The organism is Nocardioides sp. LML1-1-1.1 (assembly GCF_040676175.1).
Classification (GTDB): Bacteria; Actinomycetota; Actinomycetes; order Propionibacteriales; family Nocardioidaceae; genus Nocardioides.
This window is the reverse complement of record NZ_JBEGHK010000008.1, coordinates 1-56,696: the sequence shown is the minus strand read 5'-3', so window position 1 is coordinate 56,696 and position 56,696 is coordinate 1. Positions and strand designations below refer to the sequence as shown.

Annotated in this window: 55 protein-coding genes and 1 pseudogene (1 of these 56 running past the window's edge); 20 read left to right on the top strand and 36 right to left on the bottom strand. The window is 69.3% G+C overall.

Annotated elements, in window-relative coordinates:
- The 6 genes from MRBLML1_RS22135 to MRBLML1_RS22110 all read left to right on the top strand — a co-directional run.
- Positions 1–113 carry the 3' portion of a DeoR/GlpR family DNA-binding transcription regulator gene (locus MRBLML1_RS22135; RefSeq protein WP_364520188.1) on the top strand. It extends 394 nt beyond the left edge of the window, so only the last 113 of its 507 coding nucleotides appear in the window; its start codon lies off the left edge, out of view; its stop codon occupies positions 111–113.
- Positions 114–126: 13 nt separating this feature from the next.
- On the top strand, positions 127–1,206 hold the full coding sequence (locus tag MRBLML1_RS22130; RefSeq protein WP_364520186.1) for an ABC transporter ATP-binding protein: 1,080 nt from the start codon (positions 127–129) through the stop codon (positions 1,204–1,206).
- Between the two features lie 72 nt (positions 1,207–1,278).
- A complete protein-coding gene (locus tag MRBLML1_RS22125) occupies positions 1,279–2,379 on the top strand; it encodes an IS30 family transposase (protein ID WP_364520184.1) in 1,101 nt (366 codons plus the stop codon).
- A gap of 246 nt (positions 2,380–2,625) precedes the next feature.
- On the top strand, positions 2,626–4,668 hold the full coding sequence (locus MRBLML1_RS22120; RefSeq protein ID WP_364520182.1) for an RICIN domain-containing protein: 2,043 nt from the start codon (positions 2,626–2,628) through the stop codon (positions 4,666–4,668).
- A gap of 363 nt (positions 4,669–5,031) precedes the next feature.
- Positions 5,032–6,456: a glycosyltransferase family 2 protein gene (locus MRBLML1_RS22115; protein ID WP_364520180.1), complete on the top strand. Its 1,425-nt coding sequence runs from the start codon at positions 5,032–5,034 to the stop codon at positions 6,454–6,456.
- A gap of 13 nt (positions 6,457–6,469) precedes the next feature.
- Positions 6,470–6,676: a hypothetical protein gene (locus MRBLML1_RS22110; protein ID WP_364520178.1), complete on the top strand. Its 207-nt coding sequence runs from the start codon at positions 6,470–6,472 to the stop codon at positions 6,674–6,676.
- Between the two features lie 325 nt (positions 6,677–7,001).
- On the opposite strand, the gene MRBLML1_RS22105 is transcribed toward MRBLML1_RS22110, so the two are convergent.
- Positions 7,002–7,952 carry a GGDEF domain-containing protein gene (locus MRBLML1_RS22105; RefSeq protein WP_364520176.1) on the bottom strand — a complete coding sequence of 317 codons (951 nt, stop codon included), beginning with the start codon at positions 7,950–7,952 and terminating at the stop codon, positions 7,002–7,004.
- 351 nt (positions 7,953–8,303) lie between these two features.
- Between MRBLML1_RS22105 and MRBLML1_RS22100 the strand changes: the two genes are divergently transcribed.
- Genes MRBLML1_RS22100 through MRBLML1_RS22090 form a run of 3 tightly spaced genes read left to right on the top strand, consistent with a single transcriptional unit; the run spans position 8,304 to position 11,191 of the window.
- The gene (locus MRBLML1_RS22100) at positions 8,304–8,906 is read left to right on the top strand and encodes a hypothetical protein (protein ID WP_364520174.1); all 603 of its coding nucleotides are present in this window, start codon (positions 8,304–8,306) and stop codon (positions 8,904–8,906) included.
- A gap of 54 nt (positions 8,907–8,960) precedes the next feature.
- Positions 8,961–10,346 carry a hypothetical protein gene (locus tag MRBLML1_RS22095; RefSeq protein ID WP_364520172.1) on the top strand — a complete coding sequence of 462 codons (1,386 nt, stop codon included), beginning with the start codon at positions 8,961–8,963 and terminating at the stop codon, positions 10,344–10,346.
- Positions 10,343–11,191, top strand: coding sequence for a S26 family signal peptidase (locus MRBLML1_RS22090; protein ID WP_364520170.1), 849 nt, complete (start codon positions 10,343–10,345; stop codon positions 11,189–11,191). The genes MRBLML1_RS22095 and MRBLML1_RS22090 overlap by 4 nt, the downstream gene beginning before the upstream one ends.
- Before the next feature lie 106 nt (positions 11,192–11,297).
- Here MRBLML1_RS22090 and MRBLML1_RS22085 read toward each other — a convergent pair whose 3' ends face one another.
- Positions 11,298–12,296, bottom strand: a complete 999-nt coding sequence (locus MRBLML1_RS22085; RefSeq protein WP_364520168.1) for an IS481 family transposase — start codon at positions 12,294–12,296, stop codon at positions 11,298–11,300.
- A 140-nt stretch (positions 12,297–12,436) separates the two neighbouring features.
- On the opposite strand from MRBLML1_RS22085, the gene MRBLML1_RS22080 reads away from it, so the two are divergent.
- The 5 genes from MRBLML1_RS22080 (at position 12,437) to MRBLML1_RS22060 (ending at position 15,513) form a co-directional block, all read left to right on the top strand.
- Entirely contained in the window at positions 12,437–13,141 is a 705-nt protein-coding gene (locus MRBLML1_RS22080) for a hypothetical protein (protein ID WP_364520165.1), read from the top strand.
- Entirely contained in the window at positions 13,138–13,290 is a 153-nt protein-coding gene (locus MRBLML1_RS22075; RefSeq protein ID WP_364520163.1) for a TraM recognition domain-containing protein, read from the top strand. The genes MRBLML1_RS22080 and MRBLML1_RS22075 overlap by 4 nt, the downstream gene beginning before the upstream one ends.
- A gap of 92 nt (positions 13,291–13,382) precedes the next feature.
- Entirely contained in the window at positions 13,383–14,636 is a 1,254-nt protein-coding gene (locus tag MRBLML1_RS22070) for a hypothetical protein (RefSeq protein ID WP_364520161.1), read from the top strand.
- Positions 14,637–14,664: 28 nt separating this feature from the next.
- On the top strand, positions 14,665–15,003 hold the full coding sequence (locus MRBLML1_RS22065) for an antitoxin Xre/MbcA/ParS toxin-binding domain-containing protein (RefSeq protein ID WP_364520159.1): 339 nt from the start codon (positions 14,665–14,667) through the stop codon (positions 15,001–15,003).
- A 3-nt stretch (positions 15,004–15,006) separates the two neighbouring features.
- Positions 15,007–15,513, top strand: a complete 507-nt coding sequence (locus MRBLML1_RS22060; RefSeq protein WP_364520157.1) for an RES family NAD+ phosphorylase — start codon at positions 15,007–15,009, stop codon at positions 15,511–15,513.
- A 699-nt stretch (positions 15,514–16,212) separates the two neighbouring features.
- On the opposite strand, the gene MRBLML1_RS22055 is transcribed toward MRBLML1_RS22060, so the two are convergent.
- The 17 genes from MRBLML1_RS22055 to MRBLML1_RS21975 all read right to left on the bottom strand — a co-directional run bounded on the left by MRBLML1_RS22055 (position 16,213) and on the right by MRBLML1_RS21975 (position 30,974).
- The gene (locus MRBLML1_RS22055) at positions 16,213–16,545 is read right to left on the bottom strand and encodes a hypothetical protein (protein WP_364520155.1); all 333 of its coding nucleotides are present in this window, start codon (positions 16,543–16,545) and stop codon (positions 16,213–16,215) included.
- A 93-nt stretch (positions 16,546–16,638) separates the two neighbouring features.
- A complete protein-coding gene (locus MRBLML1_RS22050; RefSeq protein WP_364520153.1) occupies positions 16,639–17,442 on the bottom strand; it encodes a protein NO VEIN domain-containing protein in 804 nt (267 codons plus the stop codon).
- A gap of 87 nt (positions 17,443–17,529) precedes the next feature.
- Positions 17,530–17,784: a hypothetical protein gene (locus MRBLML1_RS22045; RefSeq protein WP_364520151.1), complete on the bottom strand. Its 255-nt coding sequence runs from the start codon at positions 17,782–17,784 to the stop codon at positions 17,530–17,532.
- Between the two features lie 127 nt (positions 17,785–17,911).
- A complete protein-coding gene (locus MRBLML1_RS22040; RefSeq protein WP_364520149.1) occupies positions 17,912–18,646 on the bottom strand; it encodes a hypothetical protein in 735 nt (244 codons plus the stop codon).
- Positions 18,647–18,759: 113 nt separating this feature from the next.
- A complete protein-coding gene (locus tag MRBLML1_RS22035) occupies positions 18,760–20,370 on the bottom strand; it encodes a hypothetical protein (RefSeq protein ID WP_364520147.1) in 1,611 nt (536 codons plus the stop codon).
- Between the two features lie 36 nt (positions 20,371–20,406).
- Positions 20,407–20,685 (bottom strand): helix-turn-helix domain-containing protein, encoded by a 279-nt coding sequence (locus tag MRBLML1_RS22030; protein ID WP_364520145.1) that lies wholly within the window; start codon positions 20,683–20,685, stop codon positions 20,407–20,409.
- Between the two features lie 5 nt (positions 20,686–20,690).
- Positions 20,691–21,092: a hypothetical protein gene (locus MRBLML1_RS22025; protein WP_364520143.1), complete on the bottom strand. Its 402-nt coding sequence runs from the start codon at positions 21,090–21,092 to the stop codon at positions 20,691–20,693.
- Positions 21,093–21,290: 198 nt separating this feature from the next.
- A complete protein-coding gene (locus tag MRBLML1_RS22020) occupies positions 21,291–21,854 on the bottom strand; it encodes a hypothetical protein (protein WP_364520141.1) in 564 nt (187 codons plus the stop codon).
- Entirely contained in the window at positions 21,854–22,336 is a 483-nt protein-coding gene (locus MRBLML1_RS22015) for a hypothetical protein (RefSeq protein ID WP_364520139.1), read from the bottom strand. Before MRBLML1_RS22015 ends, MRBLML1_RS22020 begins: the two co-directional genes overlap by 1 nt.
- A complete protein-coding gene (locus tag MRBLML1_RS22010) occupies positions 22,333–23,550 on the bottom strand; it encodes an MlaD family protein (protein ID WP_364520137.1) in 1,218 nt (405 codons plus the stop codon). The genes MRBLML1_RS22015 and MRBLML1_RS22010 overlap by 4 nt, the downstream gene beginning before the upstream one ends.
- Complete coding sequence (locus MRBLML1_RS22005; RefSeq protein ID WP_364520135.1) at positions 23,547–24,677, bottom strand: MCE family protein; 1,131 nt, start codon at positions 24,675–24,677, stop codon at positions 23,547–23,549. The genes MRBLML1_RS22010 and MRBLML1_RS22005 overlap by 4 nt, the downstream gene beginning before the upstream one ends.
- A 14-nt stretch (positions 24,678–24,691) precedes the next feature.
- Positions 24,692–25,894, bottom strand: coding sequence for an MCE family protein (locus tag MRBLML1_RS22000; protein WP_364520133.1), 1,203 nt, complete (start codon positions 25,892–25,894; stop codon positions 24,692–24,694).
- Positions 25,891–26,970, bottom strand: a complete 1,080-nt coding sequence (locus tag MRBLML1_RS21995) for an MCE family protein (RefSeq protein ID WP_364520131.1) — start codon at positions 26,968–26,970, stop codon at positions 25,891–25,893. The genes MRBLML1_RS22000 and MRBLML1_RS21995 overlap by 4 nt, the downstream gene beginning before the upstream one ends.
- A complete protein-coding gene (locus MRBLML1_RS21990) occupies positions 26,967–28,022 on the bottom strand; it encodes an MlaD family protein (protein WP_364520129.1) in 1,056 nt (351 codons plus the stop codon). Before MRBLML1_RS21990 ends, MRBLML1_RS21995 begins: the two co-directional genes overlap by 4 nt.
- Positions 28,019–29,329, bottom strand: coding sequence for an MCE family protein (locus MRBLML1_RS21985; protein WP_364520127.1), 1,311 nt, complete (start codon positions 29,327–29,329; stop codon positions 28,019–28,021). The genes MRBLML1_RS21990 and MRBLML1_RS21985 overlap by 4 nt, the downstream gene beginning before the upstream one ends.
- A complete protein-coding gene (locus tag MRBLML1_RS21980; protein WP_364520125.1) occupies positions 29,326–30,180 on the bottom strand; it encodes an MlaE family ABC transporter permease in 855 nt (284 codons plus the stop codon). Before MRBLML1_RS21980 ends, MRBLML1_RS21985 begins: the two co-directional genes overlap by 4 nt.
- Entirely contained in the window at positions 30,180–30,974 is a 795-nt protein-coding gene (locus MRBLML1_RS21975) for an MlaE family ABC transporter permease (protein ID WP_364520123.1), read from the bottom strand. Before MRBLML1_RS21975 ends, MRBLML1_RS21980 begins: the two co-directional genes overlap by 1 nt.
- Positions 30,975–31,221: 247 nt before the next feature.
- Here MRBLML1_RS21975 and MRBLML1_RS21970 point away from each other — a divergent pair, with 247 nt between their 5' ends.
- On the top strand, positions 31,222–32,430 hold the full coding sequence (locus MRBLML1_RS21970; protein ID WP_364520121.1) for a TetR/AcrR family transcriptional regulator: 1,209 nt from the start codon (positions 31,222–31,224) through the stop codon (positions 32,428–32,430).
- Here MRBLML1_RS21970 and MRBLML1_RS21965 read toward each other — a convergent pair.
- The 6 genes from MRBLML1_RS21965 to MRBLML1_RS21940 form a co-directional block, all read right to left on the bottom strand.
- The gene (locus MRBLML1_RS21965) at positions 32,427–33,419 is read right to left on the bottom strand and encodes an alpha/beta hydrolase (RefSeq protein WP_364520119.1); all 993 of its coding nucleotides are present in this window, start codon (positions 33,417–33,419) and stop codon (positions 32,427–32,429) included. The two genes, MRBLML1_RS21970 and MRBLML1_RS21965, sit on opposite strands and share 4 nt — an antisense overlap.
- A gap of 36 nt (positions 33,420–33,455) precedes the next feature.
- Positions 33,456–34,727, bottom strand: a complete 1,272-nt coding sequence (locus tag MRBLML1_RS21960) for a DUF445 domain-containing protein (protein ID WP_364520117.1) — start codon at positions 34,725–34,727, stop codon at positions 33,456–33,458.
- The gene (locus tag MRBLML1_RS21955) at positions 34,724–35,431 is read right to left on the bottom strand and encodes an Abi-alpha family protein (protein ID WP_364520115.1); all 708 of its coding nucleotides are present in this window, start codon (positions 35,429–35,431) and stop codon (positions 34,724–34,726) included. The genes MRBLML1_RS21960 and MRBLML1_RS21955 overlap by 4 nt, the downstream gene beginning before the upstream one ends.
- On the bottom strand, positions 35,428–36,321 hold the full coding sequence (locus MRBLML1_RS21950; protein ID WP_364520113.1) for an SDR family NAD(P)-dependent oxidoreductase: 894 nt from the start codon (positions 36,319–36,321) through the stop codon (positions 35,428–35,430). The genes MRBLML1_RS21955 and MRBLML1_RS21950 overlap by 4 nt, the downstream gene beginning before the upstream one ends.
- Complete coding sequence (locus MRBLML1_RS21945; protein ID WP_364520111.1) at positions 36,318–37,862, bottom strand: acyl-CoA synthetase; 1,545 nt, start codon at positions 37,860–37,862, stop codon at positions 36,318–36,320. The genes MRBLML1_RS21950 and MRBLML1_RS21945 overlap by 4 nt, the downstream gene beginning before the upstream one ends.
- A gap of 113 nt (positions 37,863–37,975) precedes the next feature.
- Entirely contained in the window at positions 37,976–39,505 is a 1,530-nt protein-coding gene (locus MRBLML1_RS21940) for an aldehyde dehydrogenase family protein (RefSeq protein ID WP_364520109.1), read from the bottom strand.
- Here MRBLML1_RS21940 and MRBLML1_RS21935 point away from each other — a divergent pair.
- Positions 39,497–40,693, top strand: coding sequence for an AraC family transcriptional regulator (locus MRBLML1_RS21935; protein WP_364520107.1), 1,197 nt, complete (start codon positions 39,497–39,499; stop codon positions 40,691–40,693). The genes MRBLML1_RS21940 and MRBLML1_RS21935 overlap by 9 nt on opposite strands.
- A 17-nt stretch (positions 40,694–40,710) precedes the next feature.
- Here MRBLML1_RS21935 and MRBLML1_RS21930 read toward each other — a convergent pair whose 3' ends face one another.
- From MRBLML1_RS21930 to MRBLML1_RS21905, 6 genes are all read right to left on the bottom strand, one after another.
- Positions 40,711–41,553, bottom strand: coding sequence for an alpha/beta fold hydrolase (locus MRBLML1_RS21930; protein ID WP_364520105.1), 843 nt, complete (start codon positions 41,551–41,553; stop codon positions 40,711–40,713).
- 1 nt (position 41,554) lies between these two features.
- Positions 41,555–42,823: an acyl-CoA dehydrogenase family protein gene (locus MRBLML1_RS21925; RefSeq protein ID WP_364520103.1), complete on the bottom strand. Its 1,269-nt coding sequence runs from the start codon at positions 42,821–42,823 to the stop codon at positions 41,555–41,557.
- Complete coding sequence (locus MRBLML1_RS21920; RefSeq protein WP_364520101.1) at positions 42,824–43,705, bottom strand: SDR family oxidoreductase; 882 nt, start codon at positions 43,703–43,705, stop codon at positions 42,824–42,826.
- 49 nt (positions 43,706–43,754) lie between these two features.
- Complete coding sequence (locus MRBLML1_RS21915) at positions 43,755–44,612, bottom strand: MaoC/PaaZ C-terminal domain-containing protein (protein ID WP_364520099.1); 858 nt, start codon at positions 44,610–44,612, stop codon at positions 43,755–43,757.
- A complete protein-coding gene (locus MRBLML1_RS21910) occupies positions 44,609–45,040 on the bottom strand; it encodes a type II toxin-antitoxin system Rv0910 family toxin (protein WP_364520097.1) in 432 nt (143 codons plus the stop codon). Before MRBLML1_RS21910 ends, MRBLML1_RS21915 begins: the two co-directional genes overlap by 4 nt.
- Before the next feature lie 74 nt (positions 45,041–45,114).
- Entirely contained in the window at positions 45,115–46,317 is a 1,203-nt protein-coding gene (locus tag MRBLML1_RS21905) for a lipid-transfer protein (RefSeq protein WP_364520095.1), read from the bottom strand.
- A 134-nt stretch (positions 46,318–46,451) separates the two neighbouring features.
- Here MRBLML1_RS21905 and MRBLML1_RS21900 point away from each other — a divergent pair, with 134 nt between their 5' ends.
- Both MRBLML1_RS21900 and MRBLML1_RS21895 read left to right on the top strand, forming a co-directional pair.
- Positions 46,452–47,453, top strand: coding sequence for an AraC family transcriptional regulator (locus MRBLML1_RS21900; RefSeq protein ID WP_364520093.1), 1,002 nt, complete (start codon positions 46,452–46,454; stop codon positions 47,451–47,453).
- A gap of 86 nt (positions 47,454–47,539) precedes the next feature.
- Positions 47,540–48,565, top strand: a complete 1,026-nt coding sequence (locus MRBLML1_RS21895) for an SDR family NAD(P)-dependent oxidoreductase (protein WP_364520091.1) — start codon at positions 47,540–47,542, stop codon at positions 48,563–48,565.
- Between the two features lie 71 nt (positions 48,566–48,636).
- Here MRBLML1_RS21895 and MRBLML1_RS21890 read toward each other — a convergent pair whose 3' ends face one another.
- From MRBLML1_RS21890 to MRBLML1_RS21870, 5 genes are all read right to left on the bottom strand, one after another.
- On the bottom strand, positions 48,637–49,461 hold the full coding sequence (locus MRBLML1_RS21890) for an SDR family NAD(P)-dependent oxidoreductase (RefSeq protein WP_364520089.1): 825 nt from the start codon (positions 49,459–49,461) through the stop codon (positions 48,637–48,639).
- Between the two features lie 160 nt (positions 49,462–49,621).
- Positions 49,622–50,767 carry a CaiB/BaiF CoA transferase family protein gene (locus MRBLML1_RS21885; protein ID WP_364520087.1) on the bottom strand — a complete coding sequence of 382 codons (1,146 nt, stop codon included), beginning with the start codon at positions 50,765–50,767 and terminating at the stop codon, positions 49,622–49,624.
- Positions 50,764–52,239 (bottom strand): flavin-containing monooxygenase, encoded by a 1,476-nt coding sequence (locus MRBLML1_RS21880; RefSeq protein ID WP_364520325.1) that lies wholly within the window; start codon positions 52,237–52,239, stop codon positions 50,764–50,766. Before MRBLML1_RS21880 ends, MRBLML1_RS21885 begins: the two co-directional genes overlap by 4 nt.
- Positions 52,240–52,269: 30 nt before the next feature.
- Positions 52,270–53,565, bottom strand: a complete 1,296-nt coding sequence (locus tag MRBLML1_RS21875) for a cytochrome P450 (protein ID WP_364520085.1) — start codon at positions 53,563–53,565, stop codon at positions 52,270–52,272.
- 41 nt (positions 53,566–53,606) lie between these two features.
- On the bottom strand, positions 53,607–54,632 hold the full coding sequence (locus tag MRBLML1_RS21870; protein WP_364520083.1) for an SDR family NAD(P)-dependent oxidoreductase: 1,026 nt from the start codon (positions 54,630–54,632) through the stop codon (positions 53,607–53,609).
- 47 nt (positions 54,633–54,679) lie between these two features.
- On the opposite strand from MRBLML1_RS21870, the gene MRBLML1_RS21865 reads away from it, so the two are divergent.
- A complete protein-coding gene (locus MRBLML1_RS21865; RefSeq protein WP_364520081.1) occupies positions 54,680–55,846 on the top strand; it encodes a PucR family transcriptional regulator in 1,167 nt (388 codons plus the stop codon).
- Positions 55,847–56,093: 247 nt separating this feature from the next.
- Positions 56,094–56,273, top strand: a pseudogene (locus tag MRBLML1_RS21860) (transposase); the annotation flags it as partial.
- Positions 56,274–56,696: the final 423 nt, after the last annotated feature.

Below are 56,696 nucleotides of genomic sequence, written 5' to 3'. Positions count from 1 at the left end.
TCGCCCGCATCTGCGAGACCAGCGCTCTCGATCGCCTGGTCACCGACAACTCGATCCCACCCGAGGTCACCGACGCCTTCCGTGCCCACGGCACCACCGTCGACATCGTCTGAGAGGAACAACCCCATGGCAGCCGTCGTCTTCGACCATGCCCAGCGCACCTACCCCGGCACCGCCCGACCCGCGGTCGATCACCTCGACCTGCAGATCAACGACGGCGAGTTCATGGTCCTCGTCGGACCGTCCGGCTGCGGCAAGTCGACGTCGCTGCGGATGCTGGCCGGCCTGGAGGAGGTCAGCGGCGGCGAGATCCGCATCGGCGACCGCGACGTCACCCATCTGCCCGCCAAAGCACGCGACATCGCCATGGTCTTCCAGAACTACGCCCTTTACCCGCATATGACCGTCGCGGACAACATGGGCTTCGCCCTCAAGATCGCCGGCATCAGCAAGGACGAGCGCACCGCCCGCGTCGCCGACGCCGCGCAACTTCTAGGTCTGACCGACTATCTCGACCGCAAACCCAAGGCACTCTCCGGCGGCCAAAGGCAACGCGTCGCGATGGGCCGCGCGATCGTGCGTCAACCCCAGGTCTTCTGCATGGACGAACCGCTGTCCAACCTCGACGCCAAACTCCGGGTATCCACACGCACCCAGATCGCCGCCCTTCAACAGCGTCTCGGAGTCACCACCGTCTATGTCACCCACGACCAGGTCGAGGCCATGACCATGGGCGACCGAGTCGCCCTGCTCAAGGACGGCGTCCTCCAACAGGTCGACACCCCGCTCGCGATCTATGACCGGCCCGCGAACCTCTTCGTCGCCGGATTCATCGGCTCACCGGGCATGAACCTCCTCGAAGTCCCACACGCCGACGGCGTCGCCCGGCTCGGCGGCCACTCGCTGGCCATCGATCGTGCGGCCGCGTCCCGTGCGACCGGCGCCATCACACTTGGCGTGCGGCCCGAAGCGTGGCGGCTCGCCGTCGAGGATTCCGGCCTACCGGTCAGGGTCGAGGTCGTCGAGGAGCTCGGCGCGGACGCCTACCTCTATGGCACCTGCGACATGAAAGGCGCCTCCGCGCCGCTCGTCGTCCGTATCGGCGCCCGCCGAGCGATCCACAAGGGCAGCGTCATTCACGTGACCACCGACCCCCACCACATCCATCTCTTCGACACCACCACCGGCCTACGCCTCTCCGCCTGAGCCGTCCTTGGTTGACAACGGGACGTTGGGGACTTCCCCGTGGTTCTGACATGACCCCTTTGGAGGCTCTGCATGACTGACGGTCTGTGTGGTGAACAGGAGTTCCGGGGAGTGGTGGAGTGGAGTCCAGAGCAGATCGCGAACCGGATCAAGCTTGACTTCCCCGATGATGAGTCAGCGAGGGTCGGCCACGTGGCGCTTTACCACGCTCACTTCATTGAGGGCCGCGACGACGCGCTCCCACGCGAGCTGATCTTGCGCCTTCGAACCGGCCGGGCATTAGGTGCACAACGGGCGCCTTCGCGCCGCAAGACGCGGGCGCAGGTCATGCTTGAGTCGTTCTTCAGCGAGCGACCTGCCGAAGCCGAGGATCGGGCCATGCCCGGACACTGGGAAGGTGACCTGATCATCGGGCTTGAGCGCTCGGCCATCGGGGCCGTCGTCGAGCGGACGACGCGGTTCACGATGCTGGTCCACCTGCCCCGAGAAGTGGGCTACCGGCACAGGCTCATCGCCAAGAAGGCGCCGGCATTGGCCGGCCACGGCGCACTGAACAACACCCTCGCGAACGCGACGACGACGGCTGACCCAGCAACTGGCCCAATCGGTGACCTGGTGCCGGGCAAGGAGATGTCGGCACCTGCCCAGTTCAGGGTCGACACTGGCATCCCGGCCTTCTTCGCTGATCCCCACAACCCCCGGCAGCGCGAGACAAGCGACAACACCGACGGAGTCCTTCGCCGGCGCCTCCCCAAGGGCACGAATCTATCGAGATGGGCGGCCGAAGAAGTCGAGGCAGTCGCTCCCGCGCTGAACACCATCGGACCTCGCAAGACCTTCCGATGGAAGAGACCCACAGAAGGGTTCAACGAACAGCTATTGCCGTTCCACCAGGCGTTGCTCCGGCCGACCTCTGACGACGCGACAGGCGGCACCCAGAAGGGCCACCCAAACCAATGCGCCCGTGATCCACATTGCAGCAACCACGTCTGCTCTCCATCCATGCTAGTCCGGTTGGCTCACTCGGCCCTGACGGTCCGCTCGGGCGCAGCGACGACGGCACGTGCTGCGGCCTACGGCCGACGGGTGCGCATCATTGTCGTGAACCGAGCTGCCGAGATCCAGACCCGTCGCTGGCGACCGCACGGTTGCCGCCGGCGGTTCCTTGACTAGACGCACCGAGCGTCGGCCATATCCTTCACCCAGGGAGAAACCGGAGGGAACCACATGAGTAGGAAGATCTGGCGCAGCGCCGGAGCCGCCGTCGCGCTGATGGTGGCGTCACTGACGACCGGCGCGGCGTCGCCGTCGTGGAGCGCTTTGACAACCGCCCCGGCGCCGGGCGCCGCTGCGGCACCGGCGGAAATCGTGCGCGAGGTGACTCACGACGGTCGGACGTTGACAGTGCGGTTGCATCCGGTGGAGTCCAGGTCGCCGGGCTTCGAGGTGCTCGTCCAGCAGTCCGATGGGAGTTTCCACCCCGTCGCGGCTCCCGCCGAGCGCAGCTACCTCGGCAGTGTGGACGGGCTCCCGAGCGCCCTGGCGGCCGGCATTCTGCGATCCGACGGCAAAGTCGAAGGCGCGATCGTCTTCGACCGCGGCGGCACCTGGAGCTTCCTCGACGAGATCGTGACCTCGACCCGCGGGCTGACCCAGCCCGACACGTTTCAGTGGCCCTCGGCCGCCGAGGCCGCCCGCAACGTGACGGTCGCGCCGGGGCAGGTGGGCGGTACGACATACCGCTGGGACGTCGGCTACGACCTGGCCCACCGGTGGTTCTCCGACCCGGACACCGTCAACAGCTCGGTAGCGCGCGCTCTCGACCACGTCGAGCTCAACACGGTGCTCATGCTCGCCGCTTACGAGGTCGACGCCCGGCTGCGCCCCGCGACCGGCCGGGTCGTCATCCGCGGGTCCGCCACCGCCGAGCCCTACACCGGCTACGAGAACCTGCTCGACAAGGTCACCACCGAGTGGCAGGGCGCTCAGGCCGACGCGGACGTCGACGCCGCCGCCCTATGGCACGGCGGCCCGGGGGGCGCCGGTGTCGCATGGAACGGGACGATCAGCAGCGGCTCGGGGACCAGCAGCAACAGCGGGTTCGGCACGCCGTGGGGCGTCACCCGTCACGAGATCGGCCACAACTGGGGCGCCCACGACAACCACACCAAGGGCCCGGAGGGTCCGACCATCGAGTCGGGCAACCAATATCACCGCTTCGACGGCACCGAGCTCAGCGCCATCATCCGCAAGCGCGACCAGCGACTCGCGTGGGACGCCCCGCCCTTTCCCGCGGTCGCCCCCCTGAGCGAACCCGTGCCGCCGTACGCCGCCCTTGACCTCGTCGAGCACCAGACCAGCGGCATCCCCTATTCCTTCCGACCGACCGCCAACGACCACGACGCCAACGGCGGCCGGCTGATGCTGCGGTCGATCCGGTCCGAGAGCCACCTCGGAGGGACCCTCGCCCGGTCGGGCAACGTGGTGACCTACGTGCCCCCGGCGACCGCCGAGCCCGTCACCGACTGGGTCACCTATGTCGTGGAGGACCCCTCGGGCCGGCGGGCGACCGGCGTCGCGATGTTCGCGGTCGAGTCCCAGGTCGACCCCGGCCCGGTCGCCAACTGGCCCGCCGTGCCGGTCGAGGGGGCGCGGGACTATCGGCTCGTCAACACGCAGTCGGGGCTTCCGGCGTCGCGGAGCACCGCCGGCCGTCCCGTGCAGGCCCGCGCGAAGGACACCACGGCTCGTTTCGCAATCCACCCCGCCGGTTCGTTCTACCGGTTCAAGCACAGTTCGGGCCGTTGTCTCGCCACCGCGCCCCGGGGCCGGCTGGTCCTCGAGCGGTGTCGCGCGGCCGGGCGCCAGAAGTTCACCGTGGTCAGCCACCCGGTGGTGGGCGAGGCGGTCGTGAGCGCGGCGACCGGCCGCTGCGTCGCCCCGTCGAAGCGGTCGATCCTCGCGGGTGCCCGGCTGAAGCAGGTGCGCTGCGGCCTCGAGCTGACCTCGAGTTGGCACATCGAGCCCAGCGCGGTCGACAGGTGGAAAGCGATCGTCCCGCCAACGGAGGCGACCGGCCTGATCCAGAACGCGTCTGGGCTTTTCGCCGGCGTGCCCGACGGCGCATCCGGCAACACCGGACTGCTGTTGCGAGAGGCGTCGGGCCCTGCGGCCCAGGTGACCTTCACCCACAGCGACAACGGCACCTGGCAGATCGCAAGCGCGGCCACCGGCCGCTGCTTCGACGCCTACGACTCCGACGAAGGCGGCCAAGTGGGCACCTGGACGTGCGCCCCCCAGGACAACCAGCAGTGGCGGGTGCTGCGCAACCCCGCCGGCGGGATGTCGCTGCGGCTCATGCGCGGCGGGCTCTGCCTCGGCGCCGCCGACGTCACAGTGGGCAGCGGGCTGGAGATGCGCGCCTGCGACTTCTCCGAAGGGGTGCGCTGGTCACTGCGTTGAGGATCGACTGCCGGTGCCCACAGCATCCGGGTCGGTGGTCGCACACCTGCCAAACGCGATCTCGGGCGTTCGCACGTCGCTGACTAGCTCAAGCACGCGCACGATATCGAAAGGCGTGCCCGTGTGGTCCGAACCGTGTCAACCCATCCAGATCGACTCCGGCCCGGCACAAGTTGCGTCCCATGACCCAGCGCCGCAGCGTCTGACAAGCCCGGCAGCCGGGACACCACGCGAGGATCCTGCGCAACACGCGGTCGTCGTGCCGACACGTTTGTCCCAATGACCTGTTGGGTACTCGCTGAGCCGTTGTGGACGATGTGGCATGGCGCCGCCCGCCGGGGAGCCAGATAGAGAGGGCAACAGTTGCGGCTGAACAGGCTGGTCGGCATCTTCATCTTCGGGGCGACCCTGCTGGCAGCAGTCGCGCTGATCTGGGCGATCGTTATCGCTGATCCCGAGCGGGGCCATGCTCCCTCCCGCGGGGTGCTGTTCGGGTTGTGGGAGGTCTTCTACGCGACCGAGGCTCCCTCGCTGAGGGTGATCGTGGCGGCTGGGGCGCTGGCGCTGCTGTTCGCTGCCGGCGTGGCGGCGTTGGAGCGACGGATCGCCAACCGTGCCCGCCGCGGCTTCGACCCCGCCTACCAGCCTCTAGCCCCACGGGTCGTGATGGAGAAGACCCTGGGGGTGTTCGATGGGCCGGTGACCGTCACGGTTCTCATCCCAGCGCACAACGAGGAGAGCGCTCTGCCGCATACCCTCACCTCGCTGCTCGAACAGTCGCACCGACCTCGGCGGGTGGTCGTTGTGGCAGACAACTGCACCGACCGCACCATCGAGATCGCGCGCTCCTTCGGAGTGGACGTCTTCGAGTCGGTCGGCAACGCCCACAAGAAGGCCGGCGCGCTCAACCAGGCTCTGGCCCGGATCCTCCCCGACCAGGGTGAGAACGACACGGTCATGGTGATGGACGCCGACACCACCTTGGACCCCGGCTTCCTCCAGAACGCGGTGCGGCGCTTCACCGACGACCGGGCCCTGATGGCCCTGGGCGGGTTGTTCTACGGCGAGGACGAAGGAGAACTCCTGGGACAGTTCCAACGCAACGAGTACACCCGCTACGCCCGGGAGCTTCAACGCCGCCGCGGACGGGTCTTCGTGCTCACCGGCACCGCTTCGCTCTACCGCCCCCGCGCATTGCGCACCGTCGCCGCTGAGCGCGGCCGCAACCTGCCCGGGGTTCCCGGCGACTACTACGACACCGTCGTCCTCACCGAAGACAATGAGCTGACCCTCGCGCTGAAGTCGCTTGGAGCACTGGTGATCTCGCCCCCGGACTGCACCGTCGTCACCGAGGTCATGCCGACCTGGCGAGCCCTGTGGGCACAACGCCTACGCTGGCAGCGAGGAGCTCTGGAGAACTTGGGCTCTTACGGCATGCGGCCAGCGACGTTCCGCTATTGGGCACAACAGCTCGGGATCGGCTACGGCGTGGTCGCCCTCTTCAGTTACATGGCTCTCATGCTGATCATGATGCTGGCCATGGATGAGTGGATCTGGTTCACCTTCTGGATCGGGATCGGAACGATCTTCACCCTCGAACGCGTCGTGACCGTGTGGGCCGGCGGCTGGCGCGCACGACTGCTCGCAGCCACCCTGTTCCCCGAGCTCGGCTACTCCTTGTTCCTCGACGTCGTGTACCTCAAGGGGATCATCGACATCTCGCTCAACCGAGAGGCAGCCTGGAAACACATTGTCCAGACCGAAGCCGGCGTGAAGGTCGGTGACTGAGATGCCACACCTGGTGACCATCCTCGGGATACTTCTTCCCGAAAGCACTCTCCAGACCGAATGGTTCGCCGTCGCCGCAACGTTCGTCGCCATCAACACCGTGGTCTACACAGCCCTCGCCATCGCCAAGATGTCGCCCAAGATCTACCTCAACGACTGGCGCCGACGCCGATACGAGCGCGCCGCTACCCGCAGCATCCACCCCGACGGACCGCGTTAGACGCGCCGAGTCACCCGAGACGTTCGAGGTCCTGCGCCCTGGCTACCGTCCACGGAGTGCGCTCGGGAACGGGGTCGGTCGTCCACGATCAGCGGGCCCCGGGGTTTGACCTGAGCGTGGGTCGCCAAGGCTGCCACACGCTGCACGCCGAGCCCTTGAGGCGGCTGAGCCGGCCCCGCACTCACCTACCTGCGCCACGGCGCACCCGGCCCGAGCCACGTTAGTGAGACAACCCCCTCGATCAAGCGGTCCGCGCGGCGCCTTGGGGTCAATCCTTCATCGCGGCGCGGCCGCACAACGGCTTCGCCGTGGACCGTCGAGGTTGCTACACCGATGGTGTGCGGGTAAGCGAAGCCTTGGCGGCGTACATCTGGACGTCGGCCGCTAGGAGCGCGTCGTAGAGCTCGTCGGGACTGTGCAGCGCGGCGGTGCCGACGCTCGCGCGCCCGGACAGCGCGACCTCAAGCCGGGCTCGCAGCGTGGCCGGGTCGAGGTCGAGGGCGAACACGGCGAACTCGTCACCGCCCACCCGGCCCACCACGTCGCCGGGCCGGACGGCCATCTGCAGGATCCGCGCCACGTCCTGAATGAGTCGGTCACCGGCAACATGTCCCTCGCGATCATTGACCGCCTTGAGCCCGTTGATGTCGATGAACGCGACCGCGGCATCGCTGGACTGCTCGCGGGGCATGGCCTCCGCGACGTGTTCGCCGAACCCGCGCCGGTTCAGGGTCCCGGTGAGGTCGTCGGTCTGGGCCAACCGGTGAGCATCCTTGGCCAGCCGCACCTCTTGCTCGAGCTCACGGTGGATGGAGACTTTCTCCAGAGCCAAGGACGTCGCGTCAGCGAGCGCCCGCAGCAGGGCGATCTCCTCCTCCGCAGGCTCATGCAGCCGTGCCCAATAGGCGCCAACGGCTCCGATGGGCGCCATCGTCCGGATCGGAGTCATCACCATGCTCTTGACGAAGGTGTCCCGGTACGCCTCGTGGGGCACCCGGGGATCGTCATAGATGTCCGGGATGACCGCGTGCTCGCGATGCTGCATCGCCCAACCGCTCACGCACGCCTCAACGGGGAACCGCTTCCCTCTCCACAGCGGCGCGATCGCATCCTCATCGGCGTAGTAGCACTGCTCGCCGTCGCGCAGCACGAATGTCACCCCGTCGCAGCCCGCCAGCTCGCGCGCGGCGGCCGTGACGACCCGCTGCACGTCGGTCAGCCGCGGCGCCAACGACAACTCCTGGACCGCGCGAAGAAGCACATCCAACCCTGCCATGGCGAACCCCTTTCCGGACCAGATAGTAGATCCGCAGCGCCCGGCGTAGACGCAGTTTGATGAGACCTTTACTTCACCGTCGAGCTGTCCCGCCCTTCGTCTCGTCGCGGTCCGTTCCCTCTCGCGGTGCACCTACCGACCCGAACTGAAGTCAGAGCCCCGCGGGGCGGCGCACCCTGAGGTGATCCTCCTTGCCTCCACCGCGCTGCTCTCGAGAGCGGCGACCGGGGCGCGATCGAGGTGGCGATGGGCTGGTCACGTGGCCGGCGGCGTGCACGTCGGGGCCCGGCCCGACCCGGATTGCTGCTCTGGCTGGCTTGCGGTGCAGCAACGGTCGTCCTCAGCCTTGGCGTGACTGGCACCTTGTCGGGCTGGACGACCGCCATCATCACCAACTCGGACAACTCCGCGGTGACGGCCAGCGCGGTGATCCTGCAGGAGACGGGCCCGGGGTCCCAGGGAACGCCGGTCTGTCGGTCCAGCGACGGTGGGCAGAGTCCGGTCAACAGCTACACCTGCACCACCGTCAATAAGTACGGCGGCACGGGCTCGCCCTTGTTTCCGGGGGACAGTCGCACCGTGGACATCGTGTTCAAGAACATCGGTGGCGCGCCAGCGACGTCCTTCCAGTTGGCGCCGGGAACCTGTTTGCAGTCGCCGGCGGCGGGAAGCGGCACCCCTGCTGCGGCCGACCTCTGCGTCAACGGAGACCTGAGGATCTCGGTCAGTTGCTCGCCCGGCACGTCGTACTCGCTGGGCACCGCCTGGTCCGATCTCGCGTACGCCGCCGCGGCGCCGCCGTCTGCGACCAAGTCACACACAGCCAGCGGCGGCGATCTCAACGCCGGCTCTTCGTGGGCGTGCCGTCTGACCGTCGCACTCGCCAGCGGTGCCGGGGTGACAGGCCAGGGGATCACGGTGAGCCAGCCGCTGACCTGGACGCTCGTCCAGTAGCGGGAGGAGAGCATGGCTGTACAGCGAACCGATCGACGTGGGCCGGTCTGGGCCGTGGTGATCGCGCTTCTCTCCGCGCTGATGCTTCTAAGTCTCGGCACGACCCGAACCCTGTCCGTGTGGAGTGCGGCGCAACTCGCCAACTCGTCGAACTCCGCGAGGACCGGTTCGCTGGTGTACACGCACGCCTACCCCGAGAGCTGTACTGCAGGCCCGCGCGCGGCGGCGGTGACTTGCAGCGGGAGCCCGGCATCCACGGTCGGGGCGTCGGACGCCGCGGCCACGGTCTCCGACACGATCACCAATCAAAGCGACTACCCCGCGGGCACGCCGTTCCATGCGCAGGTGCGCATGGAGTCCTGCGCTCCGGTGGCGTTCGCCAACCGTCGGGCACCCAACAACCCGCAGCTTCCGCGCTATGCGGTCGGGTTTCAGGCCGACGACCCCTGGGGCGGCACGAACGCGGTGACGACGATGGGGACCGGCGGTCTCACTGCGGCGTCCGCGGCAACCGCTGGGGTGCCCGACACCCTGCTGAGCCTTGGTGGCACTGTCGGTTGGGGAATCTGGTTCAAGACCACCACGACGGCCGGGGGTCCGATCTTCTCCTTGAACAGCACCCCGGCCTACGGGGGCACAGCCCCCGACAAAGTGCTCTACATGAACAAGGCCGGGAAGGTGGGCTTCGTCTACTCGACGACCCCGGCGACCACGGCCCTGTCGAGCGCGTCGTACAACGACGGGGAATGGCACTTCGCCTACGTGCGCCTTCAGGTCACGTCCCTGGCCGGGATTTCGGTAACCTCGACGGCGGTGGTGAGGGTGGACAACCAGCAGGTCGCTTCCGGGAACACCCTGCTCGGCGGCTCGCTCGCCAGTGGCTACTGGCATGTCGGCTGGGCGCCGATCAACGCGGAGACCTACGGCACGGGTCTGTCGAACCACTGGCTGGGTTCGGTCTCGAATCTGGCCGTCTTCTACGGATCGGTGGTCCCGTCCTCATCCGGACCGAACGCGACGTCGCAGACCGCGTACGACACCTTCGCCGACACGGCGACTCAGCATTGGCAATTCGGGGACTCCGGCGTGAGCACGTACTCCGGCAACATCGGCTACATCTCGGGCGGCGACGCCTGCACCGAGGACACACTGGGCTGGACGCTGGGCGCCAACACCGCGGTCGCGGCGACCACCACGCTCCGCTCGATGGTCGGGCTGGGCTGGACGCCCGCGGTCGCCGTGGCGGCGCCCACCCCGGGCGCCAGCCAGACGGGGGTGACGTCCTATCGGCGCGTCGCGAGCGGGTACGACCTCGACGTCGCCGGGCTGCACCTCTACGCGCCGTTGTCCTACCGAGTCGGCACAGCGCGTCCCCCGACAACTGGGTGGACGATCACGTTCAGATGGGCCGACGACCCGGCAGGGGTGTTCATCGCATGAGCCTGCGCGCGCGCGGCAGTAGCCGGTGGGCGCGCTGGTGGACCTGGACGCTGCTGTGCCTGGTGATCGGCTTCATCGCGTTCTATGGCGTCTGGCGGCTCGACGGTGGCCGGTGGGAACGCGTTGAGACGCCGTCTATGGGAACCGTCGCGCCGGTCGGGACGCTGTTGTGGGTGAAGCCCGTGCCTTTCGAATCGCTGCGAGCGGGGGACTTCATCACTTTCCACCCACCCGGGCGGCCCGAGACGACGTATAGCCACCGGGTGCTGGCCCGCAACGCCGACGGCACTCTCATGACCAAGGGCGTGATCTCCGCTCCGGACCCGTGGCGGCTCACCGCCAAGGACGTCGTCGGCCGGGTCCAGATGCGCTGGCGGGGCATCGGGTGGCTCGTGGCGGCGACGCCGGTGCTCCTCATCGGCTCGGCGCTGGTGATCGGCGTGCGTGCGCTCGCCGCGCCGCATTGGCGTGGACCTGTGGTCATCGTCTTGGGGTCGGTGGTGCTTACCGTCGCGATCATGTGGCTGCGCCCCCTCGTTAATGCCGAGCAGTTGGCGTTCGCTCCGGCGCCCGATGGAGGGGCAGACGCGACGTACGTCGGCACCGGCCTGCTTCCAGTGCGACTGGCGGCTCATGACGGCGCGGAAGTCGTGATGCGCACTGGTGAGATCGGCCACGTGCACGTCAGCGCGGCAGACGACCACGGCCGGCTACGAGTCACGCTGTCATCAGCCCCACCCTGGTGGTTCTGGATCGCGCTGTTCTCGATGTGCTTCGCGCCGGCCCTGTGGTGCACAGCGACGGGCGCGTTCGCTACCCGCCGCGCGGAGCGCCCGGCGGAGTAACGCCAGCGCTCCGCTGGTCGTGGCTCCCACAAGAAGCGGAAGCGACGGGCTCGCTGTGCGGGCCTCTGCGGGCCGCGAACGGTGCCACGTAGAGCACCGGCATCGCTTAGTTGTGATGTCCAGGGAGGTTGGTCAGCCGGGCGATCGGTGGCTTGCCTCCGATGGCGGAGTGGGCGCGGTGATGATTGTAGAAGTGGAGCCAGTCGGGCAGGGCAGCGTTGCGCTGCTGGGTTGACTCGTAGAGACGTGCGTAGGCCCAGCCGTCGGCCAGGGTGCGGTGGAATCGTTCGATCTTCCCGTTGGTCTGGGGCCGGTAGGGCCGGGTCCGCTTGTGCACGATGCCGAGCTCGGCGCACGTGTCGCGCCAGGCGTAGGACCTGTACGCCGACCCGTTGTCGGACAGCACGCGCTCGACAGTGACGCCGTGGTCGGCGAACCATGCCACCGCGCGCTGCAGTACACCGATCGCGGTCGCCGACTTCTCGTCGGTGCAGATCTCCGCGTAGGCCATGCGCGAGTGGTCGTCGATCACGGTGTGGACGTAGGCGGTGCCGATGAGTGGCCGGTACCGCTTGCCCCGCTCGCCAGTGCGGCGTGCGGTGGACTGAGCGTTGTGTCGTCCTTGGACGCGGCCGACGTAGCGCCAGCCGCCACCGTCGGGGATGTTGCCGAACTTGGTGACGTCGACGTGGATCAACGATCCCGGGTGGGGGTGCTCGTAGCGGCGCAGCGGCTCACCGGTTGCGCGATCGATGTGGGAGAGCCGGTTGATCCGGCAACGCACCAGCACTGCATGCACGGTCGAGGCCTGCATTCCGAGTCTCCCGGCGATCTGGACCGGACCGAGTCGGTGGCGCCACCGCAGCCGAACGATCCGGCGCACCAGGTCTGGACTCGTCTTCGCCGGGCTTGAGCGCGGCCGCGAACTGCGGTCGACCATGCCCGCTGCGCCTTCGGAGCGGTAGCAATCGGCCCACTTCTTCGCGGTGCGTGGAGCAACCATGAACATCTTGGCTGCTGCGGCGTAGGTCCAGCCGCGGTCTACGACGAGTTGGGCGAGCCGTAAACGGGCACGTGGGGTCAGGGCCGCGTTAGCGTGGGACACGAGGGCCTCCGGTCGGGTGAAGCGGTTCCTAGACAGCTCCACTTCACAACCGGAGGCCCTCGTCTGTCAGACAGGCTCACCGATGCCGGGCGGTACAACCTCCCTGGACATCACACTTAGTCGATCTTCGGGGGAAGAGCGTGACCTTCGCCGTCCCGGCGATCCTGGATGCGCCCGGCGCGGTGATCGTGACGTCGAACAAGAGGGACCTCGTCGACGCTACCCGCGATGCCCGTGCGGACGCCGGCGATGTGTGGGCCTTCGATCCACAGAGCATCCCCAACGAGCCCGCCAGCGGCCCGGGCAGCTGGTGGTGGAACCTGCTCTCGTACGTCACCGATGAGGTCAAGGCGGCCAACCTGGCGCCGCACTTCGCCTCCGGCTCCCGGGCAGCTGACGCCAAGACCGATGCGGTCTTCGACCTCATGGCCCGTGACCTGCTCGCCGGGGCTCCTCCTGGCGGGCGCGCTCGACAACCGGCCCATCGCCGACGTCTACCGGTGGCTGACGCTGACCCGCCCCACGACGACGAGGCGGTGCAGATCCTGCAGCGCGAGGACTTCCCGCTGACCGCCGACCAGGTCAGCGGCGTCATCGACTCCCCAGAGAAGCAACGCGGCGGGGTCTACGGCACCGCCCAGCAAATGGCCTCCTGTCTGACCAACCGCGCGACGTTGCGGTGGGTCGCCCACACCGTCCGCACAACCGGGCAGTCGGTGGGGGAGCGCCGACGCGAGCTCAACCCGCACACCTTCGTCCGCGAGGGCGGCACGCTCTACAGCCTCCAAGGAGCGACCTGCCCGACCTCCACTCCCATCACGGCTCGCGCGGGATCGTGCTCATGACGATCCTGCAATCCTGGTCCCAAGGCGTCGCGGTCTGGGGCAGGACCGGGATGGACAAGCTGTGGTCCGCCTCCAACGCCGCCGTCTGCGGCGGCGGGGTGAAGGAGGAGGACTTCCGCGAGACGCTGTCCAAGCTGATCGGGACCTAGATCAGAGATCTCGCCGGCAAAAAGCGTACGCGAATGACTATAGAAATGTTCATTTCGGTGTTAACCTGTTGAGGCAACTAGAGGAGGTTGTCATGGTCAGGACACTCAGGACACTCAGGCCCGTAAGCGATCCGCTGGGGTCCTACCTGCGCGTCGGTCGGCTGGACCACACGTTTCTTGCGCAGATGCTCGTCGACGGCAAGGCCGTCAGCGGCCTTGTTGCGGATCCTGCACAGGCCGAACAGCACAGGGAGCTATGGGTCGAGGCGCATCACCAGGGCGTCGAAACCGTCCTAGACCCTCGGTCGCTTGAACTCTCCACGCCTGGGGGGATCCTTCGCGGTGGAGCGGTCGATCTGGCGTGGGCACCTGAAGGGCTTCACACGCCCGACTCCTTGTACGGCAGGGCTGGTGAGGACCTCTGCGATCAGTTGGTCGATGCCGTGGTCAGCGCATCGCACACAGCGGTCCTCGCGCCTACCCATTATCTCGCCTCCGCGACAGACCCGTGGCTCGACGTTGACGCTGACCTCACCCACGCCTTGCGCAGCTCGTTGAACGGGGCGGGCCTCAGGGAGGTTCCGATCTACTACCCGCTGATCACGAAGACGGAGAACTTCTACGACCCGCACTGGCGCGACGCCATCATCGCGTCACTCAGCCGACTTCCGATCGACGCGGTTTGGCTGCGGATCCATCCGTTCGGAACGGCCAGGTCGGGCCCACTCGCGCTCAAGCGCTACCTCGAGGCATGTCGGGACCTGCACCGGCTCGGGCCTCCGCTAGTCGGTGAGCACACCGGCGCCGTCGGCGTTGGACTGATGGCGTTCGGCGCGCTCGGGGGAGTCGAATCCGGCATCACCGTCATCGACCACACCGACCTCGCCGACTGGCTCCGGGTACCCAAGAAGCGCGGCGGAGGCGGCGGAGAAGCGCGCGTCTATCTCCACAACCTGGGGGCGTTCTTGGACCGCAGCAAGGCCGATGCTCTCTTGTCCCGCCCCGGCATGAAGTCCGCGCACGCCTGTCTGGATACTTCGTGCTGCCCACGAGGCTGGAAGGACACCCAAATGCGCTACCGCGAGCACTTCGTGACCCAGCGGGAGCGCGAGGTCCGAGCGCTGTCGTCCATTCCGGAACCTCTGCGTGCCGGGCACTATCTCGAAAGCTTCCTGCGGCCCGCCTCCGACAAGGCTGTCCGTGCTTCCGAGGCCGAGCCGGCCCTGATGCCGGTGCGCAAGCGCTTGGACTCGTGGCGCGGCACCCTCGGAAATGATCTGGTCAGCAACCCGACCCACAGCTTCAGCCCGCCGGCCGCGGGCAAACGTCATCGCAAGTCCGCATGAGCACCGATACGAACCAGGAAGAGAAGACATGACCAGCGCAGTGGCCCACCGCTTGGACTCCATCAAGGACCGGGCCGGGGTTCGTTCACGCGAGATCGCGGAGCTGCTGGACACCACGCCACAGACCGTGTCGCGCTGGCAACAGGGGCGGGTCGACCCACACCCAGCCAAGCTTCACCAGCTTCTCGCACTCGAGTGGCTCGCGACTCAACTTGCCGAGTTTTACGAGCCCGACGACGCCAGGCTCTGGCTCTACAGCCCCCATAAGTTGCTTGCCGGGAGGCGCCCGGCCGAGCTGATTGCCGACGGTGATATCGACTCCGTGCTGGCTCTCATCGACCAGTTGCGCGACGGGGCCTACATCTGAGCCATGGCCATCCACGACCCTGAGCTCCTCGACGCGATTGAGAGCCTGGGATTTGACGTCCTAGACGAAGTCACCGTCTGGCGCCACATGTTCAACGACAACCCGCCGGAACTCTCCAACACTCGCGGAGCACGATGGAACCCAGCCGGCCTGGCAGCGATCTACACCTCCGAGCAGCGCGAGACCGCCATCGCCGAGGGTCAGCACGCCATTGACTCTCAACCGTTGCGACCGAAGGCCCGCCGGTACGTCTACGAGTTACGCGTCAGCGCCGCGAAGGTGCTTCGAATCACTCCCTCTGACCTGGCCGCGCTCGGTCTCGAGCCGAAGGATCTGGAGTCCCCTGACTTCTCGGCATGCCAACGAATCGGCGCGCACGCAGCATTTCTAGGTTATGACGCGCTCATTGTGCCGAGCGTGCGCGCCGACGGAACCAACGTTGTGATCTTCGTAAACGAGCTAGCGGCTGACGGGGCGTTCGAGCGAGTCGAGGTGGAGCAGATCACCTGAACCACCGCTCGCGAGCCTGCTGCGTTTCATGGCCGCGTGTAGCGCCATATATGAGGTCTCCCGCTTGGCGCCCGCCCTCGATGTGATTGCGGCCGTCGCGGCTCCGGCTGCTCCCTCCTGCATTGGCGACCAAGCGAAGCGTGCGCGCCGAGAAGCGCCTTGCGCACCCGATCTCCCCGACGCTAGTGCCGGCAGACCCTCCAGGAAGCCGGTTCGCCGAACGACCGGGATCGTAGGGACGCCATCGGTGGCGGTGACGCGCCGCGCCTGTTGCTGGGCGGTCCGCTGGCCTGCGGCGACGGCATCCAGCTCCGCCCACCGACGGACGAGCTCAACGACGGCCTCCAGTGCGCGAGGTTCGCCGGGGAGGCGGGCAACGACCGAGCGGACGGGTTGGTCGGTATTCAGGGTGAGGTCGGTGCCGAGTAGGTCCCAACACAGGGAGCCCTGGCGGACGCCCATGGTCGGCCGGGATATCGCGTCGGCTCCGATTGCGACGAAGGTGATCTTCGTTCCGGTGCCCACGACGACGACCTCGCCGCCGGGTAGTGACGGATGCAGGGCGACCTGGGTGGCTCGGACCAGGCACTGGGCCTTGGCGGACCCGAGCGAACCGAGCACGGCGTCGGCGATTGGCCCGGTCGCAGGTGGCGGCACGGGACTGGCGGCGTACGCCGCCTTGGTCTTGGACGACGTGGGTCAGGTCGAGGACCACAGCGCGGACCGGCCGGGCGTCTGCCGGCAGCCGGAGCGCCTTGAGTAGGGCTTTGCGCTGCTCGGGCCGCCCGACCAGGCGCAACGGGGTTGAGGAGCTGCCGTCGACAGCCGCAGTACGCCTTGCACGGTCCGGGTGTGCTCGGTGACTTGGACGCTGCGGTGCACCATTCTGCGGAACCGGTCGGTCAAGACGGTCCACGACAAGAGCCGCTCGGAGGTGACGGCCACGAACACGTCCCGGGACCCGTCGGTGAAGATGTCGAGGTACAACGTCAGCTCGGTCGCGTCGAGCTCGGCCAGCAGGCGACGCCACACCCGTGAGTCCGGCAGAGCGTGGGAGGCGGCCCGAGAGGAGGCCTCCCAGGCGTCGCGGGTGCGCGGGTGTGGCGCTGACGTCCATCGCTGTGGTCACGGGGCCAGGTTGACGCGGTAGACGGCCGGGTCGGCGGCCGCCACCACGGTCTCCCGATGGAACGTGGTCAGGGTCGGGCAGTCGGTGAGTGCGTTGGTCACGACGGCCAAGAGCCAGGTGCTGTCCGATTCTGCGCTGCGCAGCTCGTTGCGGGTCAGGAGAACTGACGGCATCGAGCTGGATACGCCTTTGACCTCGATGTGGAGCTCCTGGTCGTCGTGGGTCGCGGTGAGATCCCATCCGCACTTGAGGTGGGCGACCCGAGTGATTGTCCACCCGGCGGTCTCATAGTGGCGCTGGACTACGGCCTCGGCGGCCAGCTCGACTTCACGGTTCGTGGCCGGGTCGCCGAACCCGGCTCCCCAGGCGCCCACGGCGATCGTGCTCGAGGTCTCGCGGGGGTCGCCGGGGTGGACTGGGGTCTCGATCGGGCCGCTGAACTCCCGTACCAGCACCGGCACGGATCGTGGGTGCGTTCGGTAGCCCAGGCCGCGCTCGGTGAGGAGCTTGACCAGGTCGGTGCGGAGCGGGATCAGGCGGTGGCGTGTCTCGGTGTCGATCTCGAGCAACTCGGCCCACAGGGTCATGATGTTGCCCGGCGAGCGATGCCAGTCGTCGTCGTAGGGGGCAGCGGTGTCCCACAGGTAGGCGTGGAGAAGCGTGAGCAGCTCTTCCCGTTCCTCCGACGGGTAGAGCTTGAGCGGCACGCGGGCGAGGCCGGCGGCATCGGCTCGAGCGAGGCCGGCGCGGATCAGCTCGACGAGCCGGGCGTTGGAGTCCTGTGAGGTCACGGCGATCACTCACGTGCCTCGTGGGTAGTCGACCTCGTGAACGACGTCCATGCGCCAGGCCCGCGCTGGCCTCCTCGTCGTACTCGTAGTGGGTCATCAGCGCATCCCGAAATACGCAGTGATGCGGTCGACCTGCTTCTGGTCCAGCAGCGCCGGCCGACAGGCGCCGTAGGCGTTGGTGAGGTCGATGACAAGCTGGTGGGTCTGGTCGAGGCTGAGGTCGATGGTCGCCGACTCCCCGTCCGTGCTGGTGGCTTTGAGGTCGACGCGCTGCACGTCCTCATCCAGATACCGGGCGTGTGCCCCGATCTTCTTGGCCCTCACAGCCTCGCTGCGCTTGAAGATCCCCACGCTCGCATCGTGGCATGTCGATCCGACGGAAAGGGCCGAAACAGCGGCGCGATGTCGAAGCTGCATAAGGTCGAGCTCAGGTGGGCGACCAGCTGAGTCCATCGCGCCGAGGTGTTGCTGCGCGCGATCACAAGAGGCCCGAGGCGGGGCACTGACTCAGCAAGGAAGGGACCGTCGAGATTGCGCGCACGTAAGCCGCCGCAGCCGGCGCGACCCAGCCGAACAGCTCGTCGACGTCGCGCATGCGGTCGTGAAGTCCGGAGGAGGTGGACAAGACGGGCTCGTTGTGGGCCAGTCGGTTGCGGAACTTGTTGATCCGGGCGACCCGCTCATGAACCTCGCCACGCGTGGGGGCGCCGTTGAAGGCGTGGCGCAGCATCGGGGTCCAGAACGTCGCGGTCCGGTCTCGGTCGGTGAGCTTGGTCCAGAAGCCGAACGTGGTCGCGGCCACGACCTTGCCGTGGCTGGGGTTCGCTCCAAGGCCACGCCTGGCGTCGTTGAGCGCGCGCAGACTGCCTGAGTTGAGGCTGATCTGCTTCGCCACCGCTCGGCCGTGGCCTTGGGTCCGGGTGAATAGCCGGCTCGTCGGGTCCACCGACCAGTCCGGAAACTGCTGGGCCAGCTGCCGGTCATAGGCGTTGCGCAGCGCGACCTCGAGGTGACAGGTGTCGGCCAGCGCTGCCGCCGCCAGTTGGCTGTTCCAGCAGTAGAGCTCGAGCGCGAGGCCCGCGTCGCCGCCGCAGTGGAACAGGTAGGTGTCCAGCCGTGGGGGGCTGAGCCAGGCTTCGAGCTCGGTCACGCCGAGGGACGCCGGGGTCGCCGCGGCGGGCGCGGGGGCGGCAGCTTGCTCCTCAGCAGTCACATGCGTACCCTAGTGACATCGCCCCGCGGATAACCGCCCTCTGGCACGGCTCGCAAGAGCCGGGTTAGGCACCGCGGGGCTTAGGCATTTCTTGAGGCCGCCGCACTGGGACGTCAGGACTCCGGCGCCGCTGGCAACTGGCCGAGCCTCGCTTCGACGGCGCGGCCGTTGAAGGGGTGGGCCAGGATCGTCACGTCCTCACCAGCGGCTGTGAACTCCAGGGTCTCGGCATCGAGACAGATCAAGTAGGAGCCGAGCTCGACGTCGCGCCCGCAGATCGACGCCACGTACGGGGTCGCCGCGTCGACCTCCAGCCGGTGGGCGGGTGAGGAGGCCGTGGACCGCTGGAAGCGCTCTGCTGCGGCAGCCTCCATCACGATGCGGGCCGGCCCCCGGCCGATCTTCACCGAGTCCCCGGCGAGTAGGGCGACGGCGCGGCGGACCTCGTGGAGATCGCGACTGGTCCACTGAGGCGGTGTCGGGAAGGCGTGCCCGGTGCTCGCCTGGATCCGGTCGAGCCCCTCGACGAACTCGAGGTAGGAGTCGATGCCGGGCAGTGGGGGAGTGTCGATCGGGACCGCCGCGGCCGACGGTGCGTCGCCTACCCCGAAGGAGAGCTGGTTCGGGGCGGTGGCGTGCCGCATGAAGCGCACGACCGGGAGCAGCGTGCCGGGCAGAAGCGGCGGGGGCTCGTCGTAGGTCAGCTGCAGGGTGACTTTGAGGAGCTGGTGGTCCAGCCGCATCCTTGCCGTGACGATTCCGGTGCTGTCAGATCCCACCACCGTGGTGCCGCGGCGGCCGTGGCTGCGGTCGACGAGCCGGGCGGGCAACGTCGCCAGACGCCGGCCATCGGGTGCCCAGACGACGAGCTCGAGGTCGAGGTCGACGGTCTCGACCTCGGGTGTGAGGGTGATGTGGGCCTGGTCGAAGCTGCCGCCCAACCCGTGTGGGGCCCGTACCTCGAAGTCGCGAACGTGGGTGGCTGGGACGGTCGCGGGCTCGCCCCACTCGAATGCCGCCTCGAGCGCATCGCGGACGTCCTGGTCGGCGGCGGAGGTGCCGGTGATGACGTTGAAGCTGAGCGTAATGGGGCTGTCCAGCTCGGCGCCGAGGTACTTCGGCCGCAGGCTTGCGGCCGTGATCTGGCCGGCGTCGATGGTGAATGCCACGCTGTAGAAGGGATCGGATGCCTCGATCTTCGCGGCGATTGCCTCGAGCCGTGACTGGGCTGCTGGGAGGCCGTCGACGAGTGCGTCCTGCTCCTGCCGCAGCTCGCGCAGCAACTGCACGTATTCGTCGCTGGCGCCCATGAAGTGCCGCACGATCTGGGGGTGGTGTGCCAGCTGCGCCTCGAGCCAGTCGCCGGCGAACCAGGCGATGGGGAAGGGGTAGTCCTTCTCGAGCTTTCCGAACCAGGCGAGCTCCTCGGGCGTCGGAACCATCGGCGTGACCAGGGTCCAGTGATCCGGCTGCAACGCCGCGGCGGTTATCAGGCTCTCGGTGATCTGTCGCTTCCGATTGCCCGTGCTCAACCGGCCGAGGAAGTACTTGGACTGCCAGACCAGGAGCTGCCCGTCAACGTGGAACTGGTGGTCCCGGCCGCCGTCGCCGCCGGCTCCGTCGATGCGGCGGGATCCGGGGTGCAGGGTGCTGAGGAGGACGCTGACGATCTTCTCGAAGCGCCCACCCGAGCCCACCTCAGCCCAGTCGATTCCGTCGCGCATATGACCATCTTGCCTGCCGGGTGTGTGCGCCCTGGCTCAGTCGAGATCTGGCACCACGCGCAAGGGCGAGGGCGGACCCCAGGGATACGGCCCGTCTCGGAGTGCGAGCAAGTCGTCGATCTTGCAGCGGAAGATCTCGCACAGCCACAGCAGCTCGGACAGGGCGATGCGCGCCGGCTGGCGGTCGTTGACGAGCGACTCGACCCGACGGAAGGGCAGCTCGATGCCTGCGAGCTCGTTCATCAGCTCCCACAGGGCCGGCGGCGACATCCCTTCCGCGGCCATGAGCTCCTGCAGCCGCCACTCGATCCACATCGGCCTTACCCCGCGCCTGCGAAGGATCGCGCCGCCGCCAGAACCTGCGGGCCGACCTGCTCGAGGTTGCCCTCGCGCAGCAGCCGGGCCGGCGCGACGTCGTCGAGGCGCGGGTTCATGCCCTGGAACCAGGCCTGGACAACCGTGGTGGAGTCGCTCTCATTCAGCAGCGCGGCGATCCGGTACGCCATCCGCAACCGATTGAGCACCTCGGCCGACGGCGTACGCGCGTCGCCGGCGTCGGCCCACTGCCGCACCGCTCGGGTCTCCTGGACCGAGCCCAAGTACGCGACCAGCTTGGCACCCAGCAGGTCGCGCAGTCGCTCGACGAGCTCGGGTGCCGCCAGCCGCACCGACTCTTCGTAGGCGCGCACGTCGCCTCGAGCGACGGTCGACTGATTCCGCATGCCTGCAGTGTCCCACGTCGACGCCGCCGATTCGAGGCCAAATCCCGCCCCAAATCACAGCCCAATTTACACCACCGATAACCTAGATTATGACAACCTTTAGTCTGTGTTATCCACCTGGTGGCCGCGCCTACGTTGCAGGCACGCGCTCACTCAGGTCGTCGTACACCACCCTGCTGGACTCCACTCACGTGGACGTCATTGCGGACGAATGTCGTCGATCGCCCACTCCTCGCCGCGCGGCACCAGCTCAACCACGACCCGGCTGCGGGTGATGGCAGGAGCCTCCTGCTGAGCGCTACCGGCGCCCGCCACGAGTACCTGATCGATGTAGGCCAGCACCGTACGCCGATCGCCGTCGACGTCGCCGATGCCAGCGGCCCGCACAAGGGTGGACATGACGGCCCTCCTCGTTGCGGCTGTCTGACGGGTGGCGTCGAAGGTCGCACGGAAGGTGCGGGCGAAGTCGTTCGTCATCGTCGCGGCGGCCGCGTCGGCGGCCTTGTCGAGCGAGCGGTAGTCGTACGACAGCGCCTCGGGCAGGTTGCTGACCACGAAGGCGACGGCCGACTCGTCGTCCGGCGACCCCAGCGTGCCGGGCCGGAAGCGTCCGTCGTCCAGCACCTTCGGCACGATCGGCGCTGGCCCTTCGTCTCCCTTGAGGTCGGAGGCGACCCACCCACCGAGCACGATCGCCAGGACGAACAGCGCGATATCGATGCGGGGCCGCCACCACGCGGCGTCGCGCGCGAGCCCGGCCATCAGGGCACCTGCCGGACGTCGGAGGCGAGCCAGCGATCGCCCACCTTGCGCAGCGAGATGCGGGCCCGGAAGCGTTCGGTGCCGGCCTTGGTTCCAGCGGTCGTGCGGGCCAGGTCGACCGAGACCAGGACCTGCGCGCGCCGCTCGGTGAGGAACTCCAGCGCGACGCCGTCCGGGGGCACCGTGACGTCGATGACGAGCTGCTGCTTCTTGACGTCGGCAACGATCTGGTCGCGACGCGAGGCATACTCCTTGCGGAAGCGTCCCGTGGAGCCGGTGACGACCCTGTCGACGTTCTTCTCGACGCGGCGGTAGTCGAGCGAGAAGAACGCGTCAGCGCTCCCCCGACCTGCGAGCAGAACGGCAGCGCGATCAGGAGCGGGGTCGTCGAGCACCCGCACCAGCGCGAACACCCCGAGGCCCACCACTAGGAGGGCGAGCACCCCGGTGCGCCACCACAGGCGCAGACCCTTGCGGCTCATCGGCGGGGCACGTTCTGCTCGCCGCGGACGTTCGGGCTGTTAGGGTCGTAGGGCGACGCCGTGCAGCGGGCGTCGAAGTTCGGCGCGCTGTCGGCGCCCTGGCGGCCTGAGCCCTTCAATGCCTGACCGTTGGGCAGATACTTGGTGGTGCCCTCGTAGCCCTGGGTGCACGGGAAGTACGGCCTAGTTCCTGGCAGCTCCGGCAACTGGAGCCCGAGGTAGCCGGAGTAGATGGGGCGGCCCTGGGCATCGTAGCGACAGGTCGCCTCGATCGGGCGCCCGGTCGCGGCGTCGTACTCGCTGCAGCGACGTGCAGCCGTGGCGGAGTACTCGAGGACCCAGGGGAAACCGATCAGAAACTTGCGGATGCCGAGATTGTGCCGGGCCACCACGTCGGACAACGTGAGCAGCCCGGAGGTGAGCCCCAGCAGGACGGCGCGATTGTCGCCGATGAGAGCCTGAACCTGGGCGGCCGCCGAGGTGCCCGTGTCGAACAACGCGGCGACCTGGTCGCGGTCGGTGTCGAGCTGGCCGGTGAAATCGGCCAGCGCACTCAACGACTCCCGGGTCCGTGGGCCGAGGTCGTTCTGGGTGCGGAGCACCGTTCCGGCGCTGTCGATCAGCCGGCTGATGTCGTCGACGTCGTCGACGAGGCGCGCGCTGACGGAGTCGGCCGAGGAGATGATGCTGCCCAGGTCGTCGCCACGACCCTCGAGCGCGGTGGACAGCTCGCCCATCACCGTCGCCAAGGAGTCGGGCGGGATGGAGGACACCAGGGCGTCGACCCGCTGCAGAAGGGTTCCGGTGTCGACGGGCGCACTGGTGCGGTCGACGGGGATCACGTCGCCGTCCGCCAGCTCGCCCTCACCGGCGTTCGGCGTCAGCTCGAGGTACTGCTCGCCGATGGCGCTACCGTTGCGCACAGCCGCCGACACGTCGGCGGGCACCCTGGTACCGGCGTCGATGTCGAGCACCACGGTGGTGCCGGCACCCGGGCCTGGACGGATCTCGCCCACGCGCCCGATGCGCACTCCCGTCAACGTCACCTCGGCGCCCTCGTAGATGCCTCCGGCCCGCGCGAACTCCGCCTCCACGCGGTAGGGCGGGTTGAGGAGTGACCCTACGCCGAGGTAGCGCACGGTCCCGTAGGCCATGACCGCGATCGCGACAACGGCGAAGGCGACGAGCTGCCGACGGGTGGTGCGCTTGCTCATCGCTTGCCTCCTAGGAGCCCGGAGAGCAGGGCGTCGAGGCTGCCTGCCACACCCGAAGTCAGCGGGTCGAGCAGCGACGGGACGTCAGCCGGCGCCGACCCACGGTCTGTCTGGGGGCTGGAAAAGGCCGGCATCGGCAGCGGGGCACGCGGGAGCTCGGTGGGCATGAGAAGTCCGCTAAGAGCGTCGAGGTCGATATCGGCGTTGGCGATCGCTCCGGCGAAGTCGCCCTTGAGCACCGAGAGCACCGTGCCGGGGAAGGGGAAGGTAGCGATCCTGCTGAGGGTCGCCGGCAGCTCGCGCCCCACCGTCGCGAGTCGCTCGAGGACGGGGGCCAGGTCGCGCAGGTCGGCCGCGAGGTCGACCCGCGAGGCGTCGAGGAACGGCACGACCGTGCGGCTCAGGTCCGCCAACTTCTGCAGCGACGCGACCAGGTCACCCCGTTGCCGCGCCAAGACGGCGAGCCCCTGGGGCACGCTGTCGAGGGTTGTCGCGATGACGTCGCGCTGGCGCGAGAGCCGAGCGGCGAGGCGGTCGACGCTCGTGAGGGCGCGCACCAGCGAGTCGCTGCGGCGATCCAAGGTCGACGTGGCATCGCGGACCGCGTCCAGTGTGCCGCCGAGATCGGCGTCGGAGAGGGCTGTGTCCAGCTCGGAGACGATGCGCTGCACGGAGGCGAGGCTGCCGCCGTTGAGCACCTGGGACAGAGCTCCGAGGACGACCTCGGTGTCGGGTTCGGTGCGGGTTTGTCCGACCTCCAGCCGCGCGCCGCTGGGCAGCGTCCCGCTCGGCGCGACACCCTCGGGCGGGTCGAGAGAGACGAAGCGTTCGCCGAGCAGACTGGTCTGGACGAGGCGGCCCTCGGCATTGGCAGGCAGGCGGATGCTATCGCGCACGCGGCAGGTGATGACCGCGCGCAGGTCGTCGTCCAGCTCGATCGAGGCGACGCTGCCCACGACCACGTCGTTCACGCGGCACGACTGTCGCCGTGCGAGGTTCGCCGCGTCGGCGACCACGATCGTCACCGGATAGGTGTCGTCGCCGTCGATCGCACCGGGTGCCGGGATGCTGTCGACGCCGCCGAAGCCGCAGCCCGAGACCACCAGCGCACTCGCGGCGATCGTCAACGCCGAGGCCCGCCTCATCGTCCACCACCGAGCAGGCCGCCGAGTCCGTCGGAGAGGCCGACCGGGCCTCCCGCATTCGCCTCGACCAGCCGACTGAGCAAGCCGCCGAGGCTGCCGCCCACGCCGGTCAGTGCCGAGCAGAGTGGGTCGAGGCCGGCGCGGGCCTGCCCCGGCAGCTGTGCACACACGGCGCCGAGGGTGAATCCGAGCTGGGTGTCGAGATCCTGCAGCAGGGCGGGCCGCAGGACGAGCGAGCCGGTGCGACCCTCAAGTACCGACTCCCAGGGCCTGCTCGGGTCCCAGTTGGTCGGGACGTAGACCTCAGCCAGGTTGCCGACGCCGGCAGAGAGCAGGTCGAGCAGGCGGGAGAGTTCCTTGGTGCGGCCCGTGATCGTGTCCGTCACGTCTGCGGCGTCGGCGAGCGTCGCCTCCAACGGTGCCCTGTTCTGCGCCACCAGGCCGTCGAGAGCCGTGAGCGCGGAGCGGAGCTCTGTGACTGCGGCGCTGATGTCGCCGCGCTGCGCCGCCAGGTTCGTCGAGACCGCCGTCAACCCGGTCACCAGGCTGCGCACGGTGTCGTCGTCGCCTGCGAGCCGGCCGGTGACGGTCCCGAGGTTGCGCACCGTGGTGCTGACGTCGCCACCTGCAGCGTCGAGCGTGCGCAGCGCCGCGGCCAGCTCAACCAGCGTCTGGTTGAGGGTCGCCCCCCTCCCCTGCAGGTTGGCCGCAGCGGCATCCACGAATCGCGACAGGGAACCGTCGCGGTTAGCGCCCTCGGGGCCCAGCCCCTGGGCGAGGTCGCTGAGCGCGCTGAAGGTCTCGTCGAGCTCGACCGGCACCCGGCTGCGGTCGATGCCGAGCCGGGCCCCGTCGGCCAGCTCGGGTCCCCCGTCGTACACGGGAGCGAGCTGCACGAACCGATCGCCGACGATCGATGGAGGAACGATCGCTGCCACGACGTCCTTCGGCAGGCGCACGTCGCCGCGGTAGCTCAAGGTCGCCTCGACTGATGCGCCCTCGGGCCGGATCGACTCGACCCGCCCGACGGCCACCCCGAGCACCTTGACCTTCGCACCTTCGTAGAGGCCCGTCGTCCGGGCGAAGGTGACGGTCACGGTGCGTTCGTCGGCATCCTGGGACCTGGCGAGGACGAGCACCGCCCCCGCGAGGAGCGTCACGAGCACGACCACCGTCAGGAGCCGTCGCGGGCTGGTCACGGTGCCTCCACGGCGGGTCCGAGCGGCAGACAGGGCTTCGAGGACCCGTTGACCGACTGGTTGATCGAACCCAGGACCGGGCCGAGTATCGAACTGAGCACCGACGGCAGGCTGTCGGCGGCGCAGACGGAGTAGCTCTGCGGGAACTTCACTGTCGCGTCGAACCACGGGCCGGTGCCGCTAACGTTGACGAACTCGCGGCCGTAGAGCTCCCCGAGCCGGATAACCTCGTCCAGCTGCTTCCGGTTGCCGCGCAGCACCTTGACGACCTTCTTCAGGCTCGCGAGGGTGCGGGTCAGGGCGTCGCCGTCCTCAGCCACGAGGGCCGACACCTGGGCCGACAGTCCGCGGACCTGGTCGATGATCTGATTGATCACGACGCGCCGACGCTGCAGCTCGGCCAGCACGCGGTCGGTGCTGACGAGCAGCTCGCCGATGTCCGCGTCGCGGTCGGCGACGACACCGGACACCTTCGCTGTCTGTTGGAAGAGGCGGCGCAGGTCCTCGTCGCGGGTGCTGATCGTGCGCGAGAGCCGTCCCAGTCCCTCGATCGCCGCACCCACCTCGGGGGCTGCGGCGTCGAGGGTGGTGGCGAGCTGGTCGAAGGCCTCGCCGAGTTGGGCCGCGTCGATCGCCCCGCCCTCGGTGGCGAGGCCCTGCAAGGCGGGGACGATGTCGAAGGGTGCCGTAGTGCGCGTGAGCGCGATGGTGTCGTCCTCCAGCTCGCCGCGGCCGGCCGGCACCACCGACAGATAGTGCTGGCCCAGAAGGGTCTTGATCTCGATCGCGGCGCTGCTGCGATCGCCGAGCCTCACCCCGTCGACGGTGAACTCGACGGCGACGGCGGTGCCGGCCAGTTCGATGGCGGTCACCGTGCCGACCTTCACCCCGGCGATGCGGACCTCCTCACCGGTCGCCAGACCGGAGGCGTCCGCGAAGAGCGCGCGGTAGGTCCGCGAGCCGTCGAACAAGGGGATCCTGCTCGCGGTCGCGGCCAGCGCCAGGAGGAGTCCGAGGACGACGAGCCCCACGACGGCGTGACGCAGCTTGCGGGCGTCGCTGACAGGGGCGCTCATTCGATACCTCCCCCGCAGACGGTGTCGCGCTCGTTGGCCGCCACGGATAGTCCGCGGAGCGGTACGGTGCCGTCGAGCAGGCTGACGTTGAGGTCGATGCCGCAGATGTAGAAGTTGAACCACGAGCCGTAGGACGACGTGCGATCCAACGCCCGCAGGGTCCGCGGCAGACGGTTGATGACACGGTCGAGGTCGCCGCGGCCGCCCTCCAGCTGCGCTGCCAACGGTTGGAGGCCGCGCAGCGTGTCGGAGAGAGGACGACGCACCTCGGCGAGGGTGCCGCGTGTGGTGTCCAGCAGATCCGCGACCGGCGCCAGGGAGGCACCGATCGCGTCGGCGTCGCCGGCGAGGCCCTGCATCAGGTCGTGGAAGCGGACGATCAGGTCGGTGAGCTTCTCGTCACGCCCGCCGACCGTCTCGAGCACCGCGGTCAGGTTGTCGACCACCCGCCCGATGACGGCGTCACGGTCGGCCACCGTGCTGGTGAGGCTCGCGGTGGTGCGCAACAGGTCGGACACCGTGCCGCTCTCGCCCTGGAGCGCAGCGACGAGCTCGCGGCTGAGTCGGTTGACTTGGGCCGGCTCGAGGGCGGTGAACAGCGGCTGGAAGCCGTTGAACAACTGGGTCAGGTTGAGCGCCGGCGTCGTCTGGCCCGTGCCGAAGGTCGCCCCGGGCTTCATCGCCCGTCCGTCCGGAGACTCCTCGATGGCGAGGTAGCGCTGGCCGATCACGTTGGCATAGCGCAGGGCGAGCCGGGCGTCGGTGTGCAGCGGCACGTCGTCCTCGACGGTGAAGGTCACGCGGGCGAGGTGCGCGCCGCCACGCTCGACGAGCTCGACGCTCTCGACGGATCCCACCTCGACGCCGGCGAGCCTCACCCGGTCGCCCTTGAACACGCCGGTCGCGTCGGTGAAGAGCGCGGAGTAGGAGCGGGTCGGACGGTTGCTCAGGTTGCCGACCAGGGTGGCGATCATCGCGAAGAGGACGACGGAGGTCACCGTGAAGACCGCCAGCTTGTACGCCGACGCCGGAAGGCGCAGGGATCGGCTCATCGCACACCTCCGGATCCGGGCAGCAGGGGGGCCAGGAGCAGGTCGGTGAGGGCGGGCACGTCGTCCTGGCCGACGCTGAGCTCGCGGGCGGCGATGAGGCGCGCCAGCGCCCGCCGGGCTTCATCGACGGCGTCCTGTTGGGCGGCGGCGGGCCCGGTCTCGAGAGGCGTGCCCTGCAGTGACCCCGACCCCGGGGTGGCCGGAGTGAGGTCGAGGACCTCACGGGAGAAGCGCGGGCAGTGCGGGTTGGTGTTTGGGACCAGGCCACCGAGGGTGACTTCCGCGTCGTTCGCCGTGCTGCCCGGCGAGGTGGGCAGGTCGCGGGGCGCCTTGTAGGGCTCGCGACGCGTCACGATGTCGACGGTCAGGTTGATGTAGGGACCGCGCGCTCCGACCGCCTGGGTGAGCAGCGTCTCCAGCACCTTGAGTCCGGTGACCGTGCAGGGCAGCACCGATGAGTACTCGCGCAGCAGGCTGAGCGTGTCGCGGCTGCGCGCCAGCAGGGAGACCGTGGTGGGGCCGATCTGCTTCACCAGCGCGGCTGTGTCGTCGGAGGTGGCGCCGACCTGGACGAGAAGGTCGGAGAGTCGCTGCTCCTGGGGAACCAGCAGGTCGCTGCTAAGGCTCGCGGAGGCGATCAGGAAGCGCATCAGGTCGGGCACGGCCTTGCTGTAGACGTCCGCGGTGGTGGCCAGCGCATCGAGGTCGTCGACGAGATCGTCCAACCGCGGGTCGAGTCGGGTGAGTGCCTCGTCGGTCTGGCGCAGGGCACGACCGAGGTCGTCGCCACGACCTGACAGACCCTGGGCCAGCGCGTTGAGGACCACGGATAGCCGGTCCGGACTGACGGCTCGGAGCACGGGGACGAGGCGGTCGAAGATGGTCCCCAGCTCGCTGGCCGAGGTGGTCTGCTGGACGACGTCACCTGACGTCAGTCGAGCCCTCGTGGGGTCAGCCGGGGTTCGCAGGTCGACGAACTTCTCGCCGAACACCGTCTTCGGCACGATGACCGCGTCGACGTTGCTGGCCAACAGGCGCATCCGGCCCGGTTCGATGGCCAGCTCGATACGCGCCCGGCGGCCATCGGTGGTGATCGCTCGCACCTCGCCGATGCGCACCCCTTGGAACCGCACGTCGGAGCGCACGTTGAGCTCGAGCCCCGGGTTCGGCGTCGGCACGTAGACCGCGGCGGCGCGCTGCCACGGCATCGCCTTGGCGAAGATCAGCACGCACAGCACGAGGAGCGCGACGACGATCGCGAGGTAGGCGGTGCCGGCGACGACTCGGCCGCGGTCGACCGCACTCATCCGGCGATCCTGACGGTCGTCGTGGACCCCCATAGCGCGAGGCTGAGGAAGAAGTCGGCGACGACGATCATGACGAGCGATAGGCGCACCGCGCGGCCCACGGCCACGCCGACGCCGGCAGGACCACCACTGGCGTGGTAGCCGTAGTAGCAGCAGACCAGCGTCAGGATGACCGAGAAGACGAGCACCTTGATGAACGAGTACAGGACGTCGATCGGGGGCAGGAACAGCTGGAAGTAGTGGTCGTAGGTGCCTGGCGTGAGGCCGTAGTACTGGATCGAGACGATCTGGGTCGCGGCATAGGTGCCGATCAGTGCGACGAAGTAGAGCGGGATGATCGCGGTGAAGGCCGCCAACAGACGCGTGGTCACCAGGTAGCGCACCGAAGGGATGGCCATCACCTCGATCGCGTCGATCTCCTCGCTGATGCGCATGGCTCCGAGCTGCGCGGTGAAACCGGCTCCGACGGTGGCGACGAGCGCGTTGGCCGCCACGAGCGGAGCGACCTCACGGGTGTTGAAGTAGGCCGAGAGGAACCCCACGTAGGGCTGGATGCCGATCTGACGCAGTCCCTCGTAGCCGACCAGGCCGATGACCGCACCCACGGCCAACACCTCGAAGACGATGACTCCCAGCGTTCCGGCCACCAGGATCAGCGCACCACGACCGAGCGCGACCTCGGCGAGCAGACGGAGCACCTCGGAGCGGTACCGCTGCAGCACGACGGGGATGCCGCCGATCACGCGCCCGTAGAACTGGACCTGAGCACCGAGCTCGTCCAGGACGCCCAGGGCGGCCGCGCCTCCGCGGGAGAGCGGTCCGGGCTTGGCCGCCTGCTTCGTCGACGCCATCACAGACCCTTCGGCGGGACGAACTGGAAGTAGGCGAGAGTGAGCACGGCGTTGACGATGAAGAGCAGCACGAACGAGATCACAACGGCCTGGTTGACGCCGTTGCCGACGCCCTGGGGGCCGCCTCGGGCCGTGACACCCTGGTGGCAGGAGACGATCCCCGCGACCAGGCCGAACAGCAGGGCCTTGACGGCACCGACGTACAGGTCGGGCAGCTGGGCCAGGGTCGAGGCGGCCTGGAGGTAGGCACCAGGCGAGCCGTCGAGCACGAAGACGTTGAAGGCGAAGCCTCCGGCGATACCGACGGCGGCGGCGACCGCGTTGAGCAGCACGGCGACCAAGCTCATCGCGATCACCCGCGGCACGACCAGCCGCTGGATGACCGAGATCCCGAGGGTCTCGAGGGCATCGAGCTCCTCGCGGATCTTGCGGGAGCCGAGATCGGCGGCCATCGCGGTGCCCGCGGCCCCGGCCACGATCGTTACCGTCGCGATGGGTGAAGCCTGCTGGACCACGGCGACGACGGCCACAGCCCCGGTGAAGGAGCGAGCGCCGAGCTGGCCGAACAGGGAGCCGATCTGGAGCGACAGCACCGCCCCGAAGGGGATCGCGATCGCGATGATCGGCAGGAGCGAGACGCGGACGGCGACCCAGGCCTGGTCGAGCAGCTCGCGCCACTGCAGTGGCGTCGTGACGGCAGTGCGGGCCACGTCCGCGGCGAACACGAACAGGTCGCCGATGGGAAGCAGAGGCCTGCTCACGGTCCGCAGGAGGACGGCGGTGCCCATCGCCATCTCAGGCCTCCTCGACGTGGTTCCGCGGGCCGTACCCGCGCTCGTGACGGTCGTCACTTGCCGGGATCATGTCACGGATAAGTGAATCTTGACTAGCCCCCGACGAACTTGTGCGACGGCGGGTCACACTGCAGGACTGTCGCGCTATTGAGGATTGACGGCGCCTCGCCACCCTGTTTGAATCCAACGTAAGTGAATCTCACGTCGCCGTCGCCTGCGGCAGGCCCCCAGGACGGAGTCCCAGCCCGTGACGATCGACCCGACCTCCGCTCTCGCACCGGGCGCCATGCCCGAGCGGGGGCGCCGACCCCGAAACCGGCGATTGCTGATCCTGCGTGCCGCGCGCAAGCAGGTCATCGACCGCGGCTACGACCGCACCTCGATGAGCGACGTCGCGAGCGCCGTCGCCGTGGGCCCGTCGGCGCTCTACCGCCACTTCCGGACCAAGCAGGATCTGCTCCAGGACATCGTCGACACCAGCCTAGTCGAGGTCGCCGAGGCGATCGTGCGTTGCCACGACGCAGACGACCCCCTCGAGGACCTTTGCGCCATCGGGATCGAGTTCCGCGGTTTCGGCGTCCTGTGGGCTCGCGAGATCCGGCACTTCGACGAGGCGGCCCGCCTCGACGCAGAGACGCGCATGGGCGTGCTGGTGGAGTTGGTCCGGGGGGTGCTGCGTGCCGCTCTCGAGCGGCCGGTGAGCCTCGCCGAGGCCTGGACGGCGACCTGCATCGTCGCGAGCCCCTCCTTCCACCGCACTCCGCTGGCTCGCGCCGAGGCCGTGGTCAGCCTCCGTTCCATGGTCGTCGAGGCTCTGGACCGCCTCGGGCGTGACCTGACGTCCACTGAGCTGCCACCGATCCCGCCTTCCCTCATGGAGCCTCCGACGTCGCGGCGCGAGGAGCTCCTCCGCTTGGCGATCGATCGGTTCGCCGAGCAGGGGTACGCCGGGGTGGGCATGGACGAGATCGGTGAGGCAGCCGGTATCACCGGCACCAGCGTCTACAACCACTTCGCCACGAAGTCCGACCTGCTGGTGGCCTCGATGATGCGGGGAGCCGAGTGGCTGCGCCTCGATCTCGATCGCGCCTTCGAGCTCGGCGGCGGACCTGAGACGGTGCTGCGAGCCCTCGTGTCCTCCTACATCGGGCTGACCGTGCGCCACCCGGGACTGATCGGCATCCTCGTCTCGGAGGTGCAGAACCTGCCCGACGCCGACCGTGCCCGCATCGCCCAGGAGCAGCGGGACTACGAGGCCGCCTGGGCGACGATGCTGCGCCAGGTCCATGGCGACGAGGACGCCGGCCGCGCACGCCTTCGCATCCATGCGACGTTCGCGGTCGCCAACCTCACGCCGCGCCACCCGCTGCTGGGCACCGACGGCCGATCGGCCGTGGCGATCGCGGCCGACCTGCACGCGGTCTGCTGCGCAACCCTCGGCATCGCCGGTCACTAAACCACCGGCATGGCGAGCGCCGCGCGGAGCCGAGCCCCCAGCCCCTCGACCGCCGCACTCGCCGGGGCCACCACGCCGGCCAGCAGGTGGAAGTCGTGGAAGCGACCTTCGTGGTGCACGTGATCCAAGGGCACGTCGAGCGCCGTCAACCTCTCTGCGAGCAACTGGGCGTCGAGACGCAGCGGGTCGTCCCCCGCCGAGTCCAGGACGACAGGGGGCAGCTTCCCGAGCACGTCGTCGTCCGCCAGCAAGGGGGAGAGCTCGGGGTCGGTGCGGTCACAGCCCGCGGCGTAGCTACCGGCGAAGACGTCCATCCGCTCGCGCGTGAGCAGCGGCTCGCGTAGACCGTACGGTCGACGCGGGCCGTGATCCTCTGTCAGGTCTGCGACCGGGCACACCAGTGCCAGGGCCGCTGGCAGCGGGACGTCGCGGGCCAGCGCCCGGACGGCGAGCGACAGCGACAGCGCTCCGCCCGCCGAGTCACCACCCACGACGACCTGGGCGCGGTCACCGTCGTGCCGCGCCCTCTCCTCCTCCACCTCGCGCAGCTCGAGATAGGCCGACCAGACGTCGTCCAGGGCGGCGGGGAAGGGGTGCTCGGGCGCGAGTCGGTAGTCGAGCGAGTGGACGACGAGCCCGGTGGCGGCGGCCAGGCGCGTGACCATGGAACGGTGACCGCGCGGGCTGCCCACGGTGAATCCGCCGCCATGCAGGTAGAGCAGCACTCCCCCGCGCCGGGCATGTGCCGACTCGTAGCGTTCGCTCGGTCGCCCACCGAGGGTCCCCTCCATCACCCGGACGCCGGGCGCCGGAGGGATCGCCCAGGTGAGCAGCTCGGTGCGGCGGCGCCGGGTCGTCCAGGAGGCCCGCGATGCCAGGGCCCACGCTGCGCCGGCCCGCGAGGCGTCGATCAGGGCACGCTCCCCGAGAGGGGCGGCTGCCGCGATCGCAGCAGCAGCGGGGGTGGGGATGCGGCGCGTGAGGGTCATCGTCTTCCTTCTCTCTCCCGCGGTGCGGGCGGGGGTTCATCGGCTCAGGTGCTCCACGAGCACCACCTGGAGTTCACCGACGGCGAAGCCGAGCACGGCGCCGACGGTGACCATGAGCAGCTCGTCGTCCTTGAAGACCGGGCGCATGATCCCCTCGTACTGCTCGGGGGTCAGCTGCCGCATCTTGTCGATGATGAGCTGCTCGATGTCGAGGGTGCGTTCCGCGTAGTCGCGGGCGGACTCGATGGTCTCGGGGATGGCCTGCACGAGGCGGTCGACCACCGAGGTCTTGAGGTCGCGGTAGCGGCGGGTGCCGATCGCGAGGGTGAGGGCGGGCCGCGCCAGACCTAGCTGCGAGTCGACGGCATCGGAGATCTCCCGGTCGATCGCGGCGAAGAGTCGATCGGAGGTGGGCCCATGCAGCACGCTGTCCAGCAGCACCTCGGTCGAGAAGATGTCACGCGCCAGGATGCGGGCGTAGTCGCGGGTGATCTGCTCCCGCTGGGCGTGCAGCACCCCGTGGACGGGCACGAATCCGAGCCAATGGCGTGGTTCACGCGGCACGAAGATCAGGTTCAGGGCGAGCCAGTCGCTCGCGAATCCGACGAACAGGCCGAAGGCCGGCATGATCCACGGCTCGTGGAAGTAGGCCCAGGCGACCATCTGCACGAGGCCGATGGCGAAGCCGAAGTAGATCCCGCTGCGCCGGATGAAGCGCAGCGGACCGCGACCGATGCCGCGAACCAGGTCGTTGAGCTGGGTCTTGTTCCGCACCAGGATGTTGACCGCGAGGTACTGCAGGTCGACGAAACGGGTCAGGTCGGCGCGCATCTCGTCCAGCAGGTTGTCGACCACGCGTGGGGCTGATCGCTGCACCTTGGCGACGACGGCTCGTCGTCCGACCTCGGGGATCGACTCCCACAGGCCGGGTCGCAGCTGCTCGCAGAGTTCGCGCGCGAGGTCGTCGACGAGACCGACGAGCGGCTCGCGCAGCTCCTCGACCAGCTCGGCCGCATCGACCCGTTCAAGGATCTCCTCCGGTCGCAGCAAGCGCTCGGTGAGCATCTCGATGGTGACCGCGGCCGTCTTGCCGGCACGTCGCGGAACCACGCCCTGCCAGCCGATCGGACCGATCCCGCGGTACTCGAGGGGGCGATAGAGCATCTGCAGAGCCACGATCTTCGTCGTGTACCCGACGAGGGCGGCGACGAAGGGCATCGAGAGGTAGATAAACCAGTTGAGTGAGGCGTCGACACGGATCTCCTCCCAGGTCTGCACCCACGGCACGAGCACGTCCGGGGCGATCACCTGGTTCCCCCTGCGGTCGCCCACAGCTCGCTCCCGAGCGGTGAGAGCCGCAGGCTCCCGCGCTCGATCCGAGCGGGCAGCGGTCCGCGGGTCGAGGCCTTCACGGCACGCAGCACCGTGGGATCGGCCAGCAGCACCTCGTAGTCGGGGCCGAGGTCGTCCTCCTCCGGACCGATCTCGACCAGCCCCAGAGCGAGCAGGTGGCCGACGTAGACGGGCGTGAGCTGAGGAAGCGAGAGACTCGCGCTGCGGCCCACCAGCGACGCGTATTCGAGCGCCGGCTCGGCGGCGCGTCCTGAGCGAGCGCGCACCCACACCGACACGACCGGGGCGGCGCTGCCGTCGGAGAGGGCAGCGAGGATGCGGGCCTCGTCCGGCACCAGCTGGTCGAGCACCCGGTGGAAGAGCGTCTCACGGCTCTGCGACGACGACTGCTCCAGCGCCTGACGGAGGAGCCGACCCAGCTTCGCCCCGAGGTCGGGCTCACCGGGTCCGAGCTCGACCGGACGGTCGGGCCGCTCCGCCCGCGGCGGCGCGACGGCGTCCATGCGGGCGCGGAGCAGTCCGAGCGCCTGCCGCTCGTACCAGCCGGCGACGAGCGCCGTCGAGCGGCCGGCGGTGCCGATGACCCACCGGGCGGCGCCGATCACCTCGGGCGCGACGGGTCGCGCCTGCGGGCGATGATCCGGGAGTCGGTCGTTCACACCGGCTGCTGCGCGGTCACGTCCTCATCGACGGGCGCGACCGCCCCAGGCTCTCCGGTGCGTGCGTCGTAGGCCCGACGCCCGGGCGAGTGGGCACCACCGAGCATGAGGGTGTCACCACCGAGCAGCCGCATGAGTCGGTCCATGACACCGATCGGCACGATGGCGTTCGAGGCGACGAACAGCGGCATGATCCGCGGCGTGAACACGGCGAATCGCCCGCGCTCGACAGCGCGGACGACGCGGACGGCCACGTAGTCGGGAGTGACGGTCGGCAGCAGCCGCGTCTTGTCGAGACCTGAGATGAGCTCGGTGTCGACCAGTCCTGGCATCACGCACGAGACCGAGATGCCGGTTCCGTGCAGCTCGCGACGCAACGCCTCGCTCAGACCGTGGACGCCGAACTTGGTGGCGCAGTAGGTCGAGACACCGACGAAGCCCATCCGACCGGCCGCCGAAGCCACGTTGACGATGTGGCCCCCTCCGTTCGCCTTCATCCTCCGCGCACCCTCGCGCGCGCCGTGGACCACCGCGGTCAGGTTGAGCGCGATCTGCAGGTCGGCCCGGTCGGGGTCCTCGTCCAGGAAGGAGTCGACGACCATGAAGCCGGCGTTGTTGACCAGCACGGCCAGCGGCCCGAGCGTGGCCTCGACGTCGTCGAGGAAGGCAGCGAAGGCGGCGCGGTCGGTCACGTCGACACTGCGTCCGATCGCGTCATCCCCGAGCCCTGCGGCTGTCAGTGCTGCCTGCTCGCCGTCGATGTCGGCGATCGCGACCTTCGCTCCCCGCTCGTGCATCCGGGTGGCGATCGCGGCTCCGATGCCACGCGCTCCGCCGGTCACCACGACCGTGCGACCGTCGAGGTCGCGCAGGCCCTGTCGCTTCGTCATCCCGCCATCTCCTCTGCTGCCATCTCGCGCAATGCGCGCTTGAGTACCTTGCCGGTGGGGTTGCGCGGCATCGTGTCGATGACGCGGACCTCCCGCGGCACCTTGTAGCGGGCGAGGTTGTCGCGCACGAAGGTGCGCAGCGCCTCACCGTCGACAGGTCCCACGGATTCGCCCGCCGCCGGGACGACGAACGCCACCAGCCGCTGGCCGTAGGTGGGGTCCGGTACGCCGATCACCGACACCTCGCCGACCTCAGGCCGGGTGACGAGCAGCTCCTCCACCTCGCCGGGGAAGACGTTCTCACCGCCGGAGACGATCATGTCGTCGTCACGACCGTCGATGTGCAGACGACCCGCCTCATCGAAGTGGCCGACGTCGCCGGAGCTCATCAGCCCGTCGACGATCTCCTTCGAGCCGCCACCCGTGTAGCCCTCGAACTGCATGCCGTTGCCGACGAAGACACGGCCGGTCTCACCGGCCGCGACCTCCCGGCCGTCGTCGTCGAGCAGTCGCACGGTCGTGCCACGCAAGGGTCGGCCGACGCAGGCCGGCGCGGCCCGCATGTCCTCGGGGGTGGCGATGGTGGCGTACGCGACCTCGGTGGAGCCGTAGAGGTTGTAGACCACAGGGCCGAAGCGATCGAGGGCTCGCGTCGCCAGCGCGGCGCCGAGCTGCGACCCGGCGACGAAGACCACTCGCAGCGACGACAGGTCCCGCGGGCGCTCGCCGGCCTCTTCGGCCTCGAGGATGCGCTGCACCATGATCGGGACGGCGATCAGCGACGTCACTCCGTGGGTCTCGATGCTGTCGAGCACGGCCTGCGGATCGAAGCGGCGGCGCAGCACGACGCTCGAGCCCAGAGCCAGCGCCAGCAGGACGTGCGCGAAGCCGAGGGTGTGGAACATCGGGGCTGGGATCTCGGTGACACCCCGCCCACGGAAGGGGATCCGCTCGACCTGGACGCCGAAGGGCGCCAGCGACAACGGCTCCTTGCGGGGTGCGCCCTTGGGGGTTCCGGTGGTGCCGCTGGTGAGCAGGACCAGCTGGGCATGGGTGCCGGGCCGCGGCGGCGGAGAACCCGGATGGCTGGCGACGAGCCCGTCGAGGCTGTCGGTGGGAGGAGGACCCGCGTCGTCCTCGCGCCACGCGATGAAACGCCCTAAGCGAGGCTCGAGTCCGGCAAGCAGGTCGGTGTACTCCTCGTCGTGGACGAGGAGATCGACGCCCTCACGGGTCGCGACCTCCACGAGCTGCGGTCCGGCGAAGTCGGTGTTGAGCAGCACGATGCGCGAGCCGCAACGGGCGGCGGCGAACACCGCCTCGAGGAATCCCCGGTGGTTGCGAGCCAGGATCGCCACGGCGTCCCCCGGCTTCAGGCCGACTGCTCGCCAGCCGTTGGCGATCGCGTTCGCACGACGGTCGAGCTCGGCGAAGGTGAGCGTGCCGTGCTCGTCGATCACCGCGATCCGACGACCGTGCCGGGCAGCGCCCGCGCTGAGCAGGCCTCCGACCGGGCCGTGGCGGTAGAGACCGGCGAGCATCCTCGCCACCGTGACTGGCGACTCGAGCCCGAACATGCCTGCCCGCTGGCAAGCACGCGCCCACGCGGCCTCGTTCGCGACGCGGCCGATGACACGGCCCGGCCCTGGGAGCGTCATCGCGCCCCTCCCTTCAGACGGCGTGATCCGCGCGCGGTCAGCGCACGCAGGGATCGCTCGAGGAGCACGGCCTTCAGCGGCCCGTACGGGTGCCAGGCCAGTCGGCTGACCAGCGGCTGGTGGGCCCGCGAGGTCGTCACGACCTGCGGGCGGCAGAACTTCCGGACGCCGGCGGCACCGCCGAGGCGGCCCCCGACGCCGGAGGACTTCCAACCGGCCTGCGGCACGGGGAAGCAGGCCAGGTGCATGCTCACGTCGTTGATGTCCACGGCACCTGCCTCGATTCGAGCCGCGACGTCGCGACCACGGGAGGTGCTCGACGTCCACACCGATGCGGACAGTCCGTACTCGGAGTCGTTGGCCAGACGCACCGCTTCGTCATCATCGGCGACACGCATGATCGGGATGATCGGGCCGAAGGTTTCTTCCGTCATCACGTCCATCGTGTGATCGACGTCGACGAGCACGGTCGGTCGGACCAGTTGGCCGTCGCGTTCGCCTCCGAGCACGGTCGTGGCGCCCTTGGCGACCGCGTCGGCGACATGGGCCATCACGAGATCGGCCTGCGCGGCGGTCGTCATCGCACCGAGGTCGGTGCGATGGCCGGTGTCAGCGACCTGCCGCAGACCGCGCACCTGGTGAACGACGCGCGAGACGAACGCGTCGTGGATGCTGTCGGCCACGTAGACGCGCTCGATCGAGGTGCACATCTGGCCGAGGTTGGAGAGCGCGCCGAACACGACGCCGCGGGCCGCGGTGTCGACGTCGGCGTCGTCGAGCACCAGGGCAGGGTCCTTGCCCCCCAGCTCGAGACCGCACGGGATCGGCCGCGCGGCCGCGCGGGCCGCGACCAGGCGACCGGTCCTGGTGGAACCGGTAAACTGCACGTAGTCGACCGTGTCGACCAGCACCTCACCGACCTCGGCGTAACCCGTGACTGCCGTCAGCACGCCGGGAGCGCCGATCTCCCGCCACCCCTCGACGACGCGACGAACGGTGACGGGCGTGAACTCCGAGGGCTTGAGGACGACTCCCGCACCGGCGAGCAGCGCCGGCACCGCGTCGAACAGAGCCAAGCCCAGCGGGAAGTTCCACGGCACGATCACGCCGACCACGGGGTAGGGCCGGTGCACCGTCCGGAGCCGACGGCTCGACGTCAGGAGGTTGTGCGGCAGCGGGGTGTCCTCGGCGAGGAAGCGACTCGAGCGCTTGGCGTAGTAGTTGAGCAGGTCCATCGCCATGCCGAGCTCGAGACCGGCCTCGACCCGAGGCTTGCCGGTCTCGGCCTGCAGCAGGGCGACGAGCTCGAGCTCGTGGTCCCACAGCCAGTCGGACCAGCGGCGCAGCCAGCCGGCGCGGGCCTCGGCACCGAGCCCCTCCCACGCCTGCTGGTGCTCGCGCAGCGCCGCCACAGCGACCTCGACATCGCGGCCCGACATCTGCGGGACCTCCCCCACGGTCGTGCCGTCGACGGGGTTGGTGACCCGGATCGCCTCGACCCGGTCGAGGGCATCGGTGTGGACCATGCGCCGAACCTAGGCACCGCCACTGGTGACGACCATCACCGAGCGGGCCAAGCGCTTCGCGATTTCGGCCAGCCGTCCACCGGCCGCGTCTGCACCCCACCCACCGTGCCGTCGCGCCACAATGGTCACGACATGGACGACGACGCCCCGGCCCCGGTCAGCGGTTCGAGCTGGCAGCAGCGCAGACCGACGGCGAGCGCTGCCCTGCTGGTCGCCCTGGGCACCGAGCACGGGGCCCGCACCGAGGACCTGCTGCGCGACACCGGCCTCGACCTGCTGCAGATCCACGACCCGTCTGCGGAGATCGACGCACGCCAGGAGCTGAGGCTGATCGACAACCTAATCGGACTGGTCGACGTCCCGACGCTCGGATTCGTGGCGGGTCGTCGCTACCACTTCGGACTGCACGGCCTGTGGTCCTACGCGGTGCTCAACAGCGCCGATCTCGGCGCCGCGCTCGATATCGGCACCCGTTACGCGGAGCTGACCTACAGCTTCCTCCGCCCGGTCTTCGCCGTCGTCGGCGATGAAGGTCGACTGCTGCTCAACCCGTCCGACATCCCTCCCCACCTGGTCGCCTTCCTCGTCGAGCGCGATCTCCAAGCGGCAAGTGCTGTCGTGCAGGCCCTGACAGGGCTCGCGGCGCTGCCGGCACGTTCGGCTCGGCTCGCCTACCCGCGCCCGGACGATGCGGAGCGGGTGCGGTGCTACGTCGACCTGCTGGGCGTCGAACCGACCTGGGAGGCTGACGACTGCTGGCTCGACTTCGACCCTTCACTGCTCGACCAACCCGTGCCGACGGCATCGCCCGAGGCCGCCGCTGAGGCGGAGCGGGCGTGCGCAGAGCTGCTGACCCGGCGCCGGCGCCGCACCGGCTTCGCGGCCGAGGTGCGCGAGGTGCTCGCCCGGGGCCGGGTGACCACCGACCAGGTCGACGTGGCGGCGGCGCTGCACGTGAGCCTGAGGACCCTGCGTCGACGGCTCGCAGATGAGGGCACGACCTATCGCGAGCTCGCCCAGGAGACCTGGGGGCTCCTCGCCGAGGAGCTGCTGCTCTCGGGCCTCACCGTCGAGCAGGTGGCCGACCGCCTCGGCTACGGCGGAGCGTCGAGCTTCACCCGGGCGTTCAAGGCCTGGAAGGGCGTCGCGCCGGGCTCGTTCGCCAGGCAACGGGGCACCACAGCCTGACCTTCCCCACAGGCAGGTCAGGCTGTGCGCCGCGCGACGCCGTCAACGAAGCCGAGCACCGCGGCCGCGACCTCGTCGGGGAATTCGATCTGGGGGCAGTGACCCCAGCGCCTGCGGACGTCGAGGACGCTGTGCGGGATCCGGGCGTGGATGAGCTCCGCAGAGTTGACCGGGATGATCATGTCGCGGGCGCCGTGAGCCACGAGCACGGGGCAGGTGACGGCGTCGAAGTCGTGGCAGTCGATGCTCTCGAGGGCGAGCTGGCGGGCGGTGCGCAGCGCCCAGGCGGGGCCACCGCGACCGATCACGAAGTCGGCGATCCGACTCGGTGCATCAGGATCGAGGGGACCTCGGCCCACCGCGCGCGCGGCGCCCGCCACGAGCAGGCGGTGGACGATCGGCCGCGGCAGCGGCACGGGGAGCCCGAGCAGGGCCAGTGGTCCGAGTCGCCGGCGCCGGAAGAGGCGGATCAGGGCGCGGTCGCCGCACGAGGGTTCGGAGAGCAGGACGACGCCGTCGAGCGGCGCCCCGGCGGCGGCTGCTCGCAAGGCGGCGAGCGCCCCGAGGGAGTTGCCCACCAGGACGACCGGTCCACCGCGTCCCTCGACGGAGACGAGGTCAGCGACGAACCGGTCGAGCTGGGGAAGGATGGGCCCTGGCGCCAGGACGTCGGCTGACCCGAAGCCGGGGAGGTCGACCGCGACGGCCGACCTCCCCGACCGCGCCAGGGCTCCCAGCACACCGGACCAGCTGTGGCCGCTGTCGGTGAAGCCGTGCAGCAGCACCACGGGAGTGCCGACCCCGGGGGATTCCCAGCGTCGCGTGGTCCAGCCGGCGTACCGGGCTCGGGTGGCGTGCACGTCAGCCTGCGAGCAGGCCCTTGGCGACGTGCGTCACCTGGATCTCGTTCGAGCCGGCGTAGATCATCAGCGACTTGGCATCTCGGGCGAGCTGTTCGACCCGGTACTCGGCCATGTAGCCGTTGCCGCCGAAGAGCTGTACAGCCTCCATGGCGACCTCGGTGGCGGCCTCCGAGGAGTACAGCTTGATCGCCGACGCCTCCGAGAGGTCGTGCATCTTGCCCGCACGGATGTGCTCGAGGGTCGAGAACACCATGTTCTGCACGTTGATGCGCGCCACCTCCATGCGGGCCAGCTTGAGCTGGACCAGCTGGAAGTCGCCGATGGGATTGCCCCACAACGTGCGGTTGCGGGCGTAGTCGAGGCAGAGCCGGTGGCACTCGTTGATGATGCCGAGCGCCAGCACGGCGACACCGACACGTTCCGCGGCGAACGCATCGCGCACCTCGGACTTGGCCCCGCCGTCACCGGGGATCCCCTCGGTCTCTCCGAGCAGACGGTCGCGGCCCAGGCGCACGTTGTCGAAGAACAGCTCACCCGTGGGCGAGCTCATCATGCCCATCTTCTTGAACGCCTTCGCCTGCGTGAAGCCCTCCATGCCCTTGTCGAGCACGAAGGCGAGCACCTTGCGGCCGCGCTTGTCAGCGCCGTCCCCCTCGTCGAGCTTGGCGTAGACGACGACGGTGTCGGCGTGAGGCCCGTTGGTGATGAAGGTCTTGCGACCGTTGAGCAGGTAGTCGTCGCCGTCGCGCTTGACGTAGGTCTGCATGCCACCGAAGGCGTCGGAGCCGGCGTCGGGCTCCGTGATCGCCCAGGCGCCGACGTGCTCGAAGCTCGCCAGCTTGGGCAGCCACCGCTCCTGCTGCGCCAACGTGCCCTTCTTGGCGATGGTCGCCGCACACAGACCGAGCGAGACGCCCATGGACGCCACGGTGCCCAGGCTGACGCCGGCGAGCTCGCTGATGATGGCGACCGCCATCGACTCGGCGCCCTGCAGACCGCCGCCGGAGTCGCCCTCCTTCTTCGAGCGCTCGGGCTTCGGCTCACCCGAGGCCTTGCGCTCCTCGCGACGCCGCAGGCCCGCGAGGTACTTCTCGACCGCATCGCCGGCCATGGCGTCGATGCCGAAGGCCGACCAGAAGCTGCGGATGATGTCGTACGGCGGCAGCTCACCGGTCTCGAGCTGGTCGAGGTTCGGGCGCACCTCCTTGTCGATGAAGTCGCGAGCGGCCTCGCGCATGGCCTCGTCGGTCTCGGACCACGCGATCATTCAGTTCCCCCACTTCTCGATGCCGTCACGCACCGCGTCGATCGTCCAAGGATCGTCGGTCTCGACGAGGTCGAGCGCCGTCCACCCCTGCAGACGCTGGATGGATCCGCCCTGCACCGCGTACACTTGGCCGGTGATCGGGCAGTCGGCGGTGGACAGGTAGGCCACCAGCGGCGAGATGTTCGCCGGGTGGAACGGGTCGACCACGCCCTCCTCGATGGTGGAGCGCATGATGTCGCCGAAGCCCGGGGTCGCCTCGGTGAGACGGGTGCGGGCCACTGGCGCGATCGCGTTGGCGCGCACGCCGTAGCGGGCCAGCTCGTCAGCGGCCACGAGGGTGAGGGCCGCGATGGCGGCCTTCGCGGCGCCGTAGTTGGACTGGCCGGCGTTGGGCAGGGTGACGCCCGAGCCGGATGCCGTGTTGAGCACCGAGGCGTTGGGCGTGCGGCCCGCCTTGGTCTCCGCCTTCCAGTACGCGGCCGCGTGACGCAGCACGGAGAAGTGGCCCTTCAGGTGTACCTGGACGACGGAGTCCCACTGCGACTCCTCCATGGTCGGGATGAAACCGTCGCGCAGGATGCCGGCGTTGTTGACGACGGCGTCGAGACGACCGAAGTGGTCGATCGCCTGGTCGACGACCGCCTGGGCGCCGTCCCAGGTGGCGATGTTGTCGGTGTTCGCGACCGCCTCGCCACCGAGGGCGACGATCTCGTCGACGACCTGCTGAGCGGGTCCGGCGTCGGTGCCCGCACCGTCATTGGCGCCGCCGAGGTCGTTGATGACGACCTTGGCGCCCTCGCGGGCGAAGAGCAGCGCGTGCTCGCGGCCGATGCCGCGGCCGGCACCGGTGATGAGGGCGACGCGCCCGTCGAGCTGTCCCATCAGGGAACCTCCATGGAGTGGGTGGGAAGGGGAGTCGGCAGGGTGCGCGTCAGCGCGCGATCTCGGCCAGGCCGTCGGTGAGCACGACCTTGTCGCCGACGTAGGTCTCGAAGGCGTAGGTGGTGCTGTCGGCGTCCTGGGCGGTCTGCCAGATGCGGGTGGTGAGGTCCTCCCCGGGGAAGACCATCTTGGAGAAGCGGATCGCCAGGCGGCGCAGCTTCGTGGTGTCGGAGTCGCCGACCTGCTCGAGCACGCCCCAGGCGGCCATCGCCATCGAGCACAGGCCGTGCGCGATGATCCCGGGCAGGCCGGAGTCCTTCGCGACCTGCTCGTCGAGGTGGATGGGCATGGGGTCGCCGGAGGCCTCCGAGTAGCGGAAGGTCTGGTCGTCGTCCACGTGGGCGTGAGCGACGGCCGTCGGCTCGGTCTCCCGCAGCGCGGGATCCAGCTTGTGGTCCGGCGCCTTCTCGCCGACGGACCGGCCCTCTACGTGACCGCGCACGAAGCACGTCACGATCTGCTCGTTGACCAGGGCGTCGTGCTCGTCGCGGCACTCGAGGTGCACGATCACGCGGGTGCCGTTCGGCAGGCTCTCGTAGCCGACCACCCGACCTCGAGCGGTCAGGAGGTCCCCCGGCCGGATGGCGCGGTGGAAGATGAACTCCTGCTCCCCGTGCACCACCAGACCGAAGAGACCGGTGGGGACGACCTCGATGACGGGCTCGAGCAGCGACTCGAAGACGGGGACGATCGCGAACACGGGGTTGGCGATCACCCCACCGCGGTGGGCGAAGATCGGGTCGTTGGTGGCCTCCGCGTAAGCGGCGATCCGCTCGGAGGTCACCTCGAACTTGGTCGGCTCGGTCCAGACACCGATGCCGGCGTCGTCGAAACGCAGCTCGCTCATGCGAGGGCGGCCAGCTTGTCGAGGCTGTCGTCGAGGTTCTTCAGGGCGTCCTTCTCGACGGCCTTGGCCAGAGCGCCGACCACGAGGGAGCCGGAGAAGTTGGCGTTGATGACGACCTCGGTCTCACCGTCGCCGGACGGCGCGACGTTGAACTCGAAGAGCGCCTTCACGCCGGCCATGCCGGTGCCGGAGATCGTCAGCTGCGTCTCGGGGACGATGGTGTCGACGGTCCACTCGAGCTTGTTGGCCATGCCGAGCATGACGACCTTCTCGATCAGGCGAGCGCCGACGGTGATCTCGGCCGGCGGGGCCTCGAGCCAGCCCGCGTGGATCGTGAGCCACTGCTCCCAGCTGGTGACGTCGGCGATCTTCGCCCAGACCTTCTCGGGCGCGGCGGGCAGGGTCTTGGTGGTGTTGATCTGGCCCATGGTGGGTCCTTCCTGGTGGTCCGGCCCAGCAGGCCGGTGGATGAGGTGGATGGGTGCCGCTGGCGCGGCGGGGATCAGCGGTCGGCGCGCTGGTAGATCGAGACGACGGACGTGCCGCCGATGCCGATGTTGTGCTGCATCGCGGCGGTGACGCCGTGGACCTGGCGCTTGTCGGCGGTGCCGCGCAGCTGCCAGGTGAGCTCGGCGCACTGGGCCAGGCCGGTGGCGCCCAGCGGATGGCCCTTTGAGATCAGCCCACCCGAGGGGTTCACGACCCAGCGGCCGCCGTAGGTGGTGTCGTCGTTGTCGAGCAGCTTGCCCGCCTCGCCGGGGGCGCACAGGCCGAGGGCTTCGTAGAGCAGCAGCTCGTTGGCGGAGAAGCAGTCGTGCAGCTCGATGACCTGGATGTCCTCCGGTCCGAGGCCCGCGCGCTCGTAGGCCCGGCGGGAGGCGGCGATGTTCATGTCGTAGCCGATGATGTTCGCGGCCGTGCCGTCGAAGGTCGACTCGAAGTCGGTGGCGATGCCCTGTCCGACGATCTCGACGGCCTGGTCGACGAGGTCGTGCTTGGCCACGAACTCCTCGCTCGCGAGGATGGCTGCGCCGGAGCCGTCCGACGTCGGCGAGCACTGGAGCTTGGTCAGCGGCTCGTAGATCATCGGCGAGTTCATGATGTCGTCGAGCGAGTACTCCTCCTGGAACTGCGCGTACGGGTTGTTAACCGAGTGCTTGTGGTTCTTGTACCCGATCTTGGCGAAGTGCTCGAGCGTCGTGCCGTACTTGGCCATGTGCTCGCGGCCGGCCGCGCCGAACATCCACGGCGCCGGCGGGAAGCGGACCTCACTGATCTCAGCGAGCATCAGGAAGTGCTTGCCGTTGGGCTGCTCGCGGTCGTCGAAGGTGACGCCGAGGGAACCGGGATTCATCTTCTCGAAGCCGAGGGCCAGCGTCACGTCGCTCTCTCCGGAGCGGATGGCGTTGGCGGCCAGGTAGAGCGCGCTCGACCCGGTCGAGCAGTTGCTGTTGACGTTGAAGATCGGGATACCCGTCATGCCCAGCTCGTAGGCGGCCCGGTGACCCGCGCAGCTCTCGCCGTAGACGTAGCCGACGAAGGCCTGCTCGACCTGGTCGTAGGTGATGCCGGCGTCCTCGAGCGCCTTGGTGCCCGACTCCTTGGCCATCTGGGGGTAGTCCCAGTCCTCGCGTCGGCCGGGCTTCTCGAACTTCGTCATCCCGACGCCGATCACGAAGACCCGATTGCTCTTCTTGGTGCTCACTTGGCCTCCTCGTTGGTGCTGGCAGTTACGAAGGTAGGAATCAGCGGACCTGAGCCGCGACGACAACGGAGCCCGATCTACTTGACCGAAACGCTCACTGCACCGGGGCGGAGGATGCTGGTACGGTGCGCCGCATGGCCGACCGGACGCTGCCGATCGACCTCGTGCAGGCGAGCGTCTCCCTGGCCCTGCGCAGCGGTTGGGACGTCAACGCGCTCCTCGAGGACGCCGGCCTCTCCCCGCTCCTCGTGGCCGAGGGACGGGCGCGGGTCACCGAGGAGCAGCTGGTCACGGTGCTGCGCTCGCTCTGGGACCGCACAGACGACGAGCTGCTCGGGCTGGGGCCGCATCCTTTGCCCCGCGGCAGCTTCCGACTCCTGCTCTTCGGCATCGCCGGGGCACGCGACCTTGGCGATGCGCTCGAGCGGCTGCGCGGCTTCGTGCGCGCCTTCCCAGCGCTGGTCTTCGAGCTCGACCTCGGCGAGCAGGAGGCACGCATCAGCGCCCCCTGCGATCTCGACGACGAGACGGCGAACATCGTGCTGCTCGCCGGGCTCGCTGCTGGGCACCGCCTCATCAGCTGGGCGGTGGGGCGGGAGGTCAGTGCACTCCGGGTCGAGCTGCCCTTCCCCCGGGCGCACGAGGAGACGCTGACGATGATGTTCGACGCCCCGCTCGTCTTCCACGCCGCTCGCGCCGCGATCGTCGTCGAGACCGACCTGTTGCGCCGGCCGTTCGTGCGCTCGGACGAGGAGATCGAGCAGGTGGTCGCCCAGGCCCCGCGCTGGTTCCTGAGCCGGCCTCGACGCGAGGTCACTTTCAGCGCCCAGGTGCGGCGCTATGTGGAGTCGACCATCGCCGGCGGCCGCTGGCCCGAGGCCGCTGACGTCGCCTCGCGGTTGACGATCAGCCCGCAGACCCTGCGGCGTCGGCTAGCCGAGGAAGGCACGTCCTTCCGTGCGATCAGCGACGAGGTGCGTCGCGACGTCGCGATCACCAGCCTCGTCGGGGCCACGGAGTCGATCGCCGACCTCTCCGCGCGCCTGGGCTTCTCGGAGCCGAGCGCCTTCACCCGGGCGTTCCGACGCTGGACGGGGGACGCTCCATCGGCGTACCGCTGCGCCGGGCCGGAGTGAGACGGAGCGAGTGGCTGGCCGGTAATGCGTCGGCGGCGACCGGTCGGGGCATTGACCGGTCAGTGGCACGCGCCTACCGTCGCGCCATGCCTGCAACGTCGCGGCGTCCGTCGACCGACGAGACCACCGCCGCCCCCGACCTGCCCCAGGGGTGGTCGCCCGCGGTCACCGCACGCCATGAGGCGCGCCTGATGCACCTCGCTGGCCGCTTCACCTCCACGCGCACGCTGCGCCGCCCCGACCTGCTGGCTCGTGCGGTGCGCGGCCGGGTCGTCGTGATCACCGGCGCCTCCAGCGGAGTCGGCGCCGCGCTGGCCGGACTGTGCGCTGACGCCGGCGCCCAGGTCGTGATCTGCGCCCGCAGCGCCGATCTGCTCGAGGAAGTGGCCAGCGAGATCCGATCTCGAGGCGGACTCGTCGACGCCCACTGCGTCGACCTCGGGGACGACGACCAGGTGCGCGCCTTCGCGGCCGCCGTGCTGCGCGATCACGGCCGGGTCGACGTCCTCGTGCACAACGCAGGCAAGTCGCTGAACCGCAGCGTCGCGCTTTCGGGTGTGCGCCCGAAGGACCTGCACGCCACGCTGGCCGCCAACTACATCGGTCCGGTCCGCCTGACGATGGCGCTGCTGCCCTACATGCGGGCCCGCGGCGAGGGCCACATCGTCAACGTCTCCACGGCCGGCATGCTGATGCCGGCCGTGCCGCGCTGGAGCCTCTACCTGGCCAGCAAGGCCGCCTTCGACTGGTGGCTGCGCTGCATCGCCTGCGAGATCGCCGATGACGGCATCGACGTCACCTCGCACTACCTTGGCAGCGCCCGCACCAAGATGAGCGCCTCCGACAACGTGCTGACGCGGCTGCCCAGCCAGTCGGCCGAGGATGCCGCACGCGGCGTCGCGCACTCGATCGCGCACCGCCCTCGTGTCGGGGCGTGGCGGCCCCTGTTCGCCGTCGCGGGGATGTCGGCGCTCCTTCGCGGGCCTGCGGACCGGCTCGCCGCCCGTGCCTACCGACGCATCCCAGAGCCGCGGCTCAGTGCGAGCCGCGCGCTGCCCCAGGAGGACCTGGTCTTCGGAGACCCGGCCGAGCTCGCGCAACGCTGCGGCTGACGCCCGCGCAGCTGGAGGGGGAGGTGCCCACGTCCTCCACGTCCGTGGGCGCCTCCGTCTCTGGACCGAACCTAAGGGGCCGATGTGGCGCGGTCGTTGTCGACGATGCTGCGCAGGACCGACCTGCTCCGCGGACTGTGGACCAGGTAGGCGTCGACGACCGGACCGATGAGACCGCGCATCAGGTACACGGGGACGAACCGCGCCGGGTAGATCAGCCGGGGACGACGGCGCTCGATGCTGTCGACGAGCGCTGCAGCGGCGTCCGCGGGAGTGGCCTTCGTGAGTCCGACGGCCGGGAGCACGCCTTCGAGAGCCTCGTTGAGAGGATCCGCTGCGAAAGCGCGGACCAGACCGGTGTCGACGAAACCGAAGTGGATCACTCCGACGCTGACCCCGCTGGGGGCGAGCTCGATCCTCATCGCCCGAGCGAGGGACTCGACCGCCGCTTTGCTGGCGCCGTAACCGGCCCACGCGGGGGTCGGCGCAAACGCCGTCACGGACGAGATGATGGCGAGGTGTCCGCCGCTGTCGACGAGGTGCGAGGCGCTGGCCCAGGCGGTGTGCCAGACACCGTGGAGGTTGACGTCAAGCAGGCGACGTTGGTGTTCGCGGTCGCCGAATGCGACCGACGTGGGACGCGGACCGATTCCTGCGTTGGCGACAACGACGTCGATGCGTCCGCACTCGGCCGCGATCGAATCGACGGCCGCCTCCAGGACGACGAGGTCGGTGACGTCCGCGACCCGCCACCGCACCGGTCGCGACGAAGTGCCCATCTCGGAGGCGACGCGCTCCACCTCGTCGTTGCGGTCGATCAGCACCACGTCGGCACCGCGTTCCCACGCCTGCTGAGCGGTCGCTCGGCCAATACCGGCGGCGCCGCCGGTGATCACGATGACGGACCCAGCGAGGGTCTGGCGCGGGAGAGCGCGCGATCCCCGGCTCATAGGACGACCGGCGCGTGATCGAGTGGAAGCAGTGATGTGAACACGGAAGCACTCCTCGTGGAGGTCGGTGGTCGAAGGGGCTGCGACGGCGGACCGGAGGGCGGCATCAGGCGATGGCCTCCGACGCGATGAGGCTCCTCGCCCGATCGGGCCCGATCCCCCAGTCGGCCAACGTGCTCACCACGTCACGCCCGCCATGGTCCGCCGCTGCCGGCGGCGCTGCGGGGGTTCGACTGAACCGCGGCGCTGGGGCGGGCTGGATGACTCCGTCGATCTCGACGAACGATCCGCGGGCGACGGCATGAGGATGGTCGTGCGCTTCCCACGGGGACAGCACAGGGGTGACGCACGCGTCGCTGGCGGCGAAGACCTCCGCCCATTCCGCCCGGGTCCGGGTCCTGAATCGCGCCGCGATGCGACCCCGCCAGGCATCCCAGCCACGAGGATCGACGTAGTACGGGAGGTCCTCGTCCTCCTTGAGGTCCAGCCCCGCGAGTAGCTGGGCGAAGAACTGTGGCTCGACGCAGCCCACGGCGACGTGACCGCCGTCGGCGCACTCGTAGGTGTCGTAGAACGCAGCGCCACCGTCCAAGGCGTTGGTGCCTGGCTCCTCCTGCCAGAGGCCGACGGCGTGCATGCCGCGCATGAACGCCGTAAACAGAGAGGCACCGTCGACCATCGCCGCATCGACGACCTGGCCGCGACCCGAGCGGTTGCGCTCGAGCAGCGCCGCGAGGATCCCGAAGGCCATCAGCAGGCCACCGCCTGCGAAGTCACCCAGGAGGTTCAAGGGGGGAAGCGGTCGCTCCCCCTGTCGGGCGATCGGTTGTAGGACACCGGCGAGGGCGATGTAGTTGATGTCGTGCCCGGCGGTGTGAGCCAGCGGGCCGTCCTGCCCCCATCCTGTCATCCGTGCGTAGACCAGCCGCTCGTTGAGGGCGAGGAGGTCGTCCGGGCCGATCCCCAGACGCTCCGCCACCCCAGGGCGGAAGCCCTCGACGAACACGTCCGCGCCTGCGGCGAGCTCGCGCACCAGCGCCAAGCCCTCGGGATCCTTGAGGTCGACGGCGACGGTCCGCCTGCCCCGATCGAGCGGCCCGGCCGGAGGCGTGATCGCGGCCGACGAGCCGGCGCGGTCGATCCGCAGCACCTCCGCACCCAGGTCGGCGAGCACCATGCAACCGAAGGGAGCCGGAGCCAGGCTGGCCACCTCGACGACACGGATCCCTGCCAGCGGTCCTTGCGGTGTCATGCGTAGTTCTCCTCGTGGGACCTGGGCGCGACGGCGCTGCGTGATCGACGCCAGTGATCCTCCACGGGAGCGCGCATCGCCTTGCGATAGCGCTCCGGCGTCCACGGCCAAAGCTCCGGCAGACCGTCGCCGCCGATGTACCAGCTGGTGCAGCCGCTGGCCCATACAGTGCCGGGCAGCGCCTCGCTCATCGCTTCCTGGTGGGCACGGTAGGCCTCGTCGGTGACCTCGACCGTGTCGAACTCCCCCTGGGCCCAACGGCCGATCCAGCCCGCGATGAACCGTGCCTGCGCTTCCGCGATGGCGGTCAGCGAGTAGTTGCCCACCGGACTGTGGGGGCCCATCAGCATGAACAGGTTCGCGAGCCCCGGAACCGCGACGCCGTAGTAGGCCTTCGGGCCCTCCGCCCAGATGTCGTCGAGGGTGCGGCCGCTATCGCCGATCACCGACGCGGGGCGGATGAAGGCGTGCGCGTCGAAGCCGGTGGCGAGCACCAGGACGTCGAGCTCGTGCTCACGACCGTCGGCAGTACGCACCCCGGCCTTGGTGATGCGGTCGATACCGTCGGTGACGACGTCCACGGTCTCGCGTTGCACCGCCTTGAAGTAGCCAGGCGACATGACCAGGCGACGACAGCCCGGCTGATAATCGGGCCGGAGCTTGCTGCGGAGTTCCGGATCACGGACACCGGCGAGGCTGCGCCGGACCACAGCGTCGAAGACACGACGACGGCGTCCGTCCTCGGTGAGCGCCTGCGCGATGGCCTCCAGGCCGGCGCGGTAGGCCAAGTAGCCGACGCGGTTCAGCGGAGGGACGAGCCGGTGGGCCTGCCGCAGGACCCGGGGGTACGCGGGGTTCGGCACCGTGACGACCCAGTGCGGGGAGCGCTGGAAGACGCTCACTCTGGACGCCACCGTGGAGAGTGCCGTGGTGATCTGGACGCCGGTCGATCCGCTGCCGATGATGCCGACCCGTGCCCCCTCGAGCGGCACCGAGTGATCCCATCGGGCGGAGTGGAACATCGCGCCTGCGAAGTCCTGGGCACCCGGGATCTCGGGAACGTGCGGATGGTGCAGCACCCCGGCTGCGCTCACGACGAAGTCGGCGTGCCAGGTATCGCCGGTGGCGGTGTGCGCGACCCACTCGCCGTCCCTGCGCTCGACGGAAGTGACCTCCTGACAGTGGTGCACGAGGCGGCGCATACCGAGGTCGTCGGCCACCTTGTTGAAGTACGCAGCGATCTCGGCCCCTGGCGAGAACAGGTGCGACCAGTCCGGGTTGGGGGCGAAGGTGAACTGGTAGAACCGCGACGGCACGTCGCAGGCGAGGCCGGGGTAGGTGTTGTCGCGCCAGGTGCCGCCGACCTCTGACCGCTTCTCAAGCACGGTGATGTCGGTGACGCCTGCCTCACGCAGGTAGTGGACGGCGCACAGCCCGGACATGCCGGAGCCGACGACGACCACGCGGGGCATACGGATCACTGGTTCCTCCTGACTCTGCGCTCAGCGCGGCCGGCGGACCGGCAGCGACTTCGGACCGCGCAGCGACGGGTTGGTGGACCACACGAGCGGTCCGGCGGGCTCGAGCGCCGGCACCTCGTCCAGCAGGGTGTCGATGGCGATGCGCGCCTCGAGTCGGGCGAGGTGAGCGCCGAGGCAGAAGTGGGGGCCGACTCCGAAGCCGAGCTGACCGGTCGTCGTCCTGGTCGGGTCGAACGTGTGCGGGTCCGGGAAACGCGCGGGATCGCGGTTCGCTGCGCCGAAGTAGAGGACCACGCGGGAGTCCTTCGGGATGACATGTCCAGCGACCTCGTAGGGCTCCTTGGTCACCCGGGCCACCCACTGCAGGGGCGAACCCCAGCGCAGGCCCTCCTCGACGAGACCGGGCACGAGCGAGCGGTCCTCCCGGATGCGCGCGTAGAGCTCAGGGTCCTGCACGAGCCTGTCACCGATGATGCCGAGCAGGTTGGTCGTGGTGTCGTTGCCGGCGACGATCAGGAGCATCACGAAGAGGTAGGCGTGCATCCGGGTGATCTCGCCCTCGTCCACTCCACGCTGGAGGGCGGTGAGGATGTCGTCCCGGGGGTCGGTGCGTCGCTTCAGCATCTCCGTGTGGACGAGATGCTCGAGCTTGACGATGACCGGGAAAGCGGCGCCGATCACCTGACCGACCTCGAGCACGGTTCGCGGCGAGAACACCCGCGCGAGATCGAGAGACCACCTCCGGAAGTCGGCCCAGCGCTCCTCCGGCACGCCGATCATGTGCGCGATCATCGTGATCGGCAAGGGCACCGCGAAGTCGCGCATGAGGTCGACGTCGGCGCCGTCGCGCACCTTCGCTGCCAACGGCTCGACGATGCGCCTCACCTCGTGCTCGAGGTTGCGCACGGTGCTGGGGCTGAACGACCTCGACACGACGCTGCGCAGGCGGTTGTGGTCGGGTTCGTCGGTGGTGATGATCGACGGCACACTCGCCGATCGCAGGAAAATCCCCTCGGCGGACGAGAGCACGTCGTGCGCACGCGCCGCCGTGTTGACGTCGTCGAAGCGCGTCAGCATCCACACGTTCAGTCGCTCATTGACCGCAATCCGCGCGGATTGGAGAGCTGAGTAGGCGGCGTAAGGGTCGGCCACCGATGCGGGGAGGGTCGGGTCGAAGGTCGTGCGCAGCACGGTGTCGGGCGCCTTCGCGGCCGAGGCGCGGTGGGCGATGTCCTGCCACAGGCTGCGGCCGAGCACAGGGGCGACCTGGCCGACGATGTAGACGAGGGAGGCCGCCATGCCGGCGGCGTCGCGCACGCTGGCACCGCGGGGCTGCGAGGCGGTGACGAGAGCGGGGCTCATGTGGTCCTCCAGGACTGGGGAGACGGGGCAGGGGCAGTGGCATCGGCGGCCGTCGTAGGGGTGACGGGGGCGACGGAGGTGACGGGCGTGGTGGTCGCACTCGTCAGGCCCGGGACGCGGCTCAGGGCGATGTCGAACGGGGCGATGGCGCTGCGCAGGACGAGGGCAGCCCCGACCCAGCGCGGCGCCCAGACCCGAGCAGAGCGACACTCAAGGCCGCCGACGATCGCCTCGGCGGCGACGGTGACCGGGGCGGGGCTCAGGAGCCACGGCACCTTGGTGGCGAGCGCGCCGAGCGGCGTACCGCCGAGCAGGTCGTCGCGGGCGAGCCCGGTGTCGATGAGGCCGAAGTAAGCGACTCCCGCGGTGGCGCCGGTCGGGGTGAGCTCGATGCGCAGGGACCTGCCCAGCGACTCGACCCCCGCCTTGGCCGCGCCGTATCCGGCGATGCTGGGGCAGGCGATGGCGGCCGCCAAGGAGGCGACGAGCAGCACGTGACCTTGCTCGCGGACGACGTGCGGTAGCGAAGCGTAAACCGTGCGCCATACCCCGAGCAGGTCGACCTCGAGCACCCTCTCAACGGCCGCCGGGTCTGCGTCGAGCAAGGGAGAGACCGGGCCCGCGATGCCGGCGTTGGCGACGATCGAGTCGACCGGGCCTAGGTCGCGGGCGATGCGGTCCATCACCTCGATCATCGCGGCCTGGTCGGTGACGTCGACTTGGTAGGCCAGCGCCTGAGCGACGGCCCCGCTGATCTCGGCGGCGACCTCGTCGCCGGCGTTCGGGTCGCGGTCGAGCACGGCGACGCGGGCGCCTCGCTGTGCCAGCAGTCGAGCGGTCTCACGTCCTATGCCGTTGCCGGCTCCGGTGACCACGACGACGCGGCCCTGCAACGAACGTGGCCTCACGGCGTCCTCCTCATTGAGTGCGGTTGTCAGAGGATCTACCAGTCGGGCCGGCACTGGAAGGGAGGATCTTCCTATCGAGAATCTATAAACTGTGCAAAACTCCAATCGTGTCATCCGCAACGGCCTCACAGATGCCCCTCCCCGAGCCACGCCCACACCTGGTGCCGCTGCTGGCGATCCTTGAGGAGCCGGCGACCCTGGACGCGCTCAGCCAGCAGATCCTCGAGGCGCTGGCCGCATCGACTCCCTGGTTCGACGTCGCGATCCGGCGTGAGCTCAGCGACCTGGTGCGCACCTCCGCGGACCGGCTCGGTCCGATCCTCGCTGGCACCGCCACCGGCTTCGAGACCCCGCCCGAGGCCCTTCGCCTGGGACGTCGGATGGCTCGGCTCGACGTGAGCGTGGCCGAGGTCCTGCGAGCGTTCGGCGACATGCGCCAGCAGACCACCGACCTGCTCACCACTGTGCTGGCCCTGCTGGAGATTCCGACCGACCAGCAATTGAGCCTCGCGCTGGAGACCAACCAGCTCGTGATGTGGTGGCTCGACGCCCTACAGCTCGCCGTCCTGGCCGAGCACGCGCAGGAACGGGACTCGCTCAGCCAAGCCACCCAGCGACGGCGCCAGGACCTGGTGCGCCGCGTGCTGGATACCCCGTCCGCCGACCTCGACGAGGCGGGCCGACAACTCGGTTACAACCTGCGCGGCACCCACACGGCGCTGCTCACCTGGCCCACCCCCGACGCGGACGACGACACAGCAGCCTCGACCTTCGCCCGCCGACTCCAACAGCGCGCCGGCGCCCTCCTCGTCGAAGGCGGGGCGCGGGAGACGTGGGTCTGGCTGCCCGGAGGTGAAGCCGCGGCCGTAATTGAGACGCCGCCGCCTGGGGTGCAGATCGCCGTCGGACGCACCTTGCCGGGAGCCGACGGGTTCCGGCTCTCTCACCGCCACGCACAGGCTTGCCGCCGTCTCGCACCGCACCTGCGCGACTCCCCCGCCGTCGTTCAGTTCGACGATCACGACGTCGTGGCGCTCCTCGTCACCGACGACGTCATCACACTTGCTGCCTTCGCCCGCGCCGCGCTCGGCGGACTTGGTGACGACACCGCCCTCGCACGGCGGTTGCGTGACAGCGTGCGCTCCTACTACGAGCACGACCAGCGGATCGGGCCCGCAGCCGCCGCCCTGCAGATCCACGCAAACACCCTTCGCTACCGACTTCAGCAGGCCGAGGACATCGTCGGCCACCCGCTCGGCAGCGATCGGCTCCGCATCGAACTAGCACTGCTGGTGCGCGACCGAGTCGTCACCAGCAATCAACGGTGAGCCTGCGAATCGGGATTGGCCACTTTCCAGCACCACCCGGCATGACCCACCTCGGCGAACACGGCCAACTGACCGGGCTCAAGATCGAGGGACTTCGGAAGGGGCGATCGAACTCGACTCGGGGATTTCGAGCTCCCGCCCGGCGCAGATCGACGCCGATCGAGGCGCATTGCCGTGGAAGTGTGTCCCCCAGGTGCTCCCAAGGTCCGACTCGGTCGGCATAATGAATCGCCCCGGCCCTGATGCGGCCGAGCAGCTCGGCATGCATCCCGAGACGCTGCGTAACTGGGTCCGGCAGACCGAGATCGACGGTGGTGTCCGTCCGGGCACTACGACGGATGACGCGCAGCGGCTGGCAGAGCTCGAGCGCGAGGTCCGCGAGCTGCGTCGGGCCAACCACATTCTGAAGACCTCGGCGGCTTTCTTCGCGTCAATGCCGCAGTGATGACTGTCCGACCGGGGTTCGCTCCTTTCTTCGCTGAGTGGAGTCCAGCAGAGTGGTGTACGACGACCTGAGTGAGCGCGTGCCTGCAACGTAGGCGCGGCCACCAGGTGGATCCTTCGAGTGATCTCTCACAACCGACTCGAAGAAGGACAGCTTGATGACCGCTGTGCCCAGGGCGAAATCAAGCGGTCGTCGCAACACCCCGTCCTGGAGGTGTTGCGTGGCCCGTCGTCAGCAGGCAGCAGATCGGGCGATCCGACCGAAGCTGCGGTCGCCTGGGACAGAGCCCCGCGGGGTGGTGGGCTTTGAGGTGGTCCTCGGTGCCCTACTCGCCAGCCTCGATGGCGGCGTGATCACCAGTATCCACCGGGTCGTTGAGTAGCGCCATGGACTCTTCTGAGAGGT

Bases quoted from the DNA above. Each gene is read 5' to 3' on its own strand.
- MRBLML1_RS21885 (WP_364520087.1), bottom strand. From the start codon at position 50,767: ATGACACCGCAAGGACCGCTGGCAGGGATCCGTGTCGTCGAGGTGGCC.
- MRBLML1_RS22060 (WP_364520157.1), top strand. From the start codon at position 15,007: ATGGCCATCCACGACCCTGAGCTCCTCGACGCGATTGAGAGCCTGGGA.
- MRBLML1_RS21910 (WP_364520097.1), bottom strand. From the start codon at position 45,040: ATGGGCCAGATCAACACCACCAAGACCCTGCCCGCCGCGCCCGAGAAG.
- MRBLML1_RS21870 (WP_364520083.1), bottom strand. From the start codon at position 54,632: ATGACACGATTGGAGTTTTGCACAGTTTATAGATTCTCGATAGGAAGA.
- MRBLML1_RS22030 (WP_364520145.1), bottom strand. From the start codon at position 20,685: ATGTGGATCGAGTGGCGGCTGCAGGAGCTCATGGCCGCGGAAGGGATG.
- MRBLML1_RS21880 (WP_364520325.1), bottom strand. From the start codon at position 52,239: ATGCCCCGCGTGGTCGTCGTCGGCTCCGGCATGTCCGGGCTGTGCGCC.
- MRBLML1_RS22130 (WP_364520186.1), top strand. From the start codon at position 127: ATGGCAGCCGTCGTCTTCGACCATGCCCAGCGCACCTACCCCGGCACC.
- MRBLML1_RS21915 (WP_364520099.1), bottom strand. From the start codon at position 44,612: ATGAGCGAGCTGCGTTTCGACGACGCCGGCATCGGTGTCTGGACCGAG.
- MRBLML1_RS21950 (WP_364520113.1), bottom strand. From the start codon at position 36,321: ATGACGAAGCGACAGGGCCTGCGCGACCTCGACGGTCGCACGGTCGTG.
- MRBLML1_RS22090 (WP_364520170.1), top strand. From the start codon at position 10,343: ATGAGCCTGCGCGCGCGCGGCAGTAGCCGGTGGGCGCGCTGGTGGACC.
- MRBLML1_RS21900 (WP_364520093.1), top strand. From the start codon at position 46,452: ATGGCCGACCGGACGCTGCCGATCGACCTCGTGCAGGCGAGCGTCTCC.
- MRBLML1_RS21925 (WP_364520103.1), bottom strand. From the start codon at position 42,823: ATGATCGCGTGGTCCGAGACCGACGAGGCCATGCGCGAGGCCGCTCGC.
- MRBLML1_RS22025 (WP_364520143.1), bottom strand. From the start codon at position 21,092: ATGCGGAATCAGTCGACCGTCGCTCGAGGCGACGTGCGCGCCTACGAA.
- MRBLML1_RS21965 (WP_364520119.1), bottom strand. From the start codon at position 33,419: ATGACCCTCACGCGCCGCATCCCCACCCCCGCTGCTGCTGCGATCGCG.
- MRBLML1_RS21945 (WP_364520111.1), bottom strand. From the start codon at position 37,862: ATGCTCGCCGGTCTCTACCGCCACGGCCCGGTCGGAGGCCTGCTCAGC.
- MRBLML1_RS22125 (WP_364520184.1), top strand. From the start codon at position 1,279: ATGACTGACGGTCTGTGTGGTGAACAGGAGTTCCGGGGAGTGGTGGAG.
- MRBLML1_RS21895 (WP_364520091.1), top strand. From the start codon at position 47,540: ATGCCTGCAACGTCGCGGCGTCCGTCGACCGACGAGACCACCGCCGCC.
- MRBLML1_RS22035 (WP_364520147.1), bottom strand. From the start codon at position 20,370: ATGCGCGACGGAATCGACTGGGCTGAGGTGGGCTCGGGTGGGCGCTTC.
- MRBLML1_RS21975 (WP_364520123.1), bottom strand. From the start codon at position 30,974: ATGGCGATGGGCACCGCCGTCCTCCTGCGGACCGTGAGCAGGCCTCTG.
- MRBLML1_RS21920 (WP_364520101.1), bottom strand. From the start codon at position 43,705: ATGGGACAGCTCGACGGGCGCGTCGCCCTCATCACCGGTGCCGGCCGC.
- MRBLML1_RS21940 (WP_364520109.1), bottom strand. From the start codon at position 39,505: ATGGTCCACACCGATGCCCTCGACCGGGTCGAGGCGATCCGGGTCACC.
- MRBLML1_RS22075 (WP_364520163.1), top strand. From the start codon at position 13,138: ATGACGATCCTGCAATCCTGGTCCCAAGGCGTCGCGGTCTGGGGCAGG.
- MRBLML1_RS21985 (WP_364520127.1), bottom strand. From the start codon at position 29,329: ATGAGTGCGGTCGACCGCGGCCGAGTCGTCGCCGGCACCGCCTACCTC.
- MRBLML1_RS22070 (WP_364520161.1), top strand. From the start codon at position 13,383: ATGGTCAGGACACTCAGGACACTCAGGCCCGTAAGCGATCCGCTGGGG.
- MRBLML1_RS22065 (WP_364520159.1), top strand. From the start codon at position 14,665: ATGACCAGCGCAGTGGCCCACCGCTTGGACTCCATCAAGGACCGGGCC.
- MRBLML1_RS22010 (WP_364520137.1), bottom strand. From the start codon at position 23,550: ATGAGCAAGCGCACCACCCGTCGGCAGCTCGTCGCCTTCGCCGTTGTC.
- MRBLML1_RS21995 (WP_364520131.1), bottom strand. From the start codon at position 26,970: ATGAGCGCCCCTGTCAGCGACGCCCGCAAGCTGCGTCACGCCGTCGTG.
- MRBLML1_RS22105 (WP_364520176.1), bottom strand. From the start codon at position 7,952: ATGGCAGGGTTGGATGTGCTTCTTCGCGCGGTCCAGGAGTTGTCGTTG.
- MRBLML1_RS21980 (WP_364520125.1), bottom strand. From the start codon at position 30,180: ATGGCGTCGACGAAGCAGGCGGCCAAGCCCGGACCGCTCTCCCGCGGA.
- MRBLML1_RS22015 (WP_364520139.1), bottom strand. From the start codon at position 22,336: ATGAGCCGCAAGGGTCTGCGCCTGTGGTGGCGCACCGGGGTGCTCGCC.
- MRBLML1_RS21990 (WP_364520129.1), bottom strand. From the start codon at position 28,022: ATGAGCCGATCCCTGCGCCTTCCGGCGTCGGCGTACAAGCTGGCGGTC.
- MRBLML1_RS22020 (WP_364520141.1), bottom strand. From the start codon at position 21,854: ATGGCCGGGCTCGCGCGCGACGCCGCGTGGTGGCGGCCCCGCATCGAT.